The organism is Legionella parisiensis (assembly GCF_001467945.1).
Classification (GTDB): domain Bacteria; phylum Pseudomonadota; class Gammaproteobacteria; order Legionellales; family Legionellaceae; genus Legionella; species Legionella parisiensis.
Genome location: NZ_LNYQ01000013.1, coordinates 808463 through 864849 on the forward strand (window position 1 = coordinate 808463; position 56387 = coordinate 864849).

Sequence of the window (56387 nt, forward strand, 5' to 3'; positions counted from 1 at the left end):
AAATGGATGAAATGATAAAACAGAAAGAAGAGAGCCTCAAAGGCGATACGGAGCATTTGAATGTCATGGACAAAAATGCCGTTAAAGATGCGTCAATGTCATTGATGTGAGGTTTTGATAGAGTTTAAAAGATTGGGTAATTTACTCATGGTTGTTGTCATTCCTGCGAAGGGTAATGTTGTGGGCAAATTGCCAATATAAAAATGGATCTCCGCCTGCACAGAGATGATGAGTTACTTGCCAATTGAGTAAAACGAAACACCAAATACTCTTAGCTTGACGATTATGGGCTGAAAAGCCCAGCAACGATTATGTATCGGAGCATCATTATCTGTTTTTGCTAATATAGAGGTGAAACAGCTGACGTAGTCATTCCTGCGAAGGCAGGAATCCATCAAAGCTGGGGCACATTGTCAATATATAAGATGAATCCCCGCCTATGCGGGGATGAATGATTTGCATTGAATTAAAATAAAACACTACATAGTCTTAGTTTGAAGACCATGGGTAATTTACCCAATCGTTACTCATTAATTATTGGCTAATTTCATCATCTTCTGAATCTTCTGGTCCAGCTAAAAACTTATCTTCATAGTCAATCACAAAACCGGCAAAAATTCGAACGATGCGGTCATCAATTTTTTCAGGATAGTGTACAGAAACACTCCAGCTTTTGTCGCCAAAGTTTCGATTGAATTCGGCAATTGGGTGGGGGTTGTTAGTTGATGATAAAATGACAAATCGGTCAAAGCTTGGATTTGCGTAAGCAAAGCCAATTTCAGTCGCTTTTCCTGCTTCATCATAGTCATAAATAGTAAATTTCGCAGATTCAAGAGTTGCTAAATTGCCATCAATAAAGCCAATTTGCACGCCCCGAGTATCATATATATCAATCTCTTTGGCCCAGGGATATAAAGAACCTAAGGAAATGATTCGTGTAATACCCGTAGCTTGCCATCCATCTTTATTGGATAAATCATAATTTGTGCGGATACGAAATGCGCTTTTCTTTACTGATCCAGGATAGGTCTCTTTTTGGAGGGATTTAATCTGATAAATTTCAGAAAACTTATAAACATCTTTTGTAACCACAAAATCATAGGGATGGTCTTCGTGAACACCATAACTATTAGCTAGAGTTGCATAGGATAGTGTAAATAGGATGGACAAAAACGATATCAATAATTTACGCATTTATAGAACCCCTTAAATAATATTTGGAAATACCTATTTAAAAACTATGAAAAAATAAAAAATATATATAATTTAATATTTTTCACAGCCCTCCTGAGAGGTGGGATGTATAGTAAATCAAATTAATCATGGAATAAATTGTTTCTAGAAGTTCAGTGATTTTTGAGAGTGGCTCAGTTAATAAATGATTCAAAAAAAAGCAAACTGATAAATTATAATCTATAGTTAGAACACCATTATTAAAAAAGGAATTTGCTATGGACCTACTTCTATTAATTGTCTTAATTGTTCTTTTGCTCGCGGTACTACCTACTTGGCCATATAGTAGTGGTTGGGGATATTATCCTAGTGGTGGTATAGGCTTAATTCTTGTTATTTTGATTATTGTATTGCTGTTACGGGGTGGTGGTCCTTAAATAAGAGGAGTGTTTCTTCTGCATTTATTCGCTGCAAAGTTCTCTCAAGCCTTTGGCTTGAGAGAAAAATACATCTTACTTTGAGTTTACTAAACTACCAGCATGCTGCTCTTCATAATCAGTTTCCTCGTCCTCAACAACCTCACCTTCTTCTAGAATAGGAAATAAAAAAGCAGATGGGTGCGTGCTGCTCCCAGGCTCAAAAATGCTGAATCGGGTCAAATTTGAACCACTGGATTTATCCCTTACTGTTTTGACTCCCTCCTCAGAAAGAGATATAAGATTGATTTCTTCCTGTATTGTTTGACATCCACGATTCATTATTGAAATTTTAGGAATTAATTCAGAAATCTTGAGGTTAAGTTCATTCATTTCCTCTTTTAATGGTTTTAATTGTTTACTTAATTCTTTCTTGGCTTTTCTTTTAATGGAATGATCTTGTAATTTTTTTTCTATAGCCTCAATCTGGATTTTGAGTGTCGATGTTTGCAGCATCATACTTTTCATGGGAACCGTTACTGCTTCTCTGGAGGCTTCTTTCATATGCTCCAACTGTTCACATATAGAATGTCTAGTGTTTGCTAGATGCTTCAATTTATCAGTATGGCGCTCTTTAAAATCATAGTTCCACTTTTCATCCGTAATGTAATTTTCTAATACTGGAGTTAACTGGCTTATAAATCCACTTAGCCCCAAAAAATCTGTTTCAAGGAAGAGATCTAAAACTTCGGTCAAGCGTGGAGCCATAATAATAGCGAGATTATTGTACGTCATGAGATTGGTATCCTGGAATGTACCCGCTTGGTGCATTAAATAGCAGTAATGATCAAGAATTTCTCCTGCACGTTGATGATCAATTCTTTTCGAAAGTAAGAGATTATGAATAAATTCATCGAATAATTCAGCTGCCTTAATAAGATTTTCTTCATTTTGAGCTTTCAATAAAGACTTTAATTTTTTAGAGAAGATGACAAGTTGGCTATCTGCAGAATCTAATATTGGGCTATCTTTAAAAACAGCAGGTATCATTCCTAAAATGTTGTGAAGATTCAAACCATCTACTTTATTATTTTCATATACATAATGGCTTAGAATATCCACATCAAATTGTTTAAGGATAAGTTGATCAAGTAATCTTTGTGACTCTTCTTTAGCTCCCGCGACTCGAAAAACCCCTGGGGTATTTAATAATTCTGGATTTTGGGAGGCTAATTGAACAATCGAGCGGAATACATTCACTATTACATGTGTATTGTAGGGACCAGGCATTTAAATTCTCCGGATAAAATGAATGATATAATATATACTTCCCACTAAACTTTATACTGCGTTGCAAGCTCACTCGGCTTATATATAAACGCTTTCGCCTCATTGACTTGCCCTCGTCTAAAGCTCGGAGGGTAAATGCTACTAAGATCTTTGTTTCTAATATTTTCAAAAACTGAAAACTCTTTAAAAAATCTTAAAATTTGCCTAGAACTATGTTAGTAAATTTTCTTATCCAATAATGCATCCGGTGTGAGTAAAATCGGTTATCAAAACAGGATTAGCAAAAGCTGATGCTTTTGTGCTAAAGAAAAATAAATTATGATATTGCAACCTGTTAGACCTTAACAACCATATTAAATCCTCCATAAATCAATCGCTTGCCATCAAAAGGCATGGGATTAATATCTGGTTTTAATCGGGGATCTTCCATGACTTTTTTCATTCCCTCATCACGAACTTCTTTTGATGGCCAAAGAATCCACGAAAAAACGACTATTTCATCTTCTTCGCACTTGACTGCCATTGGAAACGAAGTAATTTTGCCCTCTGGAACATCATCCCCCCAGCACTCAACCAATTGTAAGGCACCATGTTCTTTAAAGACCACAGCAGCTTTTGTCGCATGTTCAATGTATTGTGTTTTATTTACTTTTGGTACTGCAGCAACAAATCCATCCACATAATTCATAAAAAAGCTCCTTTTAATTTATAAAAATACAACAGATTATTAATATGGCACATTTAATTTCATTATTCCAAATTTGTTAGCGGATACAGGTGTATCCTAATTTTAAAATAGTATTTATCGATGTATTCCTATAAGTGCGTCCTCTCCCCGAGTTTGAAAAGAAGTCATCTTATATGGACGTGGTAAAAAATAAACATGCCAAAATCGTAGAACAATCTATAATTAAAATAAAGAAGAGATCTAATAATTAGAGGTCTAAGAAAAGAGGAATAATGCTATGTTTAAAAGAATTGTTCTATTTCTTGTTACAAACCTGGCTATAATCTTAGTCATTTCTTTTATACTAAGTATATTCAACGTTAGCCCATACTTGACGCAATATGGTTTAAATTATCAATCCTTGTTAATTTTTGCCGCAATTATTGGCTTCACAGGCTCATTTATCTCACTTTTTATTTCGAAATGGATGGCAATCCATGCTTTTAATGTTCAGCTTATTGAGAAGCCAACAACTGAATCAGAATTGTGGTTAATGAATGAAGTGCGATCTTTAGCTCAAAAAAGAAACATTGGAATGCCTGATGTTGGAATCTACGATAGCCCAGAGCCCAATGCTTTTGCTACCGGATGGAATAAAAACAAGGCCCTTGTAGCTGTTTCAACAGGTTTGCTCAATGCAATGAATGAAGAAGAAATACAGGGTGTTTTAGGACATGAGATTTCTCATGTTGCTAATGGAGATATGGTAACTCTTACCTTAATTCAAGGTGTGGTAAATACCTTTGTAATCTTTTTTGCCAGGATTGCTGCGTTTTTTGTAATGCAGTTTTTCAGAAGGGATAATGATGAAGGGGTACAGGGTGGTTTCGTTTATTATGGGGTAGCTCTTATCTTTGAACTACTGTTTGGAATCCTTGCTTCCATAATTGTAATGTGGTTTTCGCGTTATCGCGAATTTCGAGCAGACAGGGGGTCTGCTCAATACGTCGGTAGAGACAAAATGATAAAAGCATTACAACGTTTGCAGCAACTCATGGATAAAACACCAGAAGATGATCGTGCGCCTGCATTTAAAGCCATGAAAATATCAAGTCATGATGGCTGGTTTGCCCTTTTTTCAAGCCATCCTCCGCTTGAAAAAAGAATTGAAGCATTGCAAAAATACAGATGATTTTTTGATATTGAGTCAAACTTTATAACCATTTTTTCTTTTTGAAATAACTAAATGGCAATAATGCGGAAATAAACATCATGAGTATTGCAAGAGGATAACCTAAATACCAGCGTATCTCAGGCATATAAGTAAAATTCATCCCATAGATGCTTGCTATCAGAGTTGGTGGCAGGAAAATAACCGCTGCAACTGAGAAAATTTTAATTGTATTATTTTGCTCTATATTAATCATGCCTAGAGTGGCATCCAATAAAAAACTAAATTTAGTAGAGAGGAAGCTCGCATGTTCTCGAAGAGCGTTGATATCTTTTTGGATAATAGCGAGATGTGTCATTAATTCTTTAGGAATATCTGAGTTATTTTGCTCAAAATAAGATATTAAACGAGTGAAGGATATTAAACTTTCACTGGCTTTAGTACCAAGATCACCATTTGCACCTATGTATTGCAATATATGCTTATAGTTGGTTTCAGCTGTTGAGTGCTTATTAGCCTTGGCATGGAAAATAATTTTTGATATTTCATCAAACTTTCCACCTATGTTTTCTAGAATGTCCGCAAGTCTATCTACCGCCGCTTCTAACAAACCGATTAATAGTGCTTTTGCATTGTAATCTTTTGTCTTAGAACGTAATAGTTTTTTTGTAAATAACTTAAATGGGTGAAGTTCAATATAACGTAAGGTAATTAAGCATTTTTCAGTGAGTATAAAAGCGACTACCTCTGTTTTAACTTCAGGTAAATCGGATAGGGCAACCATTGTTGCGGTCATATATAATGTATTATTTTCAACATACAACCGACTGGATGGTTCAATTTCTTCAACTTCTTCTTTAGTAGGAATTTCAATTTCTAATTGGGCTTCTACTATTTTTTCTTCTTCTTTTGTTGGATCGAGTAAATCAATCCATAGCGCATCTTGAAGTAGATCCTTATTCTCATTATCAAGCGCTTTGGATTGTATGCGTGAGTCAGTTTGGTAATAAATAACTACCATGAGAACTTTTCCTTTTACATTTAGAGGGGAATATTATAGTAGTATTTTATCTTATCCTGTTTCATAAGAAATAAGTAGGGGCATAATTTATGATGTTGTTGATAGTCTGCTGATAAATACTGAGGCTCGTGCTCCGTATAATGTAATCACTAGGTATAGTCGATGTATTTCTTCTACAAACTCACCGGAAAGCCACATTTGGCACTCAAATCTAATTTTTCCCAAAGATTTTTATCTGGTGACTAGGACTGCAAACTCAGGATGTACTAATCCCTCCCTTAAGAGAGCTCAATTAAAAGAAATTTTTTGCTCAATGATCGCGAGCAAATGGTTCATGTCAAAGGGTTTAGGTAACAATAATTCATTAGGAAAGTGGTGCAAAATTTCATCTAAACGATTTCTCGCCGATGTAATTATGGTAGGAATCTCACGAGTTCGCGCATTCCTTTTTTGTTGATCACGGAATGTCCAACCATCCATCTCGGGCATCATTAAATCTAAAATAATTAATGATGGCAATGGCTCTTTTTCTAATAAATTTAAAGCCAATTTACCATTAGATGCTGTAATAATCGGATAACTTTCTTCTTCAAGCGCCCACACTAAAGACTTTCGAATGGATTCGTTATCTTCAATAAGCAGGATATATTTTTTATTCATTTATTATTTTCCAGGGAAGCGTGTAAAGGCAACGTAATAGTAAAAGTTGAGCCCGCTCCTATTTCACTCTCTAAATCAATTTTTCCGCCTTGAGCGGTTACAATTTGTTTGACTATGTAGAGACCTAGTCCCGTCCCACTTACTGCATCAGTGTTATTAATTCGCTCAAATTTATTAAAAATTCTTTCTTTATCTTCTGGCGCAATACCAGAACCATAATCTTTAACAACTAATTTAAAGTTTTCCGCATCTGTGGCAAAAAGTTCTACTTCAATTGGCTTTTCTTTTCCAGATTTTATTCCATTAGCTACCAAGTTAGTCACTATTTGTTCGATCCGATAAGGATCCCAATATCCAATAAGGGACATGCCTTGATAAGATACTTGGTTATAGAATCGTTCTGCGATTTTCATGATTACATCGTTTAAATCCAATTCTTGACAATTAAAAATCAATCGCCCCTGTGAAATAATGGTCACATCCAACATTGTGCCAATCAAATTTTCAAATGTTCCTAACTCTTCCAACCATGTATTGAATAATTTGCTGAGCTTACTTTCAGTCAGCTTTCCTTGCCCCATGATCTTCTGACCTAATTGGGTGGCAATTTTAAGGCCGGTTAATGGAGTTTTTAATTCATGGCTAATCATGGAAATAACTTCTTCTCTAATCAAAACAGCTCGTTTAAGCTCTTCCCCTTGCTTCTTAAGTTTTTGCTGTAGTTCTATTTGCTCAATACAATCTGCTATTTGTCTGGCAAGCAAGTCGAGTAAGTGAAGTATACGTACGTCAGGGTTAAACGGTCTTTTATAATGGGTAGTAAAAACGCCAATTATCTTACCTTCGCGATTGATTAATGGGGTAGATTGCTCAGCCATAATACCTGCTTTTAATTGTATTTCTAAATCTTTGCCTTCAAAGAAGGGGCTTTGGCAGATATCTTCAACGATGATTCTTTTCCCATACTCCAGTGTTTTTGCGCAGGAAGACTGTCTCTTGGAAACATTTTCCCAATAATCCAGCCAGTATTGCGGCAATCCGCATTGGGCGACAATTTTTAGCTCCTGAGTTGCAAGATTAATTAATTGGATGTGCCCAAAATCTGCCTCTGATATAGCAATTGCTGTGTCGATAATACCTAGGAAGATTTGTTTTATTTCAGGAGAGTCCTTTTGTAAAAAAACCATCATTTTTTTATGTCTATCCATATTTTTGATAATCACAAACTACATTGGTGAGTTTTCTGAGGTTATCAGCAAACTCACCATTGTAAATTCATTTATCTTCAATGTAATTACAAATTTTTTTATTTATATTGGATGAAGGGTAAAAATAGATTATAAATTTAAAAATAACAGTAATGCCTTTTGCACATGCATCCTGTTCTCACTTTGAGTAAAGATAATGGAGGCAGAGCTATCCGGTAAAGTCTCAGATACTTCTTTTCCTCGCTCCATAGGCATGCAATGCATAAATACAGCTCCAGGTTTCGCATGAGACATCAAGGCCTCATTCACCTGGAATCCTTGGAAGGCTTGCTCATTTTCCTTACCTTCAAAGCCCATACTGTTCCAAACGTCAGTATAAACTGCATCTGCATTTTTAACCGCTTCCTCAGGTTTAGAAAAGTTATAAATCATATCCTTTTTAATGCTTTGTGCTTGTTTGATAATCGATTCATTAGGCTGACGGGATTTGGGACAGCAGTAATTAATTGTTATTCCTAATTGAGGTGCAAGCAGTATCAAACTATGAAGAATATTATTTCCATCGCCAATATAAGCAACAGTGAGTCCGTCAAGTGAGCCGAATTGCTCCCAAAGGCTGAGTAAATCGGCAAGAATTTGGCATGGATGATGTAACGCCGAAAGACCATTAATTACGGGCACATTTGCATAAGCAGCCATTTCCAGTAATGTCTCATCAGCATGGGTTCTCAGCATAATAAAATCAGCATAACCGTTTAAAACTCTAGCCATATCCGCTGGTGTTTCCTGTTTTCGCGTATTGCCCACGCTTTCGATGGCTATTCCTCCCATACTTTGAATGGCCATAGCAAAACTTAAGCGGGTTCGAAAAGAAGGTTTTTCAAAAATCATGGCTAGGCTTTTATTGAGTAGCGATTGACTGTATAAGGAAGGTGCTCGTTTAAGTGCTTTAGCTTTTTCCAAAACATGCTTCAATTCCGCAGTAGTTAATTCAGTTCCTGTGAGGAAGTGTTTTATTTTTTTTGTAGATGATTTAGTGCTTGTTTCTGATGGCTTGGTGGCCAGTGTTTCAGCATGATGAGTTCCTGTTTCAAGATCAAATATGGCTTGTTGTAGATTAATTACAAACGTGTTGGTTGTTACTTCACTAATAGGGTCGGAATGAATACTTTTAACTAAAGAATTCTTAACTGAGGAATCGGACATTTCTAGTCTCCTTGGTAAAACAGTAAATAAAAAGCATTTGGCTTTTGTTGCCCGGAGATCGGTGAGATACCGCAGGGGTATCCATATACCTACTTAAAGACTTTGTATGCAACAAAGATAAGACCGTTCTGTTGCAAATAATGAGAAGTTTTTTAATTAATTTATTCATAATGAATCCTTTAACCAGATATCTTCCAGTTTTTGAATTTCTCCATTTGCCTTAAGCTTTTGTAATGCGTTATTAATTTTTATTGTCAATGGGGACCCTTTTTTGACAGCTAATGCGTATCCATGATCTGCTTTAGCAATTACAGAATAAGAAAGTTTTGCATCTTTTTTGCTAAAAATCTTGCCTTGAGCTCCATCCATTAAAACCACATCAACATAGCCTGCAATTAAAGCTTCAACAGCCTGATTGTTATTATCCAGTGTAGTAATTTCGATTTGTGGATAATTCTCTCTCAACCAAATTTCCATAATGCTTCCAAGCTGTACTGCTACTTTTTTTCCTTTAAGTTGGCTTGGGGTTGTGACGGGCTGATTCGAGTGATACACAGAGGCCATGCCTTCAAAATAATAGGGTTCAGAGAAATCAAAATTGACTTTTCTAGCATCAGTAACCGAGATTGTTGCTATAGCAATGTCATCTTGTCCAGAACTTATGGCAGGAAGAACCGTACTGAACTGCATGTTGTCGAAAACCGCTTGCTTTCCAAGTTCCTTAGCGATTAGTTTTGCCAAATCAATATCAAAACCTTTTATCTCTCCGTGCTTGCTATATTCAAATGGTGGATATTCTGCCGCGGTGGCGAAATGCAGAAATTTATTATCTTCTTTTTTATCGCATGAATATAATATGATAGATCCGATCAAGACCATTATTTTTAAAAAATGATTCATGTTGAATTTGTATTCGATGTTTATTCATTTAATGAATTTAAACGATCTGGTCATACCTTGTCAATGAAAATGAATATAATTTCAATTTATGATATGTATTTGAACCAGGGTGGGCTTGGGATAGGTGTGGATTTTTATTGATACTCAAGCAAAATCCAATTGTCTCCATGCTTCATATAAAATAACAGCAACAGCATTCGAAAGATTTAAACTGCGATTATTCTCACGCATAGGAATGTAGAGTGAGGTATATTCTTGTAAAATTTCTTTAGGCAATCCGTTGGACTCTGGTCCAAACAAAAACAAATCCTCAGCTGTATATTGAACTGTTGAGTAGCATTTCTTTGCTCTAGCGCTGAAAGTATAAAACTTTTTTTGATGATGCTGCTGAATGAATGTTTCCCAATTTTCATATTGAGCAATGGAAGCCCATTCGTGATAATCCAGGCCAGCGCGCCTTAATGCTTTTTCCTGTAATGAAAATCCAAGCGGGTGGATTAAATGCAATTGTGCTCCGGTATTGGCACATAAGCGTATGATGTTTCCTGTATTTGGAGGAATTTCAGGTTGATAAAGAGCAATATGAAACATAAGTTGTATGGAATAATAAAATAGTTCTAGTTTTACTTGGATTCTGAAATAGTTCAGTACGTTTTGTAATTATATCTCTAATTATAAGTTTTAAACAAAAGCTTCATAAAAAAGAAGGTGGCCATACCCAAAGTGGTGCTTTTCCCTAATTAATCGTATGGTGTCCAATCGGATGTAAGTCTGCCTCATTTTTATCTATCACTAGAGGTATCGAGTTTAGTTCATTCACGTGCGGTTGGGTAGGTAAAAACTGAATCCCCCAAAGTGCTATTGTGGCATTGCCGTCTATTAAAAACCGTCCGTCAGCGAGCAGGAGCGGTTTATTACGAACGAAAATAAGGTAGTTATCAGTAAACCAGTTAAAGATAATAAAATCGTGCAATAACGAAGGTGAGTTTTTGATATAATCAGGTAAATCTTGAGAGGAAAAATGCGGGAAACTTCTCATAAACTGACTACTTGATTTTTTAAAAAGCGGTGCAGAAGCATCAATGACATACAAGCGATCATCTGCTAATGCAACTCCCCTCCAGAGTGTTGAGCTTAAGAGCTTGGGAAACACACCAACTTTTTTTACGTTTAACTGGAGTTTGGCAAGTTCATCATGAACAGCTGACATCGCCCGATAATGTTGAGCTATATTAAATAGCATAAATGAACCTGCGAGTATTAAAGCAATAATCACGGGTTTTCTTTTGTTAAAGATAAGAGTAGAGGCTACTCCTAAACATAAAGGTACCGTGACAAATGGATCAATAATAGAAACAATATCCCAGCTTACTCTCCTATCAGAAAACGGCCAAAATAAAACGGTTCCATAAGTAGTGCAGGCATCAAGTAGCCCATGCGTCGCATAGCCTATCAAAGCAGCGAAGAAAGTGTATTTCCAATTGGTTCGAAAGCGTTTAAAAATCAGTAAAGCTAGAGTAACGATTAAAGCACCCATTGGAATAAAAATTAGAGAGTGGGTGAAGTGGCGGTGATAGAGGAAAAAGAGCATTGGGTTTTCTGAGGACCGAATGAATATATCCAAATCAGGAGCCATTGCGGCTAAGCCGCCGACAAGCCAAGCATTTTGCTTATCTTGTTTGTATAAAATTGCCTGTGAACAAGCAGCCCCTAAGACAGCATGTGTAACCGGATCCATCTTTTTATCCTCGGAAGGTACATTCTAGGTATTTTTAAATCCGTTGCCAGTAAGTGTGGTATAAATCTTGAAGGCACTTACGCCAAAAAACCATCTGTATCTATAAAATGATGATACTGTATTTTGAATAAATTATCTTTGGGGATATGGTTTTTTTTATGAATCAAATATGGTTAGGATCTGCTTTGGGTTCATACAGTGGATTTTCTCGAGTATTCCCTCCTTCGTAGAGTGGATTATCAACGACCTTAGTGATTGCATCTAAAGGGTGGAATAGATAGGATTTAGGAAACTTTTTCTCTTTTGTTTGTTGTAAATTTTTTTTAATCCGCTCTAAAAGAGAAGGGCATTTTACTGCCTTTTCACATTCGAGCTCAGGAATGTCCTCGTGCGCTTTTTGTAATCCTTCTGGATGATTTGCTAATGCTTGCATTCGTTTACTCGAATAGGCTAAATACACATTGTACTTATCGCCCTGCATGGCTTTTCTTTTCTGTATGGCAGTTTCATATTCCATTAACCATTCTTTACGAAATGTGGGAAGTTTTTTAATTATTTTCTTATTTTCTTCCGCTACGGCAAAATCGCCCTTACTTGTAGCGAATTTAATTGAATCTTCTAAAATCACCTTTAATGGCTTTATCTTATATTTAATACCTTTAAATTTAATGGAAACCTCATGATCATTTTTGACCATAGCTAAAATTACATCGTTATAAAAACTGGATTGCGAATAGCGTAGAACATGCGGTGAGGGAAAAAATAAATTTCCTTTATCTATTTCGCGATTATGTATCTTGTATAAAGGAAAACTTAAGGTATAGTCCTCTAATTGCTGTCCCTGATTCTTCAGGAGCTCTTTTAGATATAAAATTCCCAGTGTACCGCAACTCACCTCATCGACTTGGGGTTGTAAATATTGAGGTTTGAGGTACGGCGAAATAAAATCAGATATATCTGTGATAAAGATATTTTTAAGTTCATTTCTATTTATAATATTACTATTATGTAAAAACCAATGAACCGGTTTGATTATTTCGTCTTTCTTAATTTGAACAAATTCAAAGTGTGCCGGTCCAACCCGAACATTATTAGTAAAGAAATAAATAACGCATTCACCTTCTTTCAAATTGGCCTGGATTTTTTTTATTTCCTCCAGGGCTTGTTCTTTGGTTAAACACACTTTTTTCTTCCGAAGATTTAAATCTTCGAGTATTTTAGCTCTGTATTCTTCTAATTTTTTTCGACAGCCTAAATTGAAGCATATTTGATTTAATTGTTTAAGCTCTTCCGGACTTAGCTCTTTTATTCTGTCATTTTCGTCTAAAAATTTCTCCTTAATCGCATGATATAATTCTTCATAATAAGGTGAGAAATCTGTATTTTTATTATCTACTTTATTTAAGTAAAATGGTGCGGGGACTGAAGACGAAGGTCGAACCCAATAATTTCTAACTAATATGGCGTATTGTATGTTTTCGTTTTCAAATAAATCGATGTCTGTTTGAAGATCTGCGATATTTTCAGATACAATTTTTTGACCAAATTCAGTTGTACCATTAATTAAAACAACGAGATTTTCAAGCCCGTATTTATGTATGTAATGTTGAATAATTGGCTGATAGTCTTCAACTACCAATTGGTATGCAGCATGTTTTTTATCCTTAAGGAATCTATTCTTTCGTTCACTTAATCGTTTAGGGGGAGAGGTATGGAAAAAAAAAGATCGGGTTGATGGCATATATACGCTCTAGCTTCTCTTACCGCATTTTCCTTAATCTGGGTATGTAATAAATTTTCTGCTGCAATTTTATCATAAGTGCTTGTTATTGAATATAGATATAACGGTTAGTTAAAAATTAATTCTATTTTTGGGCTTATGAATGTAATAAGTAAGTGATTTACTCCTGAAGAATAATAGTCATTCCAAATAAAATACTTTATGACTGATTTTCTATGTCATTCACAGTTTTGGTACACTGGTTCTTCTTGTTTGCCTGGTTACATCATTTTCTCTATAACCATTCAGCAAAATCAATAGTGGATTTTTTTCCAATATTGTCGTAATTTTTTTCAATCCAATGACTTGCTTCTTGTCTTCCTAAATCACGCAAAGTTATTAAAAAATCCCAATCAGGAGAGTATACGGTTGAAAGTGGGAACTCACGCAAATCTTCGTCAGCACGAATGCAATGCATAAACAGTTTTTTATAATTTTTTTCGAATTCTTTTTTTAACTGACCTTTTGAAATCAAATTGCTGACAAAGCCAATAGCTCGCATTTCACGCATCAGAGAAGAATTAAAGGATACTTCTCTTAAACGCGAATCTATTTCTGCTGCAGTTATAGGAATTTCGTTACGTACAATAGGTACTGTATGAAAAATTAAGATATCTCTACAGCTTGTTTGGTAAATCAAAGGGAAAATAGCAGGATTCCCCAAATATCCTCCATCCCAATAAAACTCCCCATCAATTTCAATTGACTGAAACAATTTGGGTAAACAGGCAGAGGCTAAAAGGGTGTCTATAGATAGCTCATTATTATCAAAAATACGGATTTTACCGGTTTGGGCATTAGTGGCACAGATAAATAGTTTAATATTACTTTTAGTTTTGATTTGCTCTATATCAATTATTTTTTCCAAAACATCACGAATAGGATGGAAATTAAAAGGATTGAATTGATAGGGAGATAAAAGACTAATAATTGAGCTAAATAGAGAAAAACTAAATGGTGTTTTTGAGAAAGGTGCCATGAAATAATCAATGGGTGTTTTCGCCGTAATACCAAATAATTTTCCATAATTACTCATTGCAAGCCAAAAATCATACAATATTTCTCTTGCTCCTTCCTCTTTTCCATGAAGATAACCATAGGCAAGAGCGGCTGCATTCATACTGCCGGCACTGGTTGCAGAAATGCCCTCGATAGTAAATAACTTTGATTCAAGAAGTTTATCTAATAAACCCCAGGTAAACGCTCCATGAGCGCCTCCACCCTGCAGGGCTAGATTTATTTTCTTTTTTTTCGACATTTCAATCTCCCTATCGACATAGCAAACTTTTTACTGATGCGTGACAACCTAACTCAAATAATCCTCGGCCACAGTCCCATAAGGTAAGGTTAAATCCGTAATAAAATGCACTACCGATACAATTTTTTTAACGGGCAACGCAGCAATTGGTGCCAATGCGTGGGGGTGTAGTTCCAAACTACCAGGTCCAGTCCAAGCTCCTTTTACTGTTACATCTGTTAGATAGGTTTTTGTGAGCTGGTTAACTTGAGGAGTGCCATCAACACCAGGTATATTCTTCAAAAGGAAAGTAGGCTTTTTCATGGAGTTTAATATTGCTTTGGGATCCACTTCATGGTGCTTATACCCCATAGTCGCAGTGGCGATTCGCAAGCTACCATAATCAAGCAAGCCAATTAATACATCTTCCTCAACAAATAATTTTGGTTTTGCGAGTTTTTTTGGAAAGCCCCAGATTTCTCGACCACCAGCAATAGGTGCATGGCAATCAAGAAACATCGAGACAGTGAAACCGCCTTCTTCTCCTTTATGCCGAACCGGAATGACTTGTCCAGACTCTGTATAATCTCCAAAGCCTGTTGAATCTGGCATTCTAATGAATTCAAATTTCACATGAGGTTCAAGTAGTTCCAGCCCCGGCGGTAATATATCTTCAAGCAACTCAGGATGGGTTTCGTAAGTGATGATTAAAAACTCACGATTGATAAATCGATAGGGTCCACTAGGGTAGGTTCTTATCCATCTTGGTGCTGGCATAGCAAACTCATTTACCATTTTTGATTTTTTCATTATTTCCTTCCTTATGAAATACAAATAGATACAGTAAATATCAAATGTGCTGCGATACGAAATTTATTTTCCAGTAGTGCGACTACCAAATGATTCAATCAGTCAAACAAACTCCTAATAGAAGGACAATTCTAATAGTACATTATAGACCAAATATGTTATTTCACAGAGTTATCCTGGAGTTCATTTTATGAGGTAGAGGCTCTTGGGGCCAGGAAAAGAAGGGCCTCTGCTTTTTGTTAACCATTACTCATAAGACAATTTTCTTGAATCCATGCATGCAACTCCCTTACAAGATAACTTGCAACTTCATCTTCAGGCATCTGATGGCTTAGCAACTCGCAAATATCCATAAATGATGCTCCCTGTATTATTGCATTGAGCATGGCTCGTTCTGAATATTCTAGCTTACGGTATCGTACTTCAAGTTGACGACGCCAGACCATTATGAATTGTGGGTTTTTTAGTTTCTTGGGAGCTGGAATGGATTTATTGTTGCGTGATGCTTTAATAAGAGAAAGACTATTCCAATGCATGGTAAGTATTTTACATGACGGATGCAGATTGAATTTCATTTCTGGCCATTGACTTAATGGCACAGATTGCAAATCAGCTGCGGATAATAAATTTTCATCACGAGCCACAATGGCTTGATATTCAGCCCATTCAAATGCAGCAATTTCCGCTAAATGGGGTTTTTTCTTATAGGGTAATGCTTCAGTTAAAAATTGACAGAGATTTTCCCCAAAATTATTAAGTGAATAGTTGTATGATGGATATGCATGAGTATAGCCTTGACTCAGGTGACTAAATTTTTTTTCACCTATTATCGCGGCCAATGAACTATAGTCGCTCATTAAAGTCTCTTCCAATCGTGCATAAAAGCCATTGGCATAAATAGCTACTCTGTCTGCAATAGAGCCTTTGGGTGGAGAATCAAGATAAGGATTAATGAGTGGCTCGGAGGTCAGAATAGAATCTTGTAATAAGGTATGTAATTCAGTAAGTTTCATATGCTAAATCCGTTTTTTCATTCAATAAACAGCTCAGCTTCATTGCTTTTGCATATTCTAATTCTTGCCATAACTCTTCAAAGGATGGAATACGATCATCACGCTCAATCATCGTTGATACTTCACCAAATCGTATAATCGCTTGAGCGTAAAGGTCCCAGACTTCTGTTATGACTGGATGATCATGTGTATCAATAATGTAATCACCACAATTTTGATGTCCAGCTAAATGAAATTGTTGCACTCGCTCAACCGGAATACTTTGCAAATAGGTTGCGGGATTAAAGCCATGATTATATGAGCTTACATAAATATTATTTAAATCTAATAGAATGAAACAATCTGCGCGATTAGCTATTTCTGAGAGAAACTCCCATTCGGTCATTTCAGATTCTTTGTAAGTGATATAACTGGATACATTTTCAAGCAATATTTGTTGTTGGTAAAAATCCTGCACGTATTTAACGCGTTCAACAACATGATTAATGGTTTTTTCTGTATAAGGTAGAGGTAATAAATCGTGTATGTTGCGTTGATGGACACCAGTCCAACATAAGTGATCAGAGATCCATTTGGGTTGAATCCTGTCTGCTAATTGTTTTACCCTCTTAAGATATTCAAGATTCAGAGGATCCGAGCTGCCAATTGACAGGGAAACTCCATGCATTACAATAGGATAATTTTCACGCACTTTATCTAAGTAGTAAAGAGGGTTCCCTCCATCCACCAAGTAATTTTCGGTGAGAATTTCAAACCACTCTACTTTCGGAGTGTGCTCTATAATATAACTGTAATGCTCCGCTCGCAAACCTAATCCCATTCCTAAGGGCAAACATTTTTTAGAGCGAGCCTGTGTGTTTTTTTCCATCTGTCTTTTTCCTAGACGGGAGAATTTATTGTAGATGAATTGATGTCACAAGCAAGACATCAATTCACGATTACACATTATGACTTACAGCTATTTTTTCCTTTACATTTATTTGAACCTTTGCAGCCGTCTTTACCTTTGCAATGATTCTTGCCTTTACAGCAATTTTTACCTTTGCAACCGTCTTTGCCTTTACAGCCGTTTTTGCCGCCGCAATTGTTTTTACCATTGCAATTGTTCTTTGCTAGATTTGTGGACGAGTTAGAGTTGGACCCATTACTGTCGGGGGCGGCGGCATAAACGCCAGAAGTAAACAATGCGGCAGCTGTAGCGGCAATAATTAAGCTTCGTTTTTTATCCATTTCAATCTCCATATAATTAAAAACAGCTCATTAAAAAGCCAAGGAAACAGCATCATAAATAATAGTTGAACGACAAAAGAAGTACAAGTATGGATAAAAACTCGTATTTTCTCAGTTTACTGCTTTGAAGTTTGGATATGGACGAAAAATGCAGTATCAATAAGAGAGTTATTTTATACGCTCCCTGTAATTGTTAAAGAACTGTTAATTTCACATTTCTGACTCTATAAAAATGCATCGTGTGGTATATTTTATCAAAATAATTAAAGGCATAGCATCTATGTTGAAAACACTGATTGTTACTTTAGGCGCTGCTGTTTTGTCATTGGGGGCAGAAGTTTCTCTTGCTGAGAACATTGTGTGCAAAGACTACAACGGAAATTCAACGACGGTCAAACCAAAGACGATAACCATTTTTAACAATTCTGAAAATACGACGATTTACCCGGTTTTGGCAACAAGTAAAAATGAGGTAAATGAGTGGATTCAGGGATGTTTCCGTACTACGGAACCTTACCCAACTAAATATGTGTACAAATTATACGTTAATGAGGGTACAGGTATAGCCCCCGGTACATCGGTAACGATTACTTTACCTTTATATAGTGAGTTGGCAAAGGATCGTTACATTACCTGGTGGAATGGTGGACGTGTGGTGTTGGCCGATAAAAACGACAGGCTGCGTCATATAAATGATGCGGCATTAACGACTTCTCCTGCTGGTGTTACGTGTCAGGGGCAAAACACTGAATGTAAATTGAGTACTTATTCCAGTGATGTCCAATTTCCAGAAAATATATATGCACAGTTATCAGAGTATACTTTTGGCGACTCAATTATACCGCCCAAGCAATCAGTGCGGATATTAAAAGCAGAGAATGTAGGTTATAACATTTCCTATGTTGACCATGTTTACATGCCGGTTGCAATAGGCCCCAAAAATAATCCCTATATTGGATACAGCGGATCAGCACAGTCTTTGACTGCCTTTAGAAACCATCTTGATTCATTTCTAAAAACTACTATAGGACAAGACTGGCCAGTTTATAATTTGAACGAGTTGAAATTGCCGGGCGGATACAATGTTTTTGCGCAGCGTTCTGGTACTTTGCCTCCTGAGGATGACGTGCCAGTCAAGCCCAAAGATGGTTTTCCGCCTGTATTGACTGTGTTGTCCTGTATTCAAGGAAAATGTAGTGAGGAGCAAAAAAAATCACTTCACTATGGCGAGTCGGTTCAACGTATGCAAAATCTATGGGGTTCTTGTGTCAACTGGGATGAAGATGTAAGTAAATACGTCACTCAAAAGATAAATTGTCCACAAGATTTAAAAGAAAAACTTGGCGCGTTACAGCAGTTTTTCAAACAAAATCATCAGCAATACTTGCGAATGTACGCTGATAAAAAATGCAACTTAACGCCAGGCTTGGATCCTGTTCCATTTAGCTACTGGGAAGTGATTAAGCACATTTATGGCTGGGTACCTTTCAACGAAGGGTGTGGTGCTGGAGCTAACCCATTGGCTGAAACTAAAATTTCAGGGTGGGATCATGCCAAGATACAATCCATGTATATTCATGATTTACAGTATAATTACACAGGAACCAATACTCCTGCTGAATTGCTATTCAACCCTTATGTCCAACTGATTCATGATAAAGACTATCTTTCTATGGATGCTTATGGATTCTCTGTTGATGATGCGGTTGGCTTCATGAGCGAGCTAGGTGATGGATTGATTTTTACTGTTGGAGGGACGAATGGTCTTGAAAATCAACAACCGTTTAACTATGCAGATGGTTTTTCTGTGGCGATTGGTGTACCTCAATCTATGGTTGAGCAGGTAAATAAACCCTTGCTTAAAAAATATGGGGTATGTGCATTCAATGAAGACGCTAATGATATGAATTGTCAGCAAGTCAAACAAAACGTTATTATGCCTGATAATAGTCAAATCGCTGGATTCAGGGTTGGTACGGTCGCTTCATATCCTATCAAGGTACGCTTTACTGATTTAAATGATAATGTTTATACTGTTGTCGTCAGTACTCAGTTTGCGCCTTGTCCGGACGGTATGGATCCTTCACAATGTCCGACGAATAAGGCGGAAATTGTAGATAAGCAATCTTGCATTGTAACCATGAGAAATGGCGAGAAACATCCTAAGTCAAACGAGTGGTGTCAAAATGCTAATCCAAACCAACAAAAGGAAAAGCAATTGACTAAGAATTACCTGAGCTTTCCACAACCAGTTGATTTTATGAAGTAGTGTATTTAGGAATAAACGTGAGCGGCTTGGTACTAGCTGTAGCTTAGCAAAAAGAGGATGTTGTCATTCCTGCGCGGACAGGAATTCATCCATGATTGGGGACATTGACAATATATAAATGGATCCCAGCCTGCGCGGGGATGACAGCTTTATTTGTGGATTGAGAGATCTAGCCTGTATGCGTGCAACAAGGATTGATTGGAAGACTATTAAACTCTTTCATAGATCAGCGATATTGTATTGTATGAGTATTAGTTAATTCACCATCAGCCGCCTTGTGGCTTATTAGCTTCTCATGTTTTTTTGGAGATAATTCAGTCTCTTGAGACACTACAATTAAATCAATGGCTTTTAGGGTCGCGGAGGTTTCTATGCACGCTTGGGGCTTATGATTATCTGTCAAACTATGCAACCAACCTAAAAACCCCAACTCCCTTAAACCTGGCTTATTATTTGCAATGATACTTGCTTGAGTTTTTATTGCTGGAATGATGTCATTTTTTATTGTGCCACCTTTTTGAAGCATCACCAGCATTTCCTCTGCTGCTTTTAAGCGGTTTGTGTAGGTTTGCAGTGGCTTTTCAGGCGGATTGGCTTCTGTGTAATTAATGTATTGAATGATATGTTTCTTGATGGTTAATAAGGTATTAACATCTTCAGGGCAAGCTCTTTTGATATTCAATAAGATTAAATGAGTTGTAATCGAATCCCTGTTTCTTTTTGCAAAAGCTGTGATTTGATTTTCTTTATAATGCTCTCTTAGATCAACCAAATCCATTTCAGGATCATAGAGTATTCCTTCATTAATCAAACTTCGGAGAGGGTTGTTCTTTTTTAAGAACGCGTTATGCTCCGCCCGCATTCTTGCCAAAATTTGTGATGGACTGTCTTCCGGATGTGCTCTTTGAAGTGCTGATTGTCGATTGAGCGAAGTCTGTATCCCCGAAAAGATAAGGGAGGCGGTATATTGATTATCTTCTATAGTATGATCATACATGTACATAATAGCAGCCATATCTGCAGCACGAATATCAGTTTGTGCCAACTCATAGGCAACAAGTGGAAAAATATCTTCTGCACCAATGCAGAGTTGTTCGGGGTTTAATGTCACATCACTATATTTTTTTGTTACCCAACGGGAAAATTTTGAGGTAATTGCATAATTTCCTATTCTTAGCGCATCAACAAATGTTTGTGCATCTTCTGCATTTGTACCTAAATCTTGGATGGAAAGCACTTTTCTTGTCATCCAGTCGCGCAGGTATAAAAGGGCGAGATCGGTTTCATGATCTATGACTTCTCCTTCAGAATCAATGAACGTTTTAGTATAGGGAAGAAATAAAGAACGCATTTTTCCGCTTAAGCCAAAAGCTCCAGGCACTCTTATTATTTGTGTAAGTATGCTTCTCAGCGTCTTTATATCCGCAAGATGTGATTCCGCCACAGCTGCAATTTGCTTCAGCACTATTTGCGTCACAACGTCACTATTTACTTCTACAAGCTGAGCCTTAGATAGTTCAGTTGTTTGACCTTTTTGAATTTTATCCAGTTCAAAAAGTGCGGAAAACATTAAATCGATACGGGCTGTTCTAGATAATTCGTCTGTGAATGCTTTAGCTAACTGTTCCAGCATTTCTTGTTCAAGTTTAATCATCATGAATCCCGGTGATGACAATTGATCTGTCTAAATGGGTACATGTTGTAAATATGATATTGTCTTTTAACAAGTATGGTTCCGTTTATTTATACATAAATCTAGGGACATTTTATCCCACATCTCACCTAGAGTTAAGATAAGAAATCAAAGCTTGATGATATTGATTCATAGCTATCCACACAAAATGCCATACAGTACCCAACAATGCACAGTGGATCACCTGCAGACTTCCAGTGGATGTGAGTAAATCATAGTTACTCGTGCCAGTATATCCAGTATTTCAGAAGGGCATCCAGGAATAACACCAATGTCTTTAGTGGTAAACAACAATAGGGAAAATGTTAAAATCGATACTGACCATGAGGGACAAGCAGCAAAGTCAGTACATTAAGTGGAAATAATCTCCAACTATTAGACGAGGGAAAAAATAGTTCGAGTCAAGACTGTTTTTTTATTTTTTATTTGTATAACATAGCTACGTCTTATTACTTTTTAATTATCCCGGTTTTGTGGATATTAGTTTCAACCCAATCTTGAATTAACACCCTAAAACTTATATAAGTTCTTGCTGTGCCTGCTTTATTTCGTTTTTAAGTCCTAGTTGTTCTGTTGGAGTTATCCACATTTTCTGTGGGTAAGTCTGTTTATAGTCTGTCTAGCTTCTTGTGGAATTAGAGATTAAACAAGTGATCCATCATTTTCCAATGTTCCTTTTCTATAAAAATAAAGGAGAATTATCGAATTACACCTTAAGTTCAAAAATTTACCTATACTTAAATTAAATGTTCGAGTAAATAATTTCTGGTTTTTATGTAAGTCTTCGTATTTGGAGTTCAGCATGAAATTATCAAACAGTTTGTTTCTAGCCAGTTTTCTTCTTTCTAATCCTACTTTTTCCCAAGTTACAATGTGTGGAAATCAGATTGGATTAACCTCTTGCGATCAAGGTAGCGAACGGTTCATGGCCAAAGGAGTTTGTTATCAACCTGAAGAAAATGTCGATCCACTCAGTGATGATAAAATCGATACCATTACCCAAACCCTTATCCCAGCTTTAAAAACCATAGGGGTTAATATTATTCGTGTTTATCAGGTATGTCCTGGTGGTAGTTGTGCTTCTCATGATCAAGTTATGAAAGCATTGCAAGACAATAATATTCAAGTACTTGTCGAGCTTGCGGATTACAAAAATGGTACTCAATGTACCGTTGATCGAAGCACAGGGAATTACCCACAAACACTTTATGATTGTTTTACTAAAAAAATAGATGCATTCAGTAAGTACAGTAATGTGTTTGGATTTTCTGTCGGTAATGAAGTATGGATGATGCCGCATAAAATAGATGATAACTATTTAAGGCCTTCAGCCACAATTAAGGCGTTGATTCGCGATATGAAAGCCTACATTAAGAAAAAAAATTACAATAAACCAGTAGGCGTTGCTCTACGCGATGTTCCTGATGTAACCATTCCATTGGCTTATTATTATGCTTGCCATTTACAAAACGAAAAAGAAGACACATCAGCTGATTACATCGGTTATAACGTCTATAGATGGGGAGAAGGAACAAATCCAGGAAATTATCCTCGACTACTCAATTCCTATGGGAAATACCGACCTGTGCTTTCCATACCCGATGGTGGAGATGGGGATGGCGATAAAATGATGAATGGCTTTAACGGCATTAATGTTCCTGTAATCCTAACAGAATTTGGACGTCCAGATACACCCAGATTGTTCGCGCAAGTCGATTGGATGTTTCAAGAAGGCGCAAATATCACCAGTGGCGGTATGGTTTTTCGCCTTGTTCAAAGAAAAGGGGAGGACCAATTCGGTCTTTATGAAGATAACAGTTTACAAAATCCCACACCTAATGGTGGATTAAACAATTTAATTACAGAATACAATGAAAAAACACCGCTTATGCTTGGAGAAGGGGTCAACTTACAGAAAATTACTTGTGATCCATCGAGATTTCCGGGCATTGATTCGTTTCAACTTGACCCTGATCAACTTCCAAAAGCAGGAGGAGATTCACAAGGAACACATGAATTATCATTTGATGTTGGAAATCTGAAACTACCACTTACAAATATCTCTATTAATTATGAAGATAGTTCTGGGTGGCACAATGCAGCAACAATCTCTAATCCTGGTAAGCAAAATTACAAAGGAAAAATACCGAACCCCCAAACTCTAAAAACCATCGGGTTTAATTTTAACGACACCTTAGGAGCATGTTTAGTCAAACCTGCAAGTCTATTGTGTAAAGACGCCTCATGCAACCAGCTTAAGACTGTGTCAGCGGCCTGGTCTGCTAATGGGCAAGGACCTTGTGCCCTCAAATGAGAAAAATAAGGGGATTCGGCGGAGCTGGAATCCCCGGTATCTTGGCTTAAGGCTTTATGCTCTAGATGTAAAATATTATTAACATCAATGGATTGTGATGCATTGAAAGTAATAAAAATTGAGACACAAAGTTCATCGATTTATAAAATCAAAATAAAATATAAAAATAGATTAAGTCAAGACTGTTTTTTTACATCTTATTTCTATAAGATAGGTACTCTAAGTTCTTTTAAAAATCCAAATCCTGTGGATATTTATTTCATCCAATAGTAATTACATAAACAGCTGCATAGATAAAATCCTTGGTGTATCTGGTTTTTTTTATTTTTAAATTCCATAATTTTATTTAAGTTATTCACATTTTCTGTGGATAAGTCTGTTCATAGTCTGTTTAACTCCTTGTCTAATTTGGAAATAATTTAGAGATTCATCATGTTCCAATGTGATTTTTCTACAAAAAGTGAGTGTTGATCTCATGAACCTACATCATAGGCATCACAGTATTTTTTAGTGACCCTATATTAGATGCAGCTGACTGATATTTGTTCACGTTTTAGGTAGGGCCACAAATAATGAGCCTGCGTGATTGAGTGCATTTGCTTCCAAACCCGCTTGGTTGCCCTCACCCTTATAGACGTCAACGTGAGCGCCTATAATGGCGCCGCCTCTGTCTTGAGCCACACACCAGGAAGTGGATTTTTTGCATTTATAGATAAAATTCATGCCAATAGGAATTACTTTGTGATCTGTTGCACATGATGCATGTGGTGTTAGGGTAATATTTTCTGAACCATAAGGGCCGCCATCTTCTTTAGCAAAGAATACATAGCTTTGATCGCGGTGTCGCAAGTCTTCGGCTTTTTCGCGATTAAGTGGATTATCTAGATATTGGCGAATTAGCTTCTCTGATCCCCCACTTTGTCTAATTTTTTTAGACACGTTACAGCGTAACTTTGCTTCATCATGACATTTAGGATCTTTAGCGCAACGTTCCATTGTATCAAGGTTACCGCCACAAGTTGGGTCTTGTGCGCATTGGACTATACGACCGAGCATTGTGCGTGGCCTGCCATTGGAACTCTCATAATTGATGCGAAATTTTTTGCCATCAAGAATTAATGAACCAGAGCCTTGAACCATTAAAAAAGCAGGGTCATTGGGGTCTTTAACATAGCCAATGATATATTTTGGATGTAAGGCTCCATGCTCAATTTCCTGGCGGTCTGGCACCATAGAGTATGTACCATTCGCATTTTTCAGACAAAATCCTCGTACCATTTTGGTAAGAGGGTCAACGCCACAAAGAGGGGCTTTCAAATTAAATTTTTTGGATTCCGAAGCGACGCTCACCACACCGGGGTTACTATACAGAGGGTATAAAAATGCTCCACCTCGTTTGGTGCGAGCCTCAACTGGGGCTGGCGCGTAATAAGCAGTAAATTGGAACTCTCCTCGTTTAAATCCAGCATGATTTTCAGGCCAGCCATCGCTTTTATACCAGTCAAATTCAGTTTTGATGCTCGATAAGTATTTTTGAAAATTGCCTTGGGCGGCTTTTGCAAGAGCGAGCATTTTTGTGTTGGTATTTTGGCACCATTCTTGACGTTTGAATTTACGACCAGCAATAGTCACTGTTTGGAATTCACCATGGTTTTTATTACAGTTTTCAATCTGGTTATTTAATGCTGTAATCACTTCATCCATATTACCCACGGGGTTATCTAATGGAAGCTCTGATGCTGAAATTTTATGAAATTTAAAGCGAAACACACCAGGCTCTTTGGCTGCCATTTTCTGTCTTGTGGTAAAGTCAGCGAGTCTTCTAACATCTAAACAGCGCTGGATTGGATCAGCGGGGAGGGCTGCTTGAGTGATGATGCTAAAAGCCATGAGTGCAATTATTAAAGCTGATTGAAACATTAGTATCCTTAGTCTAGCTCCATAATTGAGCTTTTGCCCAACCATCGATGTGAATTGATAACAAGGATTATATAGGCTATTGAATCAGTCATCAAAGGGATGAATTGAGCACGCTTATCCAGGAAGTCATTTTCTCTGGGATCTACGGACAACCTGTGTTGAACCAGGTTTTCTCCTATATAGATTTCATTGAGTTAAAAGAGGAGTTAGCTTTCCTATTTGCTGATGATAGGGGCAGATGGTGAATTATTTTTTTTAAAATAATACAAACGCGAATGTGTTGAAATAAGAGAGTATTAGGTATTCTTTACCAAACTCATTCAGTAATAAGGCAGCAGTTGTGGATCTGATGAAGGTTTAATGTGACAAATTAGCTTCGCAGTTTCATTTGTTCAGCCATGCCTGTGTATTCTGAGTGAAGTTGTAACAAATGCTCTTTAAACGCACAAAACTTAGAATCTAATCGTCCTCCTTCAGCTAAAGCTTTATTGCGCTCCTCGTGGTCTGTGATCAATGTGTTCAACGATTTAATGGTATCGTTAAGTTCTACAGAAGTGAGATCAGAATGTAATTTCTGTTTAAATTCAGTGAGTTTTGTTACAAAATCCGAAGCTACTTTAGTTCTATCCTCAGTTAAAGTTGAGCCCAATACTTTATCTTTTATTTTATATATTGAAGTAACCATACCCGATCTATACTGTGTTATATCTTTATTGATTGATTGAATATTTTCATCAAGAATTTTATCTATTGACTTATAAACTTTATCAGCTGGAGTTTCGAACCTAACAGCGGGGCCAGGTACCCACATTGTAACCGCTTTACTTTCAACATTCTTAAGAGATGGGTTTGTAAAAGTAACTACAACTGCCTGCGAGATATCAACATTATTATGTGAAAAATGCTCTAATGTTCGATATACATTAAATAAGGAAGGCCTATAATGGCCGCTGTGTGTCGTTATTGCTTTTAATACGCCATTTTCTATTTTAATTTCTCCAGCAGCAACAACAGGGGAACCTGCGGTCATTGATGAGTGCGCAATATGATCGACACCTTCATTGTGTGCAAACAAATAAAGCTCACCATTTGCATTCAAGGTAAATGCAGCATATCCTCGTTTACCATGCGAAATCATTCCGCTTGTATTAATGGGTTCACCATTTTGGAGAAAACGTTGATCTCTTATTAAGATACTATGTTTGGCTCGCTCTCCTGGAGAAAGATATCTAATATGTTGCTCACGATCTTCTTCTTGTGATTCTTTATTTACGCTAAGAATCTCTTTCATAGCTCTTGCTTCCCTGAGAGCCTTTCTCATAGCAGCATCTTGTTTTTCAGCATCCTCTAGATTTCTTTGTGCTGGCTCGAGTAGCTGGCTTAGTGATTTTGGGGCTTTACCCGGGATATAATATGGGTTTTTCTCTTTGTATTGATGTCGCTCTTCCATCAAAGATATCAATTGCTCATTTATATTTTCAGTTTCTGTAAGATCAAACGCATAAATGAGGAATTTTAGTGCATGTTTCATTTTTTGCTCATTGGACGCTTCATCACAGTATATTTCCCAAGCAAAATCAATACGTTGCGCAAGTGGTCCTTTCGCTTCAAGATAGATATCCTTTTCCAAGTCATTTATAGTAAACATAAATGATCCAGAGTCTGATAGTACATATATTAAATATTAGTCTAAATTTAGTACTGCAACCGACAAACCAAAAGACAAAAAAATTTAAATTTAGCTAGTTATTGACCAGATGATAATGATTAATAGGGAGCCTTATACACATTGCAGAGCTCATGTTGTATTTGTACCGTTGGATTTTATAATTCAAGTTGTACCTGGCTATCTGAACGGGGTACGCCTTTCTCTTTTCTTTATTCTTAAACTATTCCTTCATCATTTTTGACGTAGGCATTGTGCTGATATAGAATTAATAGGATAAATTAAAATCAAAGTGGATGGTTATTGTCCTTTCCTTTGAAAACAGTTAGTCCGTGATTAGATAGAAATTAGTTAAGTTATGATTTTGGTTTTTTAGTGAAAGGAGTTACTAAAATGGCATACTGGAATCAATTTCAAGCAAATGCGGCCAGCCAGGGGTTTGCCCCTCTTTTTAATATGCCTGTATCTTCTGCAAAATGGCAGGTAGAAGTAGGTCCTGTAGCTTTTGCTTCACCAGTTATTGGTAATGACGGGACTATTTATATAGGCAATTTAAAGGGGGAACTCGTAGCTATTTCGCCGTCTGGTTCAATAAGATGGAAAAAAATGCTGGATCAACGCGGAAGTATCATTGCTGGAAGTCCTGCAGTGGACAAAAATGGCAATATATATGTGATTACTACCTTCAGAGCCAAAGTGCGGGATCATCGAGGAGGAAGTACTGTATATTCTTATGTTGCTCACAGTAAATTACATAGCTTGACTCCAGATGGGCAGCTACGTTGGATTTTCAATTTTCGAATCAATCGAAATCGAAATATAACGGACGGGTATAGTTTATCATCACCTAAAATATGGAATACCCAAGAGCCACTAATTTATATTCCGGTTCTGTTTACTAAGCTTGTTTCAAGAATGGAGTTATTCGCCATTGATCAAACAGGCCAGGTAGTGAACAATATTTTCGTTTCAGAATATCCTCCTCCACCTATTGAAACGAGCGGAGGAATAACTCTAGGAGGCATTTTTGGTGGCATTTGGGATTTCCTTAATGGAATGGAGTTTGAACCAAGCGGGGGCGGCCCAACTCTGCAACAACTGTTTGGGTGGGCAGAACCATCAATTGCTATCGCAGATTTTGGTCGATTTTCTACAAGACCAGTGATTGTAGTTGATGATAATTACAAACAATTATCCGCATTTCGTTGGCAAAATCGGCAATTCCAACCTTTATGGAATAAACGTTCAGCAAAACCAAGGTTAAGAGCTTCTCCGGCTATATTTTTAAGCAGTATGGTGGCTTGCGGTCAGCAAGATGGTACTTTAGCCTTTTATGATCTCTTAACAGGTTCTGAATTATTAAAACCATGGTATAAAGCGCGACAAGCCATACAATCACCTCCTGCGTCTTTTCTTAGTCAAATTTATTTTACTGCCGGTACATGGGTGGTGGCTTTGGATGCAGGTGGGAGATTATTGCGTCAATTTGAAATGAGTGAGCATTCTCTTGGTGCTGCACTTGGATCGCCTGCCATCTCAGGGAATCGTGTTTATGTAAACGCTCAGGAGGGACTTCATTCCTTTTCTTTAAATCTTGATGATGTCGATAAAAACAGCATTGTACCGGGTGGCGTTTCATCACCAGCTATTGCGGATGATGGTACGGTTTATGTTGTGGATCGTAATAGACAGTTGTGGGCTTTGGGTGAATAAAATGAAAATTGCTTCCTAAGCCAGTGTTACTAACAGGTAAATACTTTAAGTCGTATTTAAAAATACACCTTATATTATAATTGTGTTAAATCACTCTCGCAGAGGAGTAATTCATGCCCGCACTTCATAAGCCTGCGAAAACCCTAAGTGATAAAATTGCCTTTAGTCTAGTGAAGTTTTTTCGTTTTTTTGCAGACAGGTTTTTTCAAAAACGCTATGGAAATAGAGCTATAGTACTTGAAACGGTCGCTGCGGTACCTGGTATTGTGGAGGCTGCTCTAGTGCATCTGGGTTGCTTAAGAAAAATCAAAAATGATGAGGGTTGGATTAATACTCTATTGGACGAAGCGGAAAATGAACGGATACATTTAATCACGTTTATGTATAGTGCCAAACCTAATTGGTTTGAACGATTCATTATTTTTGTAGCTCAGGCTATTTTCGTAGTTTTGGATTTATTGATGTACGTCTTTTCTTCAGAAACAGCACACCGCTTTGTAGGATACCTTGCGAAAGAAGCTGTTGTCAGCTATACCGACTATTTGCAAGAAGTGGATGAGGGGCGAATTGAATATTGTCCTGCTCTTGATATTGCTAAAGATTATTGGATGTTGGCTTCTGCTGCGCGATTACGTGATGTTCTATTGCCAGTCCGCCAGCATCGGGACGTCAAGCTTCAATTGGTTGACAAACTAGGATGCGGGCGAACCCTCCTAACCAGATTGGAGCCCGAATTTACTAACGCTAAAGCGAATATCACTCATAATCATAATTAAAAGGTATATTACGATGTCAGAATATAATGAATTGGTATGTTATAAACAAATCGAAATTGGCACTTATGGGAAACTGAAATTTTTCCTTGAAAAGCACAGTACGAAAGAAGGTACTTGGGGTAAGCTTTTGCTCAGAGAAGGAGAAATTGATTTTGTATTCTTAAATGGTCAGGGGCATGAATTATCACGTACACGAATCGATCAATATCACTCCCATCTCCTTATCCACCCTGCAGCATGGCATAAAATCATTTCTGTTAGTGAATCATTTAATGCAACTCTTGAATTTTATTGCGTGCCCCAACGTTATTTCAATAAGAAATACGGCTTAAGTTCGGTTCATAGTGATCTGGTTTATATTTATCAAACTTATTTAAACCACCTACAGCGCTCTTCGATTTTAGATGTAGGGTGTGGTTCAGGTAGAAATTTGTTGTATTTAGCGAATATGGGACATCTTGTTAGAGGGATTGATTATAACCAAGCAGCGTTAAGTGCAATTCAAGAGATAGCTCAAAAAGAACGACTATCTAGGGTTTATACGCAATTATGTGATTTAAATCAACCTATTAATCTCGAATCAGAACGTTATGATATGGTGTTATCAACAGTTACATTGCAATTTTTAAATCCAGAACGTATTCCAGACTTGCTTAGGGCACTTCAAGGGATGACTAAGAAGGGAGGGTATCATTTTTTAGTGGTTCCTATTCGATCAGAACTTTATTCACTACCTGACTTCTTCACCTATGTGCCGCAAAAAGAAGAACTCTATCGCTTCTATCAAGACAGCGGATGGTCTGTACTTGAATATAAAGAATCAGTGGGCCATCTACATAAGCAGGATGAGTTGGGACTACAGATTTCAGGTCTTTTTTGTCTCTTACTCGCACAAAAAACGATGTAATCGATATCTATATTAAGGGCTGCATGTAAAATACCTTTTAATTTACAGACAGGAGCAATACAGCAGTTTGCTTTTTCTTTATTAAAGCAAGTCACTAAATCAAAATGAGACTCTAGTTGAACAATGAGTTGACCGAATTAATCGCTTCAGCGGAAATCGCTATTATGATTTTGGAGCGAATCAATAATGAACGTTGACTTATTAAGTCTGACTGGTCGCTTATTTTTCCTCTTTTTTTTCTAACTTGTGACCATCTAGATGTCGTTCATGACGTTCATTTTCTTGTTTCTCTATTTGCTTTTCTTTTTTTGTTCTTCCGAATTTAATGCGATTTTCAGAAGCTTGTTTTTCATGTTCTAAACAATTTTTAGCCTTTCTTTTTTTATTAAGATTTATCACGTTCGTCATAGTACACCCTTTTATGTAATGTTGTTTATACTATAGCGCATAAAACGTACGCAAATCACCTAAATAAACAAATACATCAAAATTCTACTCAAAGATAAATTTACATTAGTTTTCTGAATTCATTTTATAAGGTTATACATCACCTCAGTACCCCTTGATAACAAATAGTAAATGGGTTAGATTGATTCAGTTCACTTTAAAATGCCAGGTTAGGAAGTGGTGATTAAAAATAATTTTCAAGATAAAATTATTGCCTTTCTTCTGATTTTTACAGTAGTTACGACTCTTGTTATAAGTTTAATTCCTCCAATCGTGCAGCCTTTGAACTATCATGATTTCGCTAATAAACACACTCTATTTTTCATTAGTAATTTCTCTGATGTGATGTCTAATCTAGCCTTTATTTTTGCGGGCTACTTAGGCTTAAAAACCATTTATCGTCCTTCCAAGGCTCAATGCGAACTCATTCCAGAAGCTAAATGGGCATACCTTCTCGGGTTTATCGGCACCATCTTAACAGGACTCGGTTCAGCCTATTACCATTTACATCCAAATAACGTGACATTGTTTTGGGATCGAGTTCCTATGGGAATTCTTTTAATGTCTTTTTTTTCCGCAATCTTTATAGAACGAGTTCATCGTTCGATTGGTTTTTATTTATTATCACCACTTATTGTGATAGCAACTCTCTGTACCTTGTACTGGGAACTTAGTGAGCGATGGGGACAGGGAGATATGCGCTTATATATTTGGTCACAGGGTTATCCTTTAATCATGATCATATTCATTTTATTATTTTTTCCCACATCATATAATCGTAATTACTTCCTTGCAATCAGTCTTATTTTATTTGGTTTAGCCAAACTCACTGAGGCCTTAGATAAAATGATTTATTATTTAACATCTAAATCAATAAGCGGACATACCTTGAAACATTTGCTGGCTGCTGCCGCCGTTTATACCCTGGTGTACTATGTAAAATACCGCCAATCCAAGAACATTTACTACTACACCTAACTCTTGACAAGATAATAGGTTGCCTGGAAAAACCAAGACCACACCGTTGGCCAGCAAGTGTTTCTGCGAGCCCCTCAACAGTGATGGTGTTGATGTCAGAAGCGGGTGATGCGGATATGACTTAATGCCCCTTTTCGCGAAAATTGTTCACGAGCTTTGTTCCAATCAACCCGGTACCGCCTATAACTACGATTTTCATAATGCGCTCCTTCCTGTAGGTCGCCCCAACTTGGGCGAGTGATCAAGTGCACTTCGGATGCGCCTTCAACATAGTGTGAATCCGAAGTACGTTTGATCCAAAACACAAGAAATTTTGCTGGCTTGGTTTTGTCGGCTATAGGCACGATTACGAGAGCAAGGTGCGGCCTATCTTTTCTCCTTTTACAGTTGTTCCCTCTAGAGAGAGGTATATACGCAGCCGTCAGGAGCAATGAAGCATTCTTTACAATGACGCGTGTGAGGAACTGATGAGTTAATGGAGGGTCATGGTGAAAATAAAGTTACTGTTACATGCTATAATTATAAGTGAGGCATATCGATATATTCTTATTAATCCCTTTCTTTAATAGTAGACCGACATGAGTCATATGTTGTTAATGAGCTTTGATGATAGTAATTTCATGAATTTAAATCGTACTCTCAATCGATTCATGGAGTACGCTTTTGATTTAATTAAAAAGTCGAGTATTCGTTTTTGTTATATCGGCACGGCCGGTAACGATAGGTTGATCGAACGGCTTTTCTTTACTCGATTTGTTCGTGCAAAATTTGGAAAAAGTGCCATTACCTCAGAGTTAATTTTGACAAAATCACAGTTAACAAAAAAGCAACTTGAAACCCATCTTACTCAACAAGATATACTTTTTGTTGGTGGTGGCAACACAGAAAAAATGTTGGAAATATGGGAAAAGTCGGGATTTATTTTTGTCCTAAATAAATTGAAATCAGAAAAACGGTTACCCATTTTAGCAGGTGTAAGTGCTGGTGGAATGTATCCTTTTCATTCAGGATTAAGCGATGCTACGCCTGGGCAATATAAAGCATTGCCTTGTTTAGGTTGGTTTAAAGAAAGTTTTTGTCCGCATGCTAATTCGAAAATAAAATCGCGTTGCGTTTATAGTAATAATGAATATTTAGAACGCATGGATGCTTACATCTTTGCAGTGAAACAAGGATTATTACCATCGGGTTTTGCTGTGCCAGATGATTGTATGCTCCATTTTGAGAATTTTAATTTAGTGCGGGTTATTTCATCATTGAAAGATAATAAATGTTACTATGTGACTGATGAAAAAGTTACTGACTTAGATGCAGTTCATACCGTTAATGCAAATGATCCGAACATTCGTCTAGAATGTTGGAGCACGTTATTTAAGTACATAGATTATTTCAAACACTGCGCGTTAAAATTACATATGAGTTAATGGGGTGCCAAACTGTTTGTCTATCCCTGGATGAAAAAAGGGATCATGCTTTTAGATAATATCCTTACTACATATGAAAGGCTCTACTCAAGGGAGCACGATAAAGTTTAATTTCTTTAACTCTTTAAAACTCACTCCAATGAGCATGAAGCAATCATTTCCAATAAATTGGAACCAATAACATTTCGAAACTCAGGTCTTAAATTACCCGATATTATGAGATATGATTTACCATGTTCATCACGATCAAACCAAATATTTAATACATTTTTTTCAACTAACTTATCACCATGATAAGCTTTAAATGGTTTTTGCTTAAACCCAAACAATTTTGTTTCCGAGTTATAATAAATAAAATGGTTCATGATATTAATATTAACAAAAAAGCTATGTTTTTTGCGTGCTAAAAATACTCGACCAAACATCAATAAAATTTCATAATTTAATTTATGTTTATAAAAGACACGTGTATATATTTTTGCTAAAAATTTTATAAAAAAATTACTGAGTTTTTTATTTTTCCAATCTTTTTGCAAAAGAAAAGCAATTTTTATTATAGCGGGGCATGATTGATAATAATAATTCTCAATTCGCGAATTCTGTACTTGTTTTGCTAATTTGAGTAGGGTCGCTGATTGATTTAAGTCAATTTTAATCACATCATTTCGAACAAAAAGTCCTACCGCATTATCATAGATATCACTTTCACGAATTGATTTAACAAAATTAATGATCGCTATTTTATTTTTATCATTTATATATGGAGCCAAAATATAACCAGTTGCTGCTGTCAACGTATCTCCAATATCGATTCGGTGTTTTTTGCAAAAGCGATGTAACCCTTGTAAGTTATTTTTGGGTATCTCAAAATAAGTAGTACACGAGGAATTTATGCTACTTAAAATTTGATCTCGTGGAAAAACCAGCAAGGGAATATTTTTTAAGTAATCATCCCAGAAGTCGATATTTTTTGATAAGTTTTTACTAAGATCTTCTTGTTCACGTAGAATATAATCGTAAAAAACTAATTCCTGTTGCCTGACTGCCCCATATTCTTTATTATATTCAACGTATGCATGAGACATCTCATTTAACACAATTTCTGCTGATATTTCATCACTGATAAAATGAGATAACGCGATTTGTATTTCACAAGAATTATTCCCGAGGTGGAATAATTTAAATAGGATTAATGGTAGCTTATTCTTCCATCTTCGATTTTCTAATTCATCTAACGATACATGTAATTCGTGTTCTTGTTCTTCCAATGTCAAGCTGCTAATGTCTTTTTCGAGGATTTTAAATTGAAGAATATTTTTCTGTGGGTATTGCAAAGGTGAATACCTTGCCAGGCGATAGCATAGCATTGGATGATTTTTACATATTAACTCAAAGACATTATCTAATTTTTTTTTATCCAAATTTCCAGCGATACGTTTTCTGGTTACTATATTGGATATTTTTGAGTTGGGGTAAAATAATCTCATCAACCAGAGCAAAAATTGCAATTCATTTAATGGCATTGCCTTTAAAGGTTTGGGGCGATGATTTCTATCTCCATCATCAGAAATATCGGCTGCATTAATGACAGCATTAGCAAGTTGAGCAATCGTTCCTGTATTATATAAATCCTTTAATAAAATATTTTTATGGGTGATTTTTCGAATCTTTGTAATCAATCGAGCCGCCGATAATGAATTGCCACCTAAATCAAAAAAATTATCATCAATACTAATATGCTTTAAATTTAATGTTTCCAACCAAATTGTTTTAAGTATGATTTCCATTTCATTTCGTGGTTTTATAATTTGGTTCGATTCATTCGGTTCAGGTAATTTATGGATATCTAATTTACCACTTGCAGACAATGGAAACTTATCTAAAATCACAAAAAATGCGGGTACCATGTAATCAGGCAATTGATTTTTTAGATAATCACGTAAATCATTTGTATCTAATTTTGCCGAGTCCTTGGGGGTGCAATAGGCAACCAATTGTTTTTCTTCAAACTCTTCACGCTCTGATCTTGCTAAGATTACAACATCTTGGATACCTGTATATGATGCCAAGCATTTTTCAATTTCACCAATTTCAATTCGGAACCCTCTAATTTTAATTTGATGATCTTCTCTTTCAACAAACTCAATAGTTCCATCTTCTAAATAGCAACATAAATCCCCGGTTTTATACAATTTACCTGAGTTAAAGGGGTTTTTAACAAATTTCATCTCAGTGAGTTTCTTTTTATTTAAGTATCCTTTGGCAATACCATCACCACCTATATATAATTCTCCTAAAGCACCAACAGATACAGGTTGCATATTTTTATCCAATATAAACAACTTCGTATTTAATGCAGGCTTTCCGATTGGAATTCGATGCTTATATTGATCAATATTATTTTTATCAATAATAATCCATGATGATGCAACAGTGGCTTCCGTTGGACCATATTCACAAAATAATTTCTGTTTTGGAAATTTTTTTAACCAATCTTTGATATCTCTTGCTAACAAAACTTCACCACCAAAGACAATGTATTTTAAGTCCAGTATTTTTTTCTCGTCCAATACAATGCTATTGATTTGTCTGAAATGACTTGGTGTGATTTTAATGATAGAAACATGTGCATCCTGCAAATGCTTTAAATATAAATAGGGATCTCTTTTATCAGTTTCAGGGCAAATGGCTATTTTTATTCCTTTTAACAAAGGAAATAAAGTAGATGCCACTGAGAAATCGAATGAAATGGAAGATGAAAAATCAAAAATATCTTCCGAAGAAATTGCCATGCTCGTACCAAACCAATGCACAAAATGATTTACATTACGATGTGTTATCATTACGCCTTTAGGCTTTCCCGTTGACCCTGAAGTGTAGATTACATAAGCTAAGTCATTCTTTTTATTAATATACTTCGGATTTATGGTAGGATATGTGGATAACTTTGCTTTGATTGTATCCCAATAGATTATTTGAGATGTCGTCATTTCCTCAAATTGATTCGCTAGTTGAGAATGTGTAATTATAATTTTTGCACATGAATCTGATAATATAGCTTTTTGACGTACAACAGGATTGTTCGGATCCAATGGGATATAAGCGCCTCCCGATTTTAAAATTCCTAAAATACCGATTAATAATTCAAAACAGGGCTCCATGCAGATTGCGACTAAAGTATTTTGTTTGATTCCTGTTTCTCTTAAATGATGCGCTAATTGATTCGCTTGATCATTAAGATCTCTGTAGGTAAGTGTATTTGATTTATAGATCAACGCGACTTTATCTAATACCATTTCAATTTGTTCTTCAAACAATTCGGGTATGATCTTATTGGGATATTGAGATTCAGTTTGATTCCATACTTCTAAGATTTTATGTTGCTCTCCAAACTCAGATCCATTGATGATGAAGTCATGCATAAGCTCCATAGTGATAGGTAATGAATTGTGCATAAATATTACAGATTATCTTTGATGCAATCTTATCTTTAGTCTTGATTGTTAATTTTAGCACAAGAAGAGTGTCTGCTTTGCAGGGAATGGAAAAACATGTACCAAGTTTAAGCTTAAGCAAATGCCTATTTACTTGTGCTTTTTGTACGAAGAAATAGCAATATCAACTTTAAATAATTAAAACTTTAGCCCCAGGATTGGCTTTTACCCAATTAGCCACGTACTCGATATAGTTATTTTTGCCAACAGCAATACATCCACGCGTTGAGTAGGGTAAGTTGTTTAACCAATTTAACGCCCTAGATGACTGAGTTGGCCCATGGATACCTACATCTCTACCAGTATATCCTGCAGCTAGTTGCTTTGAAGTCGGATAGAGAATGGGAATAAAGACTTTAAATTGATTGGATTTCCTTGGATGGGCTAATCCATATAAACCAATTGGGGTTTTATTATCACCCGAATGTTTTTTACCAACGCCTTTATATCCGAGGGCTACTTTAAAACTCTTAATTACAGTACCGTGTTTACAAATATTTAAAATTCGCTTTGAGGTATGTACATTGATTCCGTTTGATAAAGGACAAGTTGCAGTACCGGCGAACAAAGCGATAGGAGAAAAAATTGAGATCATTAATAAAATTGCTTTTATTTTCATATAAATAGACTAATATTAGTGAAATTGGTTAATAATTATTCCATAGTATTTATTTTATTCATAGGGGTTTGGTGGATAAATTTTAACCATTAATGACGAGATGGAGGCCTATTCGGAGCTAACTATTTGATTTTAAATAGAGCTCTTAAGGTGATTTGATCTTTTTCTCAACAGCCCATATTTTTTTTGCTGCTCGCAGGCCAGATAAGTAAGCGCCATGCACAGTGGCAGGGAATTTTGCATTAGTCGCTTCTCCTGCAAAAAAACAAACGCTGCTTTACAGGTTGGGCTAAATCATTGTATGCGCTACCATCGCCGTCCACTTTAATAAAGAGTAGGAACCATAACTAAAAGGATCCGAGTACCAATGGGTAATTTTATAATAACCCGGTTGAGGTACTTTCTTACCATAGATAGTACGTAAATGACGCATTAAATCATGTACTATTTCTACGTTACTTTCCTGCACCATTTGTTCTGCTTGTTTTCCAGAGACAATAGCCCCAAAATACATGAGAAAATTGCAGATACATTCTCTCCAAGACCCCCATGGCTAATTTTTCCATTGCTTTTTTTTAGTATCAGGTAAATCGGGATGAAAATGTTTGTTGCCAAATTTTAGTATAACTGATTTCTAGATTAGAAATAGAAGGTGACAAGCTATAATGAATGATTACCTATTTCCTGCCTGGATTAATTGTTAAAATTTTACTATATGTATAAATTATCCCTTCAAGGAATAGCCATGGAAAAAGAAAAGGAAGATAACAAACATCCTGAGATCACCGATATTGAGCATATTTGCGATATTACACCTAACAATCCGCGTACAGGAGAGGTTTGTGACAAAGTGAACAAACATAAAGACTCTAAGCAAAAAATAAAGTCAAATCCCAAAACTAAAAAAACTTAAAGTCCGGGCGAAATTAATTTTCCGTAATAACATAGATCAAAAAATATTCTTATCCCAAGTTCCATAAGTAGATCGGATTTTCCCGCGCGGAATGGATAAAAGGAATAAAAGCACGCCGCTAATGAGACTTGCAAAAATTCCCAATGATGATGCATGATAAATAAATGGTGTAATAAACAAAGCGACGGCTAAAAATAAATTAAGTAGGCGCAAAATACGAACTGTTTCAGCTAATGCTGTTATGGTTATCGTTATGATCAGGCAGCCAATGAGATGATCACTATTAGCCATTGGACCCGTCGTGTCTAAAGTAATGCGCGTGAACATTAACCAAATGCCGATGAGTATGCATCCCATTAAATTCCAGGGTAAAGTTATACCACCTCTCAACATTTCTCGTAGAATTATTTTAGGTGATTGCTCAAAATTATCTACTCCTTTTCTAGAGCCTCTCTCATCATCACTATCACCAACAAATAAAATTCTCAAAAATGGCCTGCCAGCTTTCCATCTTCGCCAAAGAAAAACACTTGTTGCAATTAACTCATCAAAGGAATAAGGGACTTGAATGAGCATGGCAGATGCAGCGATTAGACATAAAGTACACCATGTATTTAAAAGAATAGGTTGAATGACGATAAAGGTAATAGAGACTATTCCTAATGGTACAATCATAATACCAAACAAAAGAACCAGCCATGGCATTGTACGCCACCGATTTGAGTCACCAATAATACCTGTTAAAATTTCTAAAATGTAAACTGCAGCACCTAACCCTGCATCTGGGATTGGAAACGCCTTAGATATAGAAGAGGTAATTATTTCTTCGGTTCCATTTTTTGCATCTGATAATTCTCCCATAAAAAATGGATCCCAGACATGATCAATATGACCGAGTTGATAAGCCGTCATGTAACGTGAAATAAAAAAACCGATATAAGCCAAGATTATTATCGGCAACCGCTGGAACCAGCTTGAAGGCGAAAAATCCCATCCAGGAGGAATAAACGGTCCTTCTAAAGCAGCATTAGGTGCTACTCCTATGTCAGGCCGAACTATTACAGAAAAACCAATAATTAGTGTGCCAATAAGAGTATCATTTAAATACGCCGCCGCAGTAGGCGCCCAAAAAACCAAAGGGGAGAATAGTACCCACAGACCAATTAAAGCACAAATCCATCGAGCGGATGATAAACGCCAGGATAAGCTTAAAGCTGCAAAGAAAATAAGGGCGCTACCACTAATAATATCACTTAATATTAGAGGATAAGATGTATATCCTGAGGATGCAGGCGACGTGATTAGCCACAAACCAAAACCCATATTTAAAAAATGTGCCCACAGGTTTTGCTGATGTTGTTTGCGGAAGTTGGCTTCATAGAGGGAGCGTATTTTTTCCGGGTTATTTTTAATGGCAACCATCCAGTCTGGTTGGATTAATCTATTTTTTTTATACCAAATTTCCGGATCAGCCTTTAAAGAATCGATAATTTTAGGAAGGGTTTCTTCAATTGAATGTTTTGGTTCCCAATGAAGATGTTTTTTGGCTTTAGTAATATCCAAAGCATAATGATCTGAAGCAAGGTCTATCATAAATGAACGAATAAATGGTTTTTCGCCTTGATCAAAGTCATCCGGTATCAGTGGTTCTGTCTGATGCTCCAGCCAAGCACCTACTTTAGCGACACTAGAGGGAACCTTGTAGAGAGGAGATTGTTCCCCATGAATTAACTGAGCTATAAGATTTTGTAATTTCCTGTAGCTGAGTGTTTTGGGCTCTCCTGCTAAAATAATTTCTTTTTGCGATAATTCATTACGGTATAAGAGAGCTTTTTTAAAAAGCTCTATCAAGTCTTTCTGATGAATAAATGACTGACCAACATTTAAATCCCCCGCATATAAGTGACTTTTAATGTCTCGTTCATAGGTTCGAGCAATTTGGTTGGCAAGTGTTGGAACGCAGGTTGTATCTCCATACAAACCTGCCAAGCGAAAAATTAGATAAGGTAATTTTCCATGATATTTTTTAATTACTTTCTCTGCTTCTAATTTGGATTTTGGATATGACCATTTTGGCAGGAGAGGAGCATTTTCATTGATAGTTTCCCCTAAAATACAAGGTTCATGTACGAGCATGGTACTAGCATAGATAAATCGTTCCACCTCAAAATCCTGTAATGCCAGGAGTAAATTTTTGGTACCATTTACATTTACAGACTGATACAAAGAAGACTCTTCACCTGTAAAATCAAAATAGGCTGCAAGATGAATCACAGCGGCAATTTTATTTCCATATTTTTCTTTAAATAACCGAAAAGATAAAGCTAAAGAGGTATCTGATGTAATATCACAGGGAATCTCACAGGCATCTTTATCTTGGTCAAAGCCTACAATTTTATAAGAGTTTCTTAAAGCACGAGCAAGCGCAGTCCCTATTTTACCACTAGAACCTGTAATAATGACAATGGGTTTATCTCTTTTCTTGGCCATATGAAAATTCCTTTTTTCATAAAATCAACTCGGGTTAACGATTAATTTTATATAATCTGCATAGGCTAAATTATATATGTGTTTCGCACTATTACTAAAAAAGTTAAGCAAGAATTAGAAATCTTCTTGATGTGTTAATCATAGTATATGGATTCTAAAAGATTTAAAATGGCGCGCCCGGAGGGACTTGAACCCCCGACACCTTGATTCGAACCCAATTTACTCATTAATAAAACCAGAATAAAACCAGCTAATTGCGATGTGGCGCTTTTTTTTTGGTCATCCCTTTTAGAGTAAGAAAAATCTGTAGTACATTTTTTATTTTTTGGTTGTTTGGATGCATTGGTGAAATTATATTTTTACGAAGATAAAACGTATTCAGGTGACTTTCTGAACTACCTATTGTTAAATCATTTCATATGTGCAATAATTCAACAAATTGTTCGTAAAAATTTTTTTCTACATGAATGTTTTGTTTTTCCAGGCTTTCAATCAAGCGTCCAACAACTTAGGGATTGGTACCGCTAACCCTGGGCTAGTTATTAGCAAGATGCCAAAAAATGAAGCTCTAAATAGAAAAATGTATGAGCGTAACATACATAACAGCATTACTCTTTCTTCTCAAGGAAGACATTTATTTCAATTTCCATCTTCGGATGTTATTGATATTGTTAGAATTGCTACAACTCCTCCCGACCCCCAAACTTTCAAGTCTTTTCTCTAATTGAGATTAGCTAAGTCTCAACTGGAATATTCTGTTGAGAGTCACGTACATTATCTAAGACAGCATAGCTACTGATCTTTTGAAAGAGGTCGCTCTTTGTGCAAAGTCAATTTTTTCATATAGCGTGTAACGTTCTCTCATTGAAGATAAAAATAACAACTGTATCAATATCTTGATAAAAAGATCGAAATATACAGTAAGTTAGGCTGATAAAATGAAAATGCAATGTGGTGTAAAAGGCGAACGATACCGTTATATGGGTCTTAATATTTTCTTAATATTTGATTAGTGGCTCTTATTTATATACAAAATAATCAAAATTAAAGCAAGTAGCTTGTTTGTAAGCCGACTATTAGTGAGATTCATATGAAAGATAAAGAACAGAGAAATAAATTATTAAAGAAATGTATTGAGATTAAAAATTCAATTAATCAAAAAATTCCTTTGGCAGCGAATCGATATGAAGAGTTTGAACAGATTGATCGGAGCAAAATAAAAGCATACGAACAGAACAGAAGGGCAGAAACTCCTGAAGATCAGCAATTAGAATCATGTATGTATGAAATGGAATATCTTGATGCTCATGATAAGAAGTATGAAGCGTATGAAGGCTATGTAAGGCAAAAGGAAATCGAGTACTATATTTTTGAATTCATTAATGAGCGCTTCCGGGAGTTTTGTCACGATCAGCAGGTAAAATCGCCGCACACTCTAAGCAATAATCAGAAGCAAAGTTTAAAACAAATTATCCTCAAACAATCTTCGATTTTGTGTGAAAAAATTGCAAGATCTCAAAAACTGCTTGGAAGAGGAAGCAGCGCTATTAACGTTACAGAAATGGATGACTATCTTGAAAAACATGCTGATCAGTTCATCGAGATTTTATGCCAGGGCGAAGAATTAACGATTACCGATAAAGAATTAGCTTATCGGTTTAAAAAAATTGATGAACTGGTTGAACATCGAGATGCCTTTCAAAAGCAATTTAAACGGGAAAATGCTCTGCTTTCTCAAATGGGGGGGGATAAAAAGGTTATAGAAACAATTCAAAAATCAAAAATATTTGCAGAGGCAGAATATTTCGATAAACCGGGAATCAGTACGGGATTTTGTGAGGAACATACCTGCATTGCCCTTAAAAGATTATATGATGAATATTTAATTGATAAAGATACCATCGTTGAGAAAATTACTATTGAATACTTTGATGATGAGGGTAACCCTGCCGATGGCCACACGTTTTTGGTCATTGACCGAAATCCCGATAGTCCTCTCAATGACATCAGCCAATGGGGGGGGATCCTTTTAGACCCATGGAATGGACTAGCCTGTCTTACAGAGGATTATTCTTCTTTACCTTATTTTTATATTTCGTACCCAGAGGGGGCTACATGGGAGTCTATCCCATTTACGGTTGATGATTATCATCTAAGCTCTGCGATCCATGATGCGAACAAATATTATCAGATGACAGGGAACGAAGACCTAGAAAAACGTAGATCGCTGCTGATGGAAGAACATCAATTGCATTCGTTGGATGAAGTTGAATTCGAAGAAACCAAGGCATTTCTTACTGAACTGATTAATAAGTTACGTCCCCAGAATTTCGAAGAGCCCCTTGAAATTTTTATTACAACAACAGGGGATAAATTGGTTAATTCGCTGGCAGGATTTACCAAGCCCGCGATTGTCATTCACAGCGATTTTCTTAAGCAAATGCAAGATGGCGTTTATACTGTTGAAGAATTAGAGTTCGCTTTAGCCAACGAGTTACTTTACATTAAACACGAAGGGGTTGGAATTTATTATGAGATTTCAGCCGATGAGCAATTCAAACTCGATAAATTAACGATTGACCAATGTCATAATGTACAAGCAGCTATTAGTTACTTAAGAAAAAGCATTCACTTTCAGGAACAACATAAATGGGATGTGAGTAATGTCACTCCTTTCTATTTGGTTCATGATTATCGAGAAGTGGTATTAGCGGATTATCATCAGCGTATTAAAAATTTGTTAACTTGGTTGGCTATCAAAGAAAATGAACGTGATGAAAAACAACAAACGTCTTTACCAACTAACCTTTTAAATGCTTTTTCCCCGATTAGCCGAGATATTTTTTATAAAAAAGAATGTGATGCATGTGAAAATACCGTAGCGAAACTCAAATTTTTAAAGTCAAAATTAGCAGAGCTAACGGTTGAATTATTACCTTATGAAGTAACTTCTAAAATTGGAATTAAGGTCAGGGATTTCTGTTCGATTTTGTATGCGATGAATATTAATTTGAATGATGCGGAAGTGGAGAAAGCCGCGGACGAATTGATTGAACGGGCTTTTGAATTGCGAATCCCATCCTTTGAACATGTTTATCTGGCTCTTGTTCATCAACATTTCACGAGTCGAACTTATTTAGCTGGGCATGTCCGGGTACCTCCATTTGGACTTTTTAAGGTCATAAACAATGCAATTGATACGTTTGTCAATGCAAATAGCTTTGAAGAAGCAAAAGAGGCGGCCGAGACCCTAAAAGCGTTACAAGAAAAATACATAGGTCATTTAAACCTGTCGCGTGGCCGGGCAAGAGCTCATACCTATCAATTTGAGCAAGTGCATCAGCGCATGCCTGTCGGAAATGAGCGATTTTTTGGTTCAATTATCGGCGAGCACATTAACTGGAATACTTTTGCACCTCAGGATGATGTGACTGAGGTACCTTGGTCGAGTCATCTTGAATGGGCAAAAAAGGATGAGAGCTCTATTATTGCTGAGACATTATGGCGCCTTGGTGTGACTAGCGATCAAAACTTATGGTCTTTATTGCCTGAAAAAAAACTGTTGTCTTTCGTCATTAATTATTCTGAATACAAACCAATGACTAAATTGCCTCTACAGTTTGCCGCATATGGTTGTGAAGATTATTATGAGGCTGTATTGAATTTTTTATCTGAGAATGTAATCCAGAAATTTAACGTCAACTTCGAGATGTTTTTTAGTGAGGAGTCTTTTGAAAATAAATTTAAGCAGTATTATGATTTGAATTGGTCTGTATTAATCAAACCTTCAGAAGATCAGGCTCGCAATATTGACAACTTAGCTATTCAATTTCTGCTTTCTGAGTTTACGAATATAGCTATGACTGGAACACCAGAAGAGAAAGCCGTTGTGAAAAGTTTTTTCCTGGGGCGAGAAGATAAGCGAGATCTGGAGCATCTGCAACTGATTTCTAATGAAGTAAAATCAGCGTTACATTATAACACTCCCTATGTTCAATTTTTTATTAATCAGCAATTCCAGGACGAAAAATTTGATTTATTTACCACAGAAGAACAACTGAAATTACTTGATACTATCTCAATGTATCTTTATGAAATTCCGCCTCAGGTGTATATTCATATTTTTCGCTTGCCTTTTGATACACTCAGTCTTGATTGTTTGGAACAGCTACTCACTTTAGTTAAAAATCAAGAACGGCTGCTGTTCCATTCTGCCTCAGTCAGCTTTTTCAAGGAACATCTAAAGCAATACGGAAATTATGAGGTATTGACCAAAGAGACAATAACCTTACTAAAACTTGCTAACCAGTTTGTGCATAATCCTGTCGACCGTGCCGACATATTTAAATCATTTCTCTGGAGTTTACCTCAAGAAGCCAGTGGAACAAGCCATTTAACACCCAATGATTTAATCCTTATCTATCGTATGTTTGATTCACAACTGATATTTCCCTCCCCCGAAGTACAAGAACATTTTTCTCGGCTGGTTATCGAGCGGATCAAAGGAATTTCAGGGCGCGATGAGCGTATCCAAGCATTGGAAGAGCTGCTCTTCGTGGAGAATTCAATCAGTCTTCCGATTGGTAATATTGCTTTGCGTAATGAAGCCATTGCACAGTTAGTTCAAGACCTAAGAGATAAATATGGACAGGATGACCAATCTCAGGAATATAAGGAAAAGATAGTCGGCGTGATTAATCGTCTGTATAAAAATATGGCAAAACGAGATGTCACATTAATGCTTTCTAGATTGGCCAATACCATTGAATCACAGTGGGAAGTGACTGAGCATTTAGGCATTTTGCTAGAGCCAGATAAGTATTTATCGACAAATCAGGACAAAGTCGATTTTTCTATTAGTAGACTGGCCGCAGCCTCTCGGAAACTAAGCGAAGATAAGAACGACATAAGGGAATTTTTGGAATTTATTTCTTCTCCGATTAGTCGTCAAACAACCGATAAATTTTCCAGTTATTTATTAACCCATAATAAAATAAACGGTCTGGCAAAACGGTTAGGTTACAGTGACAATTTAGCAGAAATTGAGAAGCACAAGCCAGGAACTATTGCGTTAATGTTAAGAACTCTTTACGCCCAGTTCTGGGACGTAAGTCTGGAAGAGCGAGCGGTCATTGTGGATCACTTGCTTATTCCTGCCAATAAAGTAAAAACTGCAGATGAGATGGAGGATGCATACGAAGAAGCCTTTTCCTACGTTGTTCATAAATTATTCCCGCATGCTGAAACAGATAAAGAGGAAAATTTTGCTTACGCTTTGCTTAAAGCTTACCTAGAGACGGCGGATAAATACATTCGCAGCCATTTATTAGCAGGCATGTTAGTGGCCACCAATCAGTCGAATGGGGCTGGGCAATCACCTAGCGCGGGTAAAAAGTTGGCCATGTTATGTGAACATATGGGTCCTGCCTATGTCAAACTAGCTCAGGCAGTTCATAGTCATCCGAATACCCCTGAACATATCCGCCGCGATCTGGATCACTTGAAGGGACGAGCGAATCCACCTCACCGTTGGCAATTATGGCGACTTTTGCGCGAAGTGGTGTCTCGTGACGATCGCAAAATGATTAAACGTGTTGGAGCTCTTTTAGGCTCGGCCTCCTATAACTTAGCTCTGGAAGTAGAGCTAGAAGATGGACAGGACGTGGTGCTATTGATGTTGCGTGAACATGCAGCAAAAAATGCGCAAGAAGGTTTTAGGCATTTGCAAAGGACCATTGATGCTTGCTCGCACCCTGATATGAAACCTATTCGCGAGAGTATTTTATCGATCATCAGTGAGGCCCAAGAACTGTCGAAAATTGAAATGGACAGAAAGTTAAGTGAGCAGCAAAATCAAATTGCAGCCAAACTTTACGCTCGTTCCATCACTGTGCACGTTGATGATAAACCCCATACTTTTACCATAAATCCGGCTCATTTGATTAAAAGTGGTGAAGGCTATCGATTCATTGAACTTATGTATGGTACCGAATTTAATGAACTTCCTAACCAGACACCGGAAGACAAGGAAATTCGCCGCGCCATTGCTAAAGCAGTCATCACGGTGGAACTCATCAACATTCTTCAGGGGGGGTGTTTTGATTCTGACCGACATGGTAATCAATTGCGTCATCATAACCATCGGCTGGGGTTGTATGATTTTGGTGAAATGTCTTTGCAACCGCCAAGTGACGTGGAATTAAAACAATTAGCGAACGTTCTATCGGATATTCCCAAAACGGTTATAAAAAATAGGCTGTTTCATACCAACTTTGATCTGTTGTTAACAGAGCATATTCGAAAGGCGCTTAAAGCGGGCGAACCAACAAGTTATTTAATGCGAGTACGTAAAGGACTTTTAGCATTACGAGACTTCCAAAAAGAATTATCGTCTGGAGAACTAATTGAGGTGTTAAAACAGGTTAATGCTAGTGAAGCCATTCATCAAAAAATCAAATCACAGGTGGCCAATACCATTCGCATAGCTGGATACATGGAAGATATTAGTCAGACTTATCAGCATTTTGTTAACAAGGCAGTTTTTTTCAAGAGAAAGGTTGATTCAATATTTCACGGGTGTTCCTCTCATCAAGTGGCGCCTAAAGATAGAGGATCGCCTGGCAATGATAACCAAAGTTTTTTTGCCCCTGGCAATTCAAATAGAAACTAACTCCTTGAGGTGGAATGCAGAAATTCTACCTCAGCAATTCAATTCTTAAGGAGAATACCGCTGTGTATGCTACTCAAACTGTACGTGAAATTTATTTAACTGCATTATCCAATAATGATACTAGCACTGTAGAACATTGTTTAACTGTTAATAGGGTTTCCCCTAATATCCGTGATAAAGATCTGAATACAGGCGTACATTATGCCGTAAAGGTGCAAAATAAAGATTTACTAAAATTATTATTAAAATATAACGCTGATGTTAGTCTTAAAAACAAAAAGGGCTTAACTGCTATCCAGGTAGCGGCTTTTAATGAAAGTTATGAATGTTTATCCATAATTGCTGATTTTTGTTTGGTAAATAACAATCTGAAATTAGAGGTTGCTGATAAGAATTTGTTAGAAGCGTTCCTTTCTACTCAAAACGAATCGGTGACACATCCATTCATCGAAGCTGTGAAGAGAGGGGAGCTTACCCAAGTTAAAAAATGCCTTGAATCAGGTACTTCTATCGACATGATCATTGATAGTGAGTCGAGCACAGCACTTCATCAGGCGGTAAAACAACAAGATAAAGAATTAATTGCATTACTATTACAATATGGACCAAATCTTAATCTTGCCGATAAAAAGCAGAGAATACCCCTTCAATTGGCAGCAGAAACAGAGGCTTGGGAGTGCTATCAACTCATTGCTGATTACGGGAGCAAGCGAGAAGTATCTGATAATAACCTGATGGAGATAGAGAAACCCAAGATTGAGAAAAAAGTCTCCCCAAGGGAGGCATATCATCAAGCGGTTCAGCAGGGTAATATTGCAGAAATTGCTCAACTATTAGCGGCTAAGGTATCTGTTAATATAGTCGTTGATGCCCAATTTAATACTCTCTTGCATGTTGGCGTAAAAACCCAAAATTTAGAATTAATTCGGCTTGCCTTGCAAAATGGAGCAGCTTTAAATCGTAAAAATAAGCAAGGTAAAACTCCTTTAGATTTGGCTTTGGAGAATAGAGCCTGGGACTGTATTAAAACAATTTTCGAAAATAATCCTGTACATAACGAATCGCTTGATGCGGCGTTACTCGCAGCCTTACGTACCCATCAGGTTGAGTTGGTTCAGGTTTTGGTAAATGCGGGTGCCTCAATGAGATATTTTACTACTCTTGCAGGTAAACTTTATTTTGAAAAACTTGTGGCCAACAAGCAGGATGAAATGGTCGCCGTTTTATCCGTATCTCCGGTAATTCAAGAATTAATGTACTTAATTGCAATCAGTAATAACGACATTTTCCTTGTTGCAGGTGCTTTATCACGAAAGGAATTTTCCGTGGATGCTTTATTGGGTCCTAATAAAGAGACTGGATTACATGTTGCCATTACTAATAAGAGGGCCGATATGGTTAGATTATTTTTAGATAACCATATTGAGCTTAATTCTCGAGACACTAATCAATTAACAGCCATTGAGTTAGCCTTGAAGTTGCAATCCTGGCATCTTATTAGAATTATTTTGGAAAAACGACCACTTGATAAAAGTAATATGGCTCAATATCAATTAGTTCTTATGCACGCTTTAAAAACTAATCAACCAGATATAGTGATGCTATTACTTCAACAAGGCATGCAAGTACTTCCCGGTTATTTTAATACCGATGAGGGTGTACAAGATTACCAACGAATGGTTGCCAATCAATGGAATGACATGATTCATGTTTTATTAATAGGAAGTAAAGAATTTCGAATGAAATTTGGTGTTTTACCGAATCAAGTAAAAGACTATTTTGAAGAAATAATTATGGGTGAAGAGCTAATAAACCCCGTCATCAGCCAGCAAGGAACCACCTATAACGCCCAAGATATTCAAAAGCTGGTTCATGATCCAATTACCAGAGCACCATTGCAGCAGGGTGAATTGGTTTCGAATCGAATCGTCTATGAGTTGTTGGCTTATTATAAACATCCTAATGTTAATTTAATGGAAGTACCCCCTTGTTTAATATGCCCCGAAACCAAGGAGGTGTATAAAGAACCCGTTGTTACTAGTGATGGATTTACGTACGAAAAAGCGTGGATTATTGATTATTTGCAAAAAAACAATAACAAAACTCCTGGTGGTTATCCGCAGCTTAATAGGCCTTTATATAAGAATCGCCTTGTTAAACAGTTAGTTGAGGAAAAGTATTCCCTTGAGAAAATGATGGAGGAAAAAAATAGGGAAAATTACAAAAAAGCATTTGCAGAGAGGAATTTAAAAGCAATGGAGGAGTCTTTAAAGGCAAAAGTTTCTCCAAATACTCCCCTTGATACCAATGCTAATACCGGATTACATAAAGCGGTGGAAGAGGGGAATATTGAGTTAATTCAACTGCTGCTTGATTATGGAGCCAGTTTGACGATGTTGAATAAATCGGGTTTGTCACCCATGAAACTGGCAGTTACTTGTAAAGCCTGGAACTGTATTAAGGCAATTGCTGTTCTTCATCCCAATGATAAAACCATGCTTTCTCAATACGATATTCCTTTGATCCACGCACTACAGGCTGGTCAAATTGAAGTGGCTCGTGCTTTGTTAAAAGCTGGTGCGCCGATGTCCCATTTTACACTTGAAGAGGGGGAGGAATATTTTAAAAAACTAATTGAGACGCAACAAAAGCAAATTCTTACCTGTTTAATCACCGAAGGAAGACCGGAAATTATTAATCCTTTGCTATTTAAATTTGGCAAATTGGCTTCCGAAGTAGAAGAGCTGTTTGAAGATTCAATAACTTTTACTCCTATTGAAAAGCCCGTTATTGTTCCTACTGGTATTACTTACGACATACAAACAGCAACTGACTTAAAAATGGATCCTTTATCACGACAACCATTAACGAAAGATGATTTAATTCCCAATCTATTGGTGAAGGAATTAATAACGCATTACAAACGTCCGGGCGTAAATGTTTCTCAACTACCCCCATGCTTGATATGTAAAGAAACTAACGAAATATTTAAAAACCCGGTTGTTGCGGTGGATGGTAAAACATATGAAGAGGCATGGATTACAAAATATTTAGCTGATCATCATGGAATGACACCACCAGCAAATGGGGCTCCTAAGGGTTTTAAACAAACAAAAAATCTTTACTCCAATATTTTAGTCAAAAAAGTGATTGAAGAAAATTATAAAAATGATCTTCAAAAAACATCGGAAAAAAAGATGAATTTCTCAGGAGAGTTCAAAATGGGCTTATTTGGTAGTAGGGAAGAAAAAAAAGAGCCAGCCCGATTAGATAATTATATGGAATATAAGAATGGATAATTAATCGAAAAAAAGAGCAATCTATTTCATTCACTCCATGCTGTAAAAAGTACCTGAAAACACTTTTACTTCTTTCATAATTTTTAGGGCAAAAAACAACGGCATTTACGATATGTTTGGGTTAGACAACTGCTCTTGCTGTGCTCCTTGTTGACGAGCTAATATCTCTTAAGCAAGGAGTATGCTTATTATTCAAGAGAGGATCAAAACAACGTTAGACTCAAGAAAATTAATTATTGTCTGATTCAGGTTCCCCATTAAGCAGTGAGCGTAAATTTGAGTGAGACTGCATCATGGTAGCCTTCATTACTGCCAGTGATAATATTCTGGGAGGTCAGGATATCAATCGGTTCCTTTCTATAAAAAGCATGAGCATAGCCGCAATCAACAGTGAGGTAGGTCATCAATCGATATCCCATGGAAAAACCAGTAATCAAACTGTCGCCAGGCCCTATTTGAAATCTCCCATTCGAGGGTGACTGATTATATGTTCCTGCTACTCGGAAAACCCATTTAGGTGAAACATTATAAATTGTCCCGAGGGTCAGAAGCCAACTGTTGTGTAAGTGATAATCAATGAGCGCGCGGGGGACAATAAAGACCTTCGAGCTGGCCTGCGTAGCAAAATTATAAACAGAAACCTCTTTAAAGATATTCCATTGCAGGTATTGAACAGTTCCTACAAAGCCTATTTTTTCATTGAAAAAATGGCTTAGTGTCATGACACTTCTTGCTGGCGTCCAGTATTTAAAATGGTAATCCTTCGAAGAAATACTCTGTAAACCAGTTATCGAACTACTACCCTGTAAATGATAAGTCACCGCACTGCGGTAATTAACCCCCAAAGCTGTCCTTTTACCTGGTTTAATTAGTATGCCGAAATCACCGCCCAAACTGTTTGCCTTACTGTCATTTAAGCTATGGCTTTCAGGAATATTCAAGCGGGGTATACCTGCAGCAATAGGCTCCTGGATGAGATGTGCGTAGGTAAAATTAAGGTTTCCTCCTATGGAAAAAAATGGATTGATTTTAATGCCCAGCGCGGGAATAAAATCAATATTATTCGTTTGATTGCGTGCAAGGATATAGCGAAGAATGGGTTGGTTATCCAATTCACGATTAAAATCATTCGCAACGACAGCAAAACCCATAACGAATTTTTCATTTATAGGGATACTAAGATACATGGAAGGCAAGAAAAAATTGGATTTAGTGAGGGTCGATCCCGACTCGGAACCCCCAAAAGGTATTTTTTGTGCACTCCCGTTAAACTCGAATTGCGCCCTTGCCAGGGTGCCTAGAAGGATAAATTGTTGATGAGGTGAAATAGTTAATGCCGAAGGATTAAAGTAAACGGCTGTTGCATCCTTCACTACAGCAGTTCCAATTGTTTGTTCAATAAAAGAGGCATGCAATGTCGAACATAATAGTAAAAAAAGTATGGGCACGTATTTTCTGAAATTAATTAAGCTTGCCATGAACATTGAGGCGAGAAAGATGATATTCTTTAAAGTTGTACGAGTATTTTTTCGTATAGTCAAGGTTAGGTTATTTATTGATTCGAAGTCTGATGGTCTGCGCTTGATCTTCCTGGCTATAGTGGATGGCAACATAGGGGTAGATGGTGGTGATGTTCATTTTATCAATTGTGTTGCCTGCTGATTTTGCATCTTTGGTTCATGCTCCAACGATGTCAATGGGGTGAGTTTTATCTTTTTACCTGAAGCAAGACAGAGTAGAAACATTTCGGGCACTAATCGGGTTAGTGTACTGATTTTCCAGTTCATTAATATTTCCCAATGAATGGATTGTGGGACATTGTTATTTTAATTATGTAAACTCGTTGTGTATCTGCTAGAAAGCAGGATTGAGCTTCTTGTGGGGAGCTAAAGCTTAGAAAGCCAAAACCTTTGATGTGGTCAGTACAGGGATCTTTGATTATAAAGAAGCGAGTCTATTCATTTACCATACCTTGATAAATCTGCTTGTAATGTCTCTTAAGTACCTCAAAAGCGTAAGTTACCAACATAAATTTTATTTGCCTCAGCCTCATTTCGTCGAAGAACCACTACAGCTACAAAGAGATATAGTGGTTAAATAGTATTACTGCTTAAATTAAAGAGCTATTATATTTTGTGCTTGAAGACCTTTTGTGCCTTGGGTCACAATGAATTGGACTTGCTGACCTTCTGTGAGTGTTTTGTAACCAGAACTTAATATTTCTTTAAAGTGAGCAAATACATCTGGCCCAGATTCTTGCTCAATAAAACCAAATCCTTTCGATTCGTTAAACCATTTAACTACTCCATTTACTGTTTTAGACATAAGTAATCCTTAAGTGTTTATTATAATGCCTGTATAGGCGAATTTAGCCGGAAACCGGTCAAGAATTAAAAAACTACCAGCGTGGGATTAAATGAATAAAACGACGATTTGGAGAGTATAAAAAGAGACATTTTCTAGCTGGAATTAGAATACTATTCTTTAAAGGTATAGTCAACTTTATTTATAGTTTGCACTGTTACACCAAGCCAGCTACTTTATTATGTTAAATGTAATGAAGAGTTGTATAAACATTTATCTTTTATTCTTCTCTTTCCAGTGCTCTTCTCTTGTCACATGGTATTTGCTAGAAAAACTTGTGGTTACCAAAAATTATTGCAAAACGCACAATGCATCAATAAACCATACGAAGGAAGGTGAGCACCATGATTTAAACAATTTTGCCCTGTAATAATATTAGTTGATTTTGAGAAAGTTAGATGATATTCATAATCAAGTTAAAATTTTATAGAGAAAATATATGGATAAAAAGATACTGGGATGTTATTTACTTTTAACTTCAAGCTTGGTCATGGCTGAAGGTGGTCGATTTGACAATGAATTTTCGTGGGTGAACCCTGCTGATATGGGCAGAACAAAAAAATATGATGTTTCTGCTGGGGTTATTTATCCTATTGTCAATATTCCTCTTGATGGGGTTCAAAATTTTCCTGCCGTTCCATCTAGATTTGCATTTGCACCGCTTAGCCAAAATGTTGATGTCAGTATCAGAGAAACTTATACCTTGCCAAGTGGAAAAATAACATATCGAATTAATAATAATTTTTTAGTGGGCGTTGTTGCGGGGCAAAGCTTCCTTAACGACTTAACTTATCCAGAGGGTTCGCCCTTGCGTTATTCAATATGGCGCTCGAAGCTCAATGGATATAATATTGCGCCTAATTTGGCATATCAATATAATGAAAAGTTTACCTTTGGTGTCGGCTTAGATATTTTAAAAACAACGGCCGAACTAAATACAAACTTTGGATTTCCAAACTCTGCTGTCCCTCAATTTCGCTCTATTCCATTTACTCTTAAAGCAGATGGCTGGCAAGTTGGTTGGCATGCTGGTGTTGCAGTAAAACCATGGCTTGGTAGCTATATTTCATTAGGCTACTTTTCTGATCAAAATGTTCATTTAAGTGGACCTGCTTCTGTCGTAGGGGCCAGAGGCACTAGAGCTTCTGGAGATGCTACTGGGTCTGTAATAAGGCCTGATATGGTTCGCTTAGGAGTATTTCAAGCCCTTAATGAAGAATTTGGCTTAATTGCACAATTAAGCTATGTTCACTGGTCAAACTTCCAAACCATCGTGGCTAACCTGCCGACATCAGTTAGTACTCAGCTTGGTGGAGTGACCCAGCTTACAGTCCCTTTGTATTATAGAAATGTATGGGTTACTGAATTTGGTGCGCGAAAAGTCATTAATAAAGTAACGATAATAGGATTAGCACGGTATGCGCAAACCCCTATTAATAATATCTTCAGAGATATTTCGCTACCTGAAAGCGACGCGTGGTCTTCTACTATCCGTGGCGAATATGCATTTTCTGATAACTTCAGTGCGTTTGGTCGATGGTCACACGTATTTCAGTTTAATGCTCCTATTTCTGCGCCGCCAAATACACCAGCGCGACCTTCATTAGTGGCAACAGCCACACCATGGGTAGATATTTTAGCAGTAGGCTTGACTTATAAAGGATAATACCTTTTTTGGCATCGTCAACTTAGCTTTTGAACATGATAAGTAGTATAGGGCTTTCGAATTTTAGGCGCAAAGAAGCTGTTCCGCAGCCGAACTCCAAATTTCTTAAGCCCTATAAAATCGACTTCTCTGATAAGAAACTGCATTAGTGTAGCCCAAAGGCCACAGTAAAGAGATTTCTGGTTTTACTCATAGGCGCCAGGACGTTCTGAGCCCCCCTGCTGGTGATTTGAAACGAATAAGGCATTTTTCCTTACTGCGTGTAGGTTGATGCCCATTTCCACCCGGTTATTAAGTCCTTTATGTGAACGATACTTGGTATTTTTGTGCACCTGATGAATGGGGATTCGTGCATTTACTAAGAAGCAAGGTTATATCACCGCGTTATGTGATTTGGGTAAATATAACATAAAGGTCGTTCAGGAGACGATTTGGGAGTATTAGAGGGTAAAAATCGTGTCTGTGTCGTCTGTATCGATTTAAGTAGTAGTTATCGTGCTTTGAAACGCTATTTTCCTAATGCAAAGATCGTTGCTGATCGTTTCCATCTCATTCGATTGTTGAATCAGATGAGTCTTCAGACTTATCAACAAATTGACCCTTAAATACAATATCAGCGCGGCTTATTGACTGCATTAAGAACGAATGAAGGCTCTACACCAATTAAGGGGGCACTTTAATCAACTTAGTCTAAACTAAGTCCTTGATTTAGCGATCAAAAGGAGATTAAAGTGCCGAAGTACAATCTTATCCTAAATTTACCTGGATTTTCCATAGTAAAAGTGAGCGGATATCAACCATTATTATTAGATGTAAGCTATAATCGCTTAGCTCGCTGTGGCCATTGCCAAAGTAAGAGTGTACGCAAGAAATCATCGTATGTCAGGACAGTGCATCATGAGTTAATAGGGCATCGTCGAAGTATATTGAGGTTTAAAGCCTATAAGCTATATTGTCATGCTTGTTGTCGTTATGGTAATCAACAATTCCCCGGTATCAATAAACATCAACGCGCTACTTGGAGAGCTCAAGCGGCAGTGTTTCATGAGCATAGCCGAGGAGTATCGCAAAAGGACTTATCTGAGCGCTATAAGAAAGGCAAAGCCACTATAGAGCGCTGGTATCAGCGCCATTATGAAGAGCAACACAGAGAGTTAATCAATAAACCCTGTCCGCTAGTATTGGGTATTGATGAACATTTCTTTAGTAAAAAAGAAGGATTTGCTACGACCTTTTGCGACCTAA

41 protein-coding genes and 3 pseudogenes (1 of these 44 cut by a window edge) are annotated in these 56387 nt (G+C 36.8%); 16 read left to right on the forward strand and 28 right to left on the reverse strand.

Annotated features, from left to right (window positions below; genetic code table 11):
* A protein-coding gene (locus Lpar_RS09670; protein ID WP_058517750.1) for a hypothetical protein crosses the window boundary here: on the forward strand, window positions 1-110 show its 3' portion. 1573 nt of this gene lie to the left of the window's left edge; only the last 110 of its 1683 coding nucleotides appear in the window; the start codon falls outside the window, past its left edge; the stop codon is at window positions 108-110.
* A 424-nt stretch (window positions 111-534) separates the two neighbouring features.
* Here Lpar_RS09670 and Lpar_RS09675 read toward each other — a convergent pair whose 3' ends face one another.
* Entirely contained in the window at window positions 535-1194 is a 660-nt protein-coding gene (locus Lpar_RS09675; protein ID WP_058517751.1) for a hypothetical protein, read from the reverse strand.
* 257 nt (window positions 1195-1451) lie between these two features.
* Between Lpar_RS09675 and Lpar_RS18495 the strand changes: the two genes are divergently transcribed.
* Window positions 1452-1610 carry a DUF3309 family protein gene (locus Lpar_RS18495; RefSeq protein ID WP_082650358.1) on the forward strand — a complete coding sequence of 53 codons (159 nt, stop codon included), beginning with the start codon at window positions 1452-1454 and terminating at the stop codon, window positions 1608-1610.
* Between the two features lie 75 nt (window positions 1611-1685).
* Here Lpar_RS18495 and Lpar_RS09680 read toward each other — a convergent pair whose 3' ends face one another.
* Together Lpar_RS09680 and Lpar_RS09685 are read right to left on the reverse strand one after the other, a co-directional pair.
* The gene (locus Lpar_RS09680; RefSeq protein WP_058517752.1) at window positions 1686-2879 is read right to left on the reverse strand and encodes a Rho GTPase-activating protein; all 1194 of its coding nucleotides are present in this window, start codon (window positions 2877-2879) and stop codon (window positions 1686-1688) included.
* 334 nt (window positions 2880-3213) lie between these two features.
* Window positions 3214-3567 (reverse strand): DUF1428 domain-containing protein, encoded by a 354-nt coding sequence (locus Lpar_RS09685; RefSeq protein ID WP_058517753.1) that lies wholly within the window; start codon window positions 3565-3567, stop codon window positions 3214-3216.
* Window positions 3568-3844: 277 nt separating this feature from the next.
* Here Lpar_RS09685 and htpX point away from each other — a divergent pair, with 277 nt between their 5' ends.
* A complete protein-coding gene (gene htpX / locus Lpar_RS09690) occupies window positions 3845-4738 on the forward strand; it encodes a protease HtpX (protein ID WP_058517754.1) in 894 nt (297 codons plus the stop codon).
* Window positions 4739-4760: 22 nt separating this feature from the next.
* Here the strand turns inward: htpX and Lpar_RS09695 are convergent, their stop codons facing one another.
* The 13 genes from Lpar_RS09695 to Lpar_RS18500 form a co-directional block, all read right to left on the reverse strand.
* Entirely contained in the window at window positions 4761-5738 is a 978-nt protein-coding gene (locus tag Lpar_RS09695; protein WP_058517755.1) for a magnesium transporter CorA family protein, read from the reverse strand.
* 288 nt (window positions 5739-6026) lie between these two features.
* Entirely contained in the window at window positions 6027-6398 is a 372-nt protein-coding gene (locus Lpar_RS09700) for a response regulator (RefSeq protein WP_058517756.1), read from the reverse strand.
* Window positions 6395-7588 carry a GAF domain-containing sensor histidine kinase gene (locus tag Lpar_RS09705; protein WP_058517757.1) on the reverse strand — a complete coding sequence of 398 codons (1194 nt, stop codon included), beginning with the start codon at window positions 7586-7588 and terminating at the stop codon, window positions 6395-6397. Before Lpar_RS09705 ends, Lpar_RS09700 begins: the two co-directional genes overlap by 4 nt.
* Window positions 7589-7735: 147 nt before the next feature.
* Window positions 7736-8812 carry an ornithine carbamoyltransferase gene (argF, locus tag Lpar_RS09710; RefSeq protein ID WP_058517758.1) on the reverse strand — a complete coding sequence of 359 codons (1077 nt, stop codon included), beginning with the start codon at window positions 8810-8812 and terminating at the stop codon, window positions 7736-7738.
* Between the two features lie 165 nt (window positions 8813-8977).
* Window positions 8978-9691 (reverse strand): substrate-binding periplasmic protein, encoded by a 714-nt coding sequence (locus tag Lpar_RS09715; RefSeq protein ID WP_420324268.1) that lies wholly within the window; start codon window positions 9689-9691, stop codon window positions 8978-8980.
* Window positions 9692-9856: 165 nt separating this feature from the next.
* Window positions 9857-10303, reverse strand: coding sequence for a tRNA (cytidine(34)-2'-O)-methyltransferase (locus Lpar_RS09720; RefSeq protein ID WP_058517760.1), 447 nt, complete (start codon window positions 10301-10303; stop codon window positions 9857-9859).
* A 145-nt stretch (window positions 10304-10448) separates the two neighbouring features.
* Window positions 10449-11450 carry a metal-dependent hydrolase gene (locus tag Lpar_RS09725; RefSeq protein WP_058517761.1) on the reverse strand — a complete coding sequence of 334 codons (1002 nt, stop codon included), beginning with the start codon at window positions 11448-11450 and terminating at the stop codon, window positions 10449-10451.
* Between the two features lie 163 nt (window positions 11451-11613).
* Window positions 11614-13191, reverse strand: coding sequence for a hypothetical protein (locus Lpar_RS09730; protein ID WP_058517762.1), 1578 nt, complete (start codon window positions 13189-13191; stop codon window positions 11614-11616).
* 274 nt (window positions 13192-13465) lie between these two features.
* Entirely contained in the window at window positions 13466-14488 is a 1023-nt protein-coding gene (locus Lpar_RS09735; protein WP_058517763.1) for a patatin-like phospholipase family protein, read from the reverse strand.
* A 48-nt stretch (window positions 14489-14536) separates the two neighbouring features.
* Complete coding sequence (locus Lpar_RS09740) at window positions 14537-15277, reverse strand: acetoacetate decarboxylase (protein WP_058517764.1); 741 nt, start codon at window positions 15275-15277, stop codon at window positions 14537-14539.
* A gap of 239 nt (window positions 15278-15516) precedes the next feature.
* Window positions 15517-16290: an HvfC/BufC N-terminal domain-containing protein gene (locus Lpar_RS09745; protein WP_058517765.1), complete on the reverse strand. Its 774-nt coding sequence runs from the start codon at window positions 16288-16290 to the stop codon at window positions 15517-15519.
* The gene (bufB, locus tag Lpar_RS09750; RefSeq protein ID WP_058517766.1) at window positions 16277-17158 is read right to left on the reverse strand and encodes an MNIO family bufferin maturase; all 882 of its coding nucleotides are present in this window, start codon (window positions 17156-17158) and stop codon (window positions 16277-16279) included. The genes Lpar_RS09745 and bufB overlap by 14 nt, the downstream gene beginning before the upstream one ends.
* A 77-nt stretch (window positions 17159-17235) precedes the next feature.
* Window positions 17236-17520 carry a hypothetical protein gene (locus Lpar_RS18500; protein WP_082650360.1) on the reverse strand — a complete coding sequence of 95 codons (285 nt, stop codon included), beginning with the start codon at window positions 17518-17520 and terminating at the stop codon, window positions 17236-17238.
* A gap of 280 nt (window positions 17521-17800) precedes the next feature.
* Here Lpar_RS18500 and Lpar_RS09755 point away from each other — a divergent pair, with 280 nt between their 5' ends.
* On the forward strand, window positions 17801-19789 hold the full coding sequence (locus Lpar_RS09755) for a hypothetical protein (RefSeq protein WP_058517767.1): 1989 nt from the start codon (window positions 17801-17803) through the stop codon (window positions 19787-19789).
* Between the two features lie 226 nt (window positions 19790-20015).
* Here the strand turns inward: Lpar_RS09755 and Lpar_RS09760 are convergent, their stop codons facing one another.
* Window positions 20016-21446: a hypothetical protein gene (locus Lpar_RS09760; RefSeq protein WP_133133978.1), complete on the reverse strand. Its 1431-nt coding sequence runs from the start codon at window positions 21444-21446 to the stop codon at window positions 20016-20018.
* An 838-nt stretch (window positions 21447-22284) separates the two neighbouring features.
* Here Lpar_RS09760 and Lpar_RS09765 point away from each other — a divergent pair.
* Window positions 22285-23796, forward strand: coding sequence for a glycoside hydrolase family protein (locus Lpar_RS09765; RefSeq protein ID WP_058517769.1), 1512 nt, complete (start codon window positions 22285-22287; stop codon window positions 23794-23796).
* 546 nt (window positions 23797-24342) lie between these two features.
* On the opposite strand, the gene Lpar_RS09770 is transcribed toward Lpar_RS09765, so the two are convergent.
* Together Lpar_RS09770 and Lpar_RS09775 are read right to left on the reverse strand one after the other, a co-directional pair.
* The gene (locus Lpar_RS09770; protein ID WP_058517770.1) at window positions 24343-25716 is read right to left on the reverse strand and encodes an MltA domain-containing protein; all 1374 of its coding nucleotides are present in this window, start codon (window positions 25714-25716) and stop codon (window positions 24343-24345) included.
* Between the two features lie 370 nt (window positions 25717-26086).
* Window positions 26087-27364 (reverse strand): hypothetical protein, encoded by a 1278-nt coding sequence (locus Lpar_RS09775; RefSeq protein ID WP_058517771.1) that lies wholly within the window; start codon window positions 27362-27364, stop codon window positions 26087-26089.
* 411 nt (window positions 27365-27775) lie between these two features.
* On the opposite strand from Lpar_RS09775, the gene Lpar_RS09780 reads away from it, so the two are divergent.
* The 3 genes from Lpar_RS09780 to tehB all read left to right on the forward strand — a co-directional run bounded on the left by Lpar_RS09780 (window position 27776) and on the right by tehB (window position 30778).
* A complete protein-coding gene (locus Lpar_RS09780; protein ID WP_058517772.1) occupies window positions 27776-29095 on the forward strand; it encodes an outer membrane protein assembly factor BamB family protein in 1320 nt (439 codons plus the stop codon).
* A 113-nt stretch (window positions 29096-29208) separates the two neighbouring features.
* The gene (locus tag Lpar_RS09785) at window positions 29209-29871 is read left to right on the forward strand and encodes an alternative oxidase (protein WP_058517773.1); all 663 of its coding nucleotides are present in this window, start codon (window positions 29209-29211) and stop codon (window positions 29869-29871) included.
* Between the two features lie 13 nt (window positions 29872-29884).
* The gene (gene tehB / locus Lpar_RS09790) at window positions 29885-30778 is read left to right on the forward strand and encodes an SAM-dependent methyltransferase TehB (RefSeq protein ID WP_058517774.1); all 894 of its coding nucleotides are present in this window, start codon (window positions 29885-29887) and stop codon (window positions 30776-30778) included.
* Between the two features lie 17 nt (window positions 30779-30795).
* On the opposite strand, the pseudogene Lpar_RS19355 reads toward tehB, so the two are convergent.
* Window positions 30796-30947, reverse strand: a pseudogene (locus Lpar_RS19355) (BadM/Rrf2 family transcriptional regulator); the annotation flags it as partial.
* Between the two features lie 50 nt (window positions 30948-30997).
* On the reverse strand, window positions 30998-31186 hold the full coding sequence (locus tag Lpar_RS09795; protein WP_058517775.1) for a DUF4169 family protein: 189 nt from the start codon (window positions 31184-31186) through the stop codon (window positions 30998-31000).
* Window positions 31187-31405: 219 nt separating this feature from the next.
* Between Lpar_RS09795 and Lpar_RS09800 the strand changes: the two genes are divergently transcribed.
* Both Lpar_RS09800 and Lpar_RS09810 read left to right on the forward strand, forming a co-directional pair.
* Window positions 31406-32203 carry a ceramidase domain-containing protein gene (locus Lpar_RS09800; RefSeq protein ID WP_058517776.1) on the forward strand — a complete coding sequence of 266 codons (798 nt, stop codon included), beginning with the start codon at window positions 31406-31408 and terminating at the stop codon, window positions 32201-32203.
* Between the two features lie 578 nt (window positions 32204-32781).
* Window positions 32782-33627, forward strand: a complete 846-nt coding sequence (locus Lpar_RS09810; RefSeq protein ID WP_082650361.1) for a Type 1 glutamine amidotransferase-like domain-containing protein — start codon at window positions 32782-32784, stop codon at window positions 33625-33627.
* Between the two features lie 131 nt (window positions 33628-33758).
* Here Lpar_RS09810 and Lpar_RS09815 read toward each other — a convergent pair whose 3' ends face one another.
* The 3 genes and pseudogenes from Lpar_RS09815 to Lpar_RS19360 all read right to left on the reverse strand — a co-directional run bounded on the left by Lpar_RS09815 (window position 33759) and on the right by Lpar_RS19360 (window position 38254).
* On the reverse strand, window positions 33759-37049 hold the full coding sequence (locus Lpar_RS09815) for an amino acid adenylation domain-containing protein (RefSeq protein ID WP_058517779.1): 3291 nt from the start codon (window positions 37047-37049) through the stop codon (window positions 33759-33761).
* 202 nt (window positions 37050-37251) lie between these two features.
* Window positions 37252-37740, reverse strand: coding sequence for a L,D-transpeptidase family protein (locus Lpar_RS09820; RefSeq protein WP_058517780.1), 489 nt, complete (start codon window positions 37738-37740; stop codon window positions 37252-37254).
* Window positions 37741-37885: 145 nt separating this feature from the next.
* Window positions 37886-38254, reverse strand: a pseudogene (locus Lpar_RS19360) (FAD-dependent oxidoreductase).
* Window positions 38255-38485: 231 nt separating this feature from the next.
* Here Lpar_RS19360 and Lpar_RS18855 point away from each other — a divergent pair.
* The gene (locus Lpar_RS18855) at window positions 38486-38653 is read left to right on the forward strand and encodes a hypothetical protein (protein WP_156416199.1); all 168 of its coding nucleotides are present in this window, start codon (window positions 38486-38488) and stop codon (window positions 38651-38653) included.
* A 36-nt stretch (window positions 38654-38689) separates the two neighbouring features.
* Here the strand turns inward: Lpar_RS18855 and Lpar_RS09830 are convergent, their stop codons facing one another.
* The gene (locus tag Lpar_RS09830; RefSeq protein WP_058517782.1) at window positions 38690-41143 is read right to left on the reverse strand and encodes a vitamin K epoxide reductase family protein; all 2454 of its coding nucleotides are present in this window, start codon (window positions 41141-41143) and stop codon (window positions 38690-38692) included.
* Between the two features lie 1090 nt (window positions 41144-42233).
* On the opposite strand from Lpar_RS09830, the gene Lpar_RS09835 reads away from it, so the two are divergent.
* Window positions 42234-47813, forward strand: coding sequence for a hypothetical protein (locus Lpar_RS09835; protein ID WP_058517783.1), 5580 nt, complete (start codon window positions 42234-42236; stop codon window positions 47811-47813).
* Window positions 47814-47875: 62 nt separating this feature from the next.
* A complete protein-coding gene (locus Lpar_RS09840; protein WP_058517784.1) occupies window positions 47876-51112 on the forward strand; it encodes an ankyrin repeat domain-containing protein in 3237 nt (1078 codons plus the stop codon).
* A 257-nt stretch (window positions 51113-51369) separates the two neighbouring features.
* On the opposite strand, the gene Lpar_RS09845 is transcribed toward Lpar_RS09840, so the two are convergent.
* The 3 genes from Lpar_RS09845 to Lpar_RS09855 form a co-directional block, all read right to left on the reverse strand.
* Window positions 51370-52560 (reverse strand): OmpP1/FadL family transporter, encoded by a 1191-nt coding sequence (locus tag Lpar_RS09845; RefSeq protein WP_237759386.1) that lies wholly within the window; start codon window positions 52558-52560, stop codon window positions 51370-51372.
* A gap of 186 nt (window positions 52561-52746) precedes the next feature.
* Window positions 52747-52899 carry a hypothetical protein gene (locus tag Lpar_RS18860; RefSeq protein WP_156416200.1) on the reverse strand — a complete coding sequence of 51 codons (153 nt, stop codon included), beginning with the start codon at window positions 52897-52899 and terminating at the stop codon, window positions 52747-52749.
* A 328-nt stretch (window positions 52900-53227) separates the two neighbouring features.
* Window positions 53228-53437 (reverse strand): cold-shock protein, encoded by a 210-nt coding sequence (locus Lpar_RS09855; protein WP_058517787.1) that lies wholly within the window; start codon window positions 53435-53437, stop codon window positions 53228-53230.
* Window positions 53438-53915: 478 nt separating this feature from the next.
* Between Lpar_RS09855 and Lpar_RS09860 the strand changes: the two genes are divergently transcribed.
* The 3 genes and pseudogenes from Lpar_RS09860 to Lpar_RS09865 form a co-directional block, all read left to right on the forward strand.
* Entirely contained in the window at window positions 53916-55142 is a 1227-nt protein-coding gene (locus Lpar_RS09860; RefSeq protein ID WP_058517788.1) for an OmpP1/FadL family transporter, read from the forward strand.
* A 351-nt stretch (window positions 55143-55493) separates the two neighbouring features.
* Window positions 55494-55810: pseudogene (locus tag Lpar_RS18515) on the forward strand (transposase); the annotation flags it as partial.
* A gap of 63 nt (window positions 55811-55873) precedes the next feature.
* Window positions 55874-56387: helix-turn-helix domain-containing protein (locus Lpar_RS09865; RefSeq protein WP_162264356.1), on the forward strand; the 514-nt coding region annotated here is incomplete at its 3' end.

Bases quoted from the DNA above. Each gene is read 5' to 3' on its own strand.
- Lpar_RS09675 (WP_058517751.1), bottom strand. From the start codon at position 1,194: ATGCGTAAATTATTGATATCGTTTTTGTCCATCCTATTTACACTATCC.
- Lpar_RS18495 (WP_082650358.1), top strand. From the start codon at position 1,452: ATGGACCTACTTCTATTAATTGTCTTAATTGTTCTTTTGCTCGCGGTA.
- Lpar_RS09680 (WP_058517752.1), bottom strand. From the start codon at position 2,879: ATGCCTGGTCCCTACAATACACATGTAATAGTGAATGTATTCCGCTCG.
- Lpar_RS09685 (WP_058517753.1), bottom strand. From the start codon at position 3,567: ATGAATTATGTGGATGGATTTGTTGCTGCAGTACCAAAAGTAAATAAA.
- htpX (WP_058517754.1), top strand. From the start codon at position 3,845: ATGTTTAAAAGAATTGTTCTATTTCTTGTTACAAACCTGGCTATAATC.
- Lpar_RS09695 (WP_058517755.1), bottom strand. From the start codon at position 5,738: ATGGTAGTTATTTATTACCAAACTGACTCACGCATACAATCCAAAGCG.
- Lpar_RS09700 (WP_058517756.1), bottom strand. From the start codon at position 6,398: ATGAATAAAAAATATATCCTGCTTATTGAAGATAACGAATCCATTCGA.
- Lpar_RS09705 (WP_058517757.1), bottom strand. From the start codon at position 7,588: ATGATGGTTTTTTTACAAAAGGACTCTCCTGAAATAAAACAAATCTTC.
- argF (WP_058517758.1), bottom strand. From the start codon at position 8,812: ATGTCCGATTCCTCAGTTAAGAATTCTTTAGTTAAAAGTATTCATTCC.
- Lpar_RS09715 (WP_420324268.1), bottom strand. From the start codon at position 9,691: ATGGTCTTGATCGGATCTATCATATTATATTCATGCGATAAAAAAGAA.
- Lpar_RS09720 (WP_058517760.1), bottom strand. From the start codon at position 10,303: ATGTTTCATATTGCTCTTTATCAACCTGAAATTCCTCCAAATACAGGA.
- Lpar_RS09725 (WP_058517761.1), bottom strand. From the start codon at position 11,450: ATGGATCCGGTTACACATGCTGTCTTAGGGGCTGCTTGTTCACAGGCA.
- Lpar_RS09730 (WP_058517762.1), bottom strand. From the start codon at position 13,191: ATGCCATCAACCCGATCTTTTTTTTTCCATACCTCTCCCCCTAAACGA.
- Lpar_RS09735 (WP_058517763.1), bottom strand. From the start codon at position 14,488: ATGTCGAAAAAAAAGAAAATAAATCTAGCCCTGCAGGGTGGAGGCGCT.
- Lpar_RS09740 (WP_058517764.1), bottom strand. From the start codon at position 15,277: ATGAAAAAATCAAAAATGGTAAATGAGTTTGCTATGCCAGCACCAAGA.
- Lpar_RS09745 (WP_058517765.1), bottom strand. From the start codon at position 16,290: ATGAAACTTACTGAATTACATACCTTATTACAAGATTCTATTCTGACC.
- bufB (WP_058517766.1), bottom strand. From the start codon at position 17,158: ATGGAAAAAAACACACAGGCTCGCTCTAAAAAATGTTTGCCCTTAGGA.
- Lpar_RS18500 (WP_082650360.1), bottom strand. From the start codon at position 17,520: ATGGATAAAAAACGAAGCTTAATTATTGCCGCTACAGCTGCCGCATTG.
- Lpar_RS09755 (WP_058517767.1), top strand. From the start codon at position 17,801: ATGTTGAAAACACTGATTGTTACTTTAGGCGCTGCTGTTTTGTCATTG.
- Lpar_RS09760 (WP_133133978.1), bottom strand. From the start codon at position 21,446: ATGATGATTAAACTTGAACAAGAAATGCTGGAACAGTTAGCTAAAGCA.
- Lpar_RS09765 (WP_058517769.1), top strand. From the start codon at position 22,285: ATGAAATTATCAAACAGTTTGTTTCTAGCCAGTTTTCTTCTTTCTAAT.
- Lpar_RS09770 (WP_058517770.1), bottom strand. From the start codon at position 25,716: ATGTTTCAATCAGCTTTAATAATTGCACTCATGGCTTTTAGCATCATC.
- Lpar_RS09775 (WP_058517771.1), bottom strand. From the start codon at position 27,364: ATGTTTACTATAAATGACTTGGAAAAGGATATCTATCTTGAAGCGAAA.
- Lpar_RS09780 (WP_058517772.1), top strand. From the start codon at position 27,776: ATGGCATACTGGAATCAATTTCAAGCAAATGCGGCCAGCCAGGGGTTT.
- Lpar_RS09785 (WP_058517773.1), top strand. From the start codon at position 29,209: ATGCCCGCACTTCATAAGCCTGCGAAAACCCTAAGTGATAAAATTGCC.
- tehB (WP_058517774.1), top strand. From the start codon at position 29,885: ATGTCAGAATATAATGAATTGGTATGTTATAAACAAATCGAAATTGGC.
- Lpar_RS09795 (WP_058517775.1), bottom strand. From the start codon at position 31,186: ATGACGAACGTGATAAATCTTAATAAAAAAAGAAAGGCTAAAAATTGT.
- Lpar_RS09810 (WP_082650361.1), top strand. From the start codon at position 32,782: ATGAGTCATATGTTGTTAATGAGCTTTGATGATAGTAATTTCATGAAT.
- Lpar_RS09815 (WP_058517779.1), bottom strand. From the start codon at position 37,049: ATGCATGACTTCATCATCAATGGATCTGAGTTTGGAGAGCAACATAAA.
- Lpar_RS09820 (WP_058517780.1), bottom strand. From the start codon at position 37,740: ATGAAAATAAAAGCAATTTTATTAATGATCTCAATTTTTTCTCCTATC.
- Lpar_RS18855 (WP_156416199.1), top strand. From the start codon at position 38,486: ATGGAAAAAGAAAAGGAAGATAACAAACATCCTGAGATCACCGATATT.
- Lpar_RS09830 (WP_058517782.1), bottom strand. From the start codon at position 41,143: ATGGCCAAGAAAAGAGATAAACCCATTGTCATTATTACAGGTTCTAGT.
- Lpar_RS09835 (WP_058517783.1), top strand. From the start codon at position 42,234: ATGAAAGATAAAGAACAGAGAAATAAATTATTAAAGAAATGTATTGAG.
- Lpar_RS18860 (WP_156416200.1), bottom strand. From the start codon at position 52,899: ATGAACTGGAAAATCAGTACACTAACCCGATTAGTGCCCGAAATGTTT.
- Lpar_RS09855 (WP_058517787.1), bottom strand. From the start codon at position 53,437: ATGTCTAAAACAGTAAATGGAGTAGTTAAATGGTTTAACGAATCGAAA.
- Lpar_RS09860 (WP_058517788.1), top strand. From the start codon at position 53,916: ATGGATAAAAAGATACTGGGATGTTATTTACTTTTAACTTCAAGCTTG.